We start from the raw sequence: 43,719 nt of genomic DNA on the forward strand, positions 1-43,719 counted from the left end.
ACTCGTAGGTGCAGCTCCGGGATATGTGGGTTATGAAGAGGGCGGACAGCTTACAGAGGCGGTTAGAAGAAAGCCTTACAGCGTAATTCTTTTTGATGAGGTCGAGAAGGCTCATCCAGATGTCTTTAACATATTGCTGCAGGTTTTAGATGATGGAAGATTGACCGATAACAAAGGCGTAACGGTTGATTTTACAAATACTATTATCATCCTCACTTCAAATATTGCAAGTGAGAAGATAATCAACAACCCTAACTCCGATGCGCTTCAAGAGATGGTTATGGGTGAGCTCAAACAGGCATTTAAACCGGAGTTCTTAAACAGACTCGATGACGTAGTTATATTTAATGCACTTGGACGTGAGCAGATAGTGGGAATCGTGGATATATTCTTCAGTGAGATAGCTCAAAAAGTAGCCTCTAGAGATATCACACTTACACTTAGCAAAAGTGCAAAAGCATATATAGCCGAAGCTGGATTTGACCCTGTTTACGGGGCAAGACCTCTTAAACGTGCTCTTTATGAGATAGTAGAAGACAGACTTGCGGAACTGATCCTTGAGGGTAAAATAGAGGAGGGTTCAAGTGTGGAGTTTGACTTTAAAGATGGCGAGATAGAGGTTAAAATATCTTAATAACCATCTTTAGATGTTACATAAGTGTGCTCAATTGCACTGATGTGCAAATCTTAACCACGCTTTAAGTAACTTTCTTATATGATTTCGGACTTAATTTTAAAGAAGGATATGTCATGAAAAGAACATACCAGCCTCATAACACGCCAAGAAAGAGAACTCACGGTTTTAGATCAAGAATGGCAACAAAGAATGGCCGCAATGTAATTAACCGCCGCCGTGCAAAAGGTCGTAAAAAATTGTCGGTTTAGGAAATTTCTATACGCTAAAACTCCATAAAGAGTTTCAGTATATATATAGAAAAGGAAAAGATGCACACTCTGATAGTGTAGTGCTGTTTTTTCTTCCCGCTAATGAGATTCATAAAGTGGGTTTTACGGCGACCAAAAAAATAGGCAACGCCGTAAAAAGAAATAGAGCAAAAAGAAGACTTAGAGCTCTCTTTCGTGAATTCTCACCAACTCTCAAAGACGGCACATATATTTTTGTAGCCAAACAATCAATCAATGAAGTCACACACCAAAAACTCAAAAATGATTTTCAAAAGATCTTAAATCGTTTAAATACGATAAAGAAAGAGCCTAATGATTAGGAAGTTTTTACTTAAATTTTTGTGGCTTTATCAAAAGTTTTTTACGCTTATCGGATACGGCAGTTGCAGATATTACCCATCTTGCAGTGAATATGCAAGAATCAACTTCGAAAATAACTCCATTTCAAGTGCTTTTTACCACACTTTTACTAGAATACTGCGTTGTAATCAATTCTTTGATGGCGGTATCGAGTACCCTGTACTTGACAAACTCTCATTAAAGCCCACAAACATAGGGGTTGATTCTATAAAATATTGGTTGGTTCCAAATAAAAAAAACCGCTTTTATATTATAAAAAATTTTTCATTTAAGGGTAAAATGTGTTAGACAAAATGACACCAAATCAAAGATTAACGATAGCGGTAGTGCTCTCGATCCTGTTCTTCGTAGCGTATACGCTTATATTTCCACCCGAGGAGATAGAAGCTGCAAAAAATACTCAGACAGATGCTCAAAGTATAGAAAAAACTCAAGGTTCATCAACACTCCAGCCACAAGCTGTAAAAGTAGAAGATGTAGTAAGTCATGAGATCTCAACTGATGAGAAGATGGCTGTAAATGATATGAGCACTTTAGTTACCGTAACAAGTAATAACTTCGTAATGAAGCTAGATACACTGGGGCGTATCTCTTCAAAAGTGCTGCTTCAAGACAAGTACAATGACAAAGACGATAAGCATGCACAGCTTATTGCAGATGCAGGACCAAAACCGCTTTTTATCAGATTTTTGGAACCAAACTTAAATGATGAAGCATCGAAGGTTCCTTATAAGACGTCAGTCTCAGAGCTCTCTTTAAAAGATGGTTCACAAAAGGTTACGTTAACTCAGGAGCTACCTAGCCTAACAGTTACAAAAGAGATCCTCTTTTTTGCAGACGGGCATTACGATGTAAAGATATCTCTCTCTGATGACAAGAGATATTTTGTATATCTAGGACAGAGACCGCGTATTACTGAGCAGATGATGACGGTATCAGGAGCAATGGTCTATACTGATGATGAGCTGGTAACGATCATAGAAGATGGCGACGCTGCAGGAAGAAAAACATTTACCGGTGTTGAGCTGATCTCTGCGTTTGATCAATACTCTGCGACAATTATGTACGGATTTGCAAAAGATACGAACATAATCGTAGAGAGAGACAGAAATGATGATCCGGTCATCTACTTTGAAGCACTTCAAAATATGACTTTTAGCGGGTATGTAGGGCAAAAAGAGTATAAAACACTTCATAATATTGATCCTGTTTTGACAAACGCAATTGAGTATGGATGGTTCACGTTCGCATCAAAGCCGCTCTTTCAGCTTCTCTCATGGTTGCATGGTATTTTTGGCAACTGGGGCTGGTCGATTGTTGCACTTACAATTATCATTAGAACGATCCTATATCCTTTAACATACAAGGGTATGGTCTCTATGCAGAAGATGAAGGATCTCTCTCCTCACATCAAAGAGCTTCAGAAAAAGTACAAAGGTGATCCACAGCGTATGAATGCTGCAGTTATGGACACATATAAAAAGCATGGAGCAAATCCACTTGGCGGTTGTCTGCCGATGCTATTGCAGATCCCTGTATTTTTCGCGATATACCGCGTACTTCTAAATGCGGTTGAGCTTCAGGGCGCAGAGTGGGCGTTGTGGATAGATGACCTATCTAGAATGGATTCTACATTTATCCTTCCTATATTGATGGGTGCTTCAATGTACTATCAGCAGAAACTTACACCTAATAATTTTACTGATCCTATGCAGGAGAAGATATTTAAGTTCCTGCCTATAATATTTACGTTCTTCTTTTTAACGTTCCCGTCAGGATTGGTTCTTTACTGGTTTGTTAACAACCTCTTCTCTATTGCACAGCAGTTTATTGTAAATCAGCAGTTTAAAAATGCTAAAGAGGCAGAGATCGCAGCGCATAAGCATGTGGAGAAAAAAGATGATTAAGATAGAGTCAACGACTCTAGAGCAGGCTTGCAAGGATGCTGCAGCTGCTTTAGAGTGTTCGGCAAGCGAGCTTATGATTGAGATCGTACAGAGTCCCAGCAGTGGATTTATGGGGCTTTTTAAAAAGAGTGCGATAATTGTTGCCGCTAAGAAAAAGCAAGAGAGCAAAGAGCACGAGACAAAGGTCGCAAAAAAAGAGAAACCTGAATTTAAGCCAAAAGAGAAAAAAACACAAAATATAGAGCCAAAAAAAGAGAGCAAAAAACCTTCACACAACATAATCAACGATACCATTATGCCTGAGTCATTCGTCAGTATGCAAGAAGATGACGACTACGATATGGAAGATATCAACTATACAGCCGATTACGAAGAGGATGAAGAAGAGAAGCAAGAGAGCAGCTCTAGAGCGGTTAGCGCATATGAAGTCGCTAAAAAAGTACAAAAAGAGATAAACGAGCTCTTTGGTTTTATCTGCTTTAAAATAGAGAAGATAGAAGTAAGCGCATACGATGAAGAGACTCTTCTTGTCGAGTTCAAAGGCGAAGATGCCGCGCTTCTTATAGGCAAAGAGGGCTACAGATATAAAGCACTCTCATATATGATATTTAACTGGATAAATACTAAGTACCAGCTGCAGCTTCGTTTAGAGATAGCAGAGTTTTTAAAAAACCAAGAGGAGTCGGTGGCGAGATACCTGAGCGCGGTTTATGAGAATGTAGATAGAGACGGCAGAGCGCAGACTAAAATACTTGACGGTGTTTTGATCCAGATCGCACTTAAAGAGCTTAGAGAAAAGTATCCTAACAAATATGTTGCAGTTCGCTCCACTCGTGAGGGACTAAAATTTATTATTATAAACGATTACCACAACTAAGAGATGAGTGAAGATACCATAAGTGCCATTGCGACAGCAAACGGCATAGGCTCTATCGCAATAATCCGCATAAGCGGGGATAGAGCTTTGAGTATTGCTAAAAAGCTCACCCGCAGAGAAGATTTTTCCCCAAGATACGCAACACTCTCAAACATCTACGACCAAAACGGCGAGCTTATCGATGAGTCTATACTCATCTACTTCAAAGCCCCTTTCTCTTTTACCGCTGAAGATGTGGTTGAAATTCAGTGTCATGGCGGTTTTATAGTTGCGCAAAGCATACTTAAGGCTACCATCGCCCATGGAGCCAGACTTGCAACTGCCGGCGAGTTTTCTAAAAGAGCCTTCTTTAACGGCAGGATTGATTTAAGCGAAGCCGAAGCAATCGCACAGCTCATAGAAGCAAAAAGCGAAGACGCGGCAAAAATATTGGCTCGTCAGATGAAGGGTTCGCTCAAAGAGTACATTGAGAAAATCCGTGATGAGATTATACATATACTTGCCTACTCCGAAGTAAGCATAGACTATGCAGAGGAGGATTTGCCTGAGGATTTGGTAGTCCAAATTGAGGCAAAACTTAAAGAACTCAAACGTTCACTCTCCTCAACTCTTCTTGCAAGCAGGGCAAGAGAGGGACTTATGCAGGGGTTTAAAGTAGCAATCATCGGCAAGCCAAACGTCGGCAAAAGCTCACTCCTAAATGCGTTGCTTAGTTACAACCGTGCGATTGTAAGCGATATCGCGGGAACGACAAGAGATACAATAGAAGAGCAGGTTAAAATAGGCACACACCTTATCCGTATAGTAGATACGGCTGGTATTCGCGAAGCAGGTGATGAGATAGAGCGCATAGGAATAGAGCGTTCACTTGAAGCCATAAAAGAGAGCGATATCGTAGTTGCTCTCTTTGATGCCTCAAGAGAAGCCGATGCAGAGGATAAGATGATAATCTCGCTTGTTAAGTCACATGCAAAAGCCAAAGATGTTTTGTATGTCAAAAACAAGGTGGATTTAGAGCCGAAGTTCGAGACTTTGGATATAGCGTTTGACATGGAGCTTAACACAAAAGAGAGCGTTGATGAGTTGATTCAATCTCTTGAAGATATTATGAACAGGGCAAATTCATCCGATGAGATGATGCTTATATCGCAAAGACAGATATCTGCAGTGGAGAACACTCTTAAAAACATTGACGAAGCGTTTGAACCGCTTAATGATCAGGAGCTTGAAATATTCTCGTTTCATCTAAATGAAGCTGTAAAAGAGATGGCATCTATAACAAGACCTTTTGAGAATGATGAGATGCTTGATAAGATGTTTGGCTCTTTTTGTCTAGGAAAATAATTGAAATATATTGCTATAGACTTGGGCTTAAAAAGAATAGGTCTGGCGTATAGCGCGCATAAAGATCTGGTAACTCCGCTCAAAGCCGTTGAGCGAAAAAACAGAGACCAAGCCGCAAGAGATGTAAAAAAAGTTCTTGACGAGTGGGAAGCGGATGCGGTCGTTGTCGGCATACCGATGGGCGGAAGCAGCGAGGATGAGATGAGACGCCGCGTCGCACACTTTATGAACCTACTCGATTTCAAAGGCGAGATATTTTACCAAGATGAGAGCAACTCATCAAAAGAAGCAGAAGCGATGATGAGGGGCGAGATAAAGCAGATACGCGACGGACGCATCGACTCTATCTCCGCTATGATAATTTTGCAGCGGTTTTTGGCAAAAATTAAAAGTGTATAATATTACACTCCCCCCCTCGTTTGTGCGGTCTCCATGGGAATGCATATAAAGTCAAAATAGACAAAATTATAAACTCCCACACAGGAGCTAGCGAGAGACAAAGAGGAGAATCTCTTTTTGCTTCGGAGTTTAAGAGTAGGAACTATACACATGTTATAATGGGTATTACACATAAAGGAATTTTATATGAAACGTATCGTTGTTAAAGTTGGTAGTAGCGTCTTAATTGAGGATGGCAGAATTGCAAATGAGAGAATGTTAAACCTTGTCTCTCTTATTGTAGAGTTGCGAAAAAAGCATGAAGTTATTTTAGTCACATCCGGAGCTGTCGCAGCCGGGTATACCGCAGTCCAACTAAATAAACTCGTACCAACAAGCAAAAAAGTGTTGGCTTCATTGGGACAGCCTATTCTTATGAGTTCATATAAGAATCTGTTTGATATTTTTGATGTTACGATATCCCAGATACTTATGACAGAAGATGATTTCAACTCAAAACCCCATACAGAAATTTTTCAAGAGATCATAGAGAGAACATTTAAAAATGACATATTGGCTATTGTCAACGAAAATGATATCTCAACGACACCGGAGCAGCTTTTTGGGGACAATGACCAGCTCTCAGCCCATATAACATACTATGCAATAGCAGATCTGCTTGTGATACTGAGTGATATCGACGGTTATTACGACTCAAACCCAAAAGATAATCCAAAAGCAAAAATACGAAAGTATGTAAACGTGTTAAGCAAAGAGGAGTTAGACCAAGAGTTCACACCAAATTCTAAATTTGCATCAGGCGGTATCGTGACAAAGCTAAAGGCGGCTAAATATATAATGGAAAACGATCTGGAAATGTTCTTATGTAATGGCTTTGATCTAACATCAGCGAGAAGTTACCTGCTTAATGATGTTCATGAAAAAGGCACGCTCTTTACGACTAAAAAGTAAAAGTGAAATGGAGGGCTATTTCACACTGTTTATATTCAAGAGTACTTTTTTTAACAAAGAGGAGAAGAGCACTCTCTCTTCTTCGCTAAAAGCTTCAAAATATTTACTGCACTCTTTTGAGATCTCGCCCAAAGAGTTCAGTACAATATCTTCACCGCTTTGCGTAAGGCAGACAAGCATACATCTCTTGTCGTTTTCATCCTCTTTTCTGTAAATAAAACCTTTAGACTCAAGCTTTTTTAAAACCTTGGTCATACCGCCCGATGAGAAGATGGTCAGGTCGTAAAGCTGTGTCGGAGAGAGTATTTTTCCGTGTGTAAAGAGCGAGGCTAAAACATCGACTTCGGAGTTTAGGAGATCAAACTTCTCTTTTAAAAAACTCTCTGCATGTGTAAAGATTGTCTTTTGGATGAGTGCTATTGGAAAGGTCATTAAAAAAACTTCAGGAAGCTCCCCGCCGCTTACTTTGCCGTAAAAATTAGTTATAAGATCCGTATGCACTCTATTTTTTTTCATGGCAGAATTATAGCCAAAAATATATCTTTCTGGCAAGACATATTTAAGAGTTTATGTGATACCATTTCGCATTATTAGATAAAGGAGAGTAAGTGAGATTTTTATTTCCTATGCTCTACATCCCGATTTTTCTATACTCATATACGCTTGATGAGCTTATAGAGTTATCGCATAAAAACAGGGTTGTCGAGTCTGCTACGCATTCACTTGGTGCAAAAGAGAAAGCTTATGAGAGCTCCAAGAGTTCGTACCTGCCGACATTAGAGCTTGGTGCAACATATCAAAACGTTTATGAAGAGACTGCTGCATTGGCGGAAAATTCACTAAGAGTCCAAGCTAGTTTGAAGTACACGCTTTATGACGGCGGTAAAAAAGGGAGTCTTTATAGCCAGTTAGAATCAAGCATAGATGCTAGCAAACAAAATGTAGAGGCTACTAAAAATAACATATCTCTTGATGTGGCAAGGCTCTACTTTGGGTACCTCTCGCTAGAATCCGACAAAGATGCTACAAACCAAGAGATAGAACAGCTAAAGGCGGAGTTTAAACGACTCGACCTCTTTTACAAATCAGGCTCTGCGACAAAAGATGAGGTTGCAAAGATTGACTCCAGACTTAAAAACTCAATGGTTATGCTAAACGAGATAGAGCTGGAATCACAGAGGATACTGCACACTCTTGAGTACTACACGACACAAAAGATCCAAAAGATAGATGATGGCTCAGTAGTCACACTAAATGAGCAGGAGAGAGTTGCTAGAGCCGATATTGAATCACTTGAGTATGAAGCACTCTCTGTTTTGCATGAAGCCGAGACAAAAAAGAGCGAGAATCTGCCAAAGGTCTATTTTGACAATACGCTGAGTTACAGCGACTACTATTTTGAGGACAAGAGCCTAGAGGGCAGTTTCTTGGTAGATACTCAAAATATAGCTATGCTAAACGTCACTTGGAACGTCTTTGACTTTGGCGCAAGAAGCAAAAATTATGAATCAAAATATTATGAGTATCTTAGTAAAAAGTCCACGCTTGAGCATGAGAAGCATAGAGCAGATGTTGAGTATAGATTTGCAAAAAAGGCGCTTGAAATTGCAAAACTAAAAGTTGACGCAACCAAAGCAACGCTGGATGCAGCATCTTCTACTTATGAGCTTGTAAAGTTTAAGTACCAAAACGGAACTATAGATAATGTAGCGTATCTCGAATCAATGAGCGAGAAGTATGATGCCGCTAGAGGTTATGAAAGAGCGCTTTTGGATCTGGAAGTGAAAAAAGCGGAGCTGATCTACTACAGCGGAAAAGATGTAAAGGAGTTTTTATAGATGAAAAATTTAGTATTGTCGCTTGTGGCGGTCTCACTGCTGTTTGTGGGGTGTAGTGATGAAGAGGGTGCTGTTTCAAGCCAGCCGCAGATGGCACAGATGCCGCCGCTGAGCGTAAAAGCCCAAGTCGTAAAATATGAGAAGGTTGATTTTACCAAAAGTTACTCGGCAGTTTTAAAACCCTTCAAAGAGGTTGAGATCGTTGCTAGAATAAACGGAGTTTTAGAAAAAGAGAACTTTATAGAGGGCTCGTTTGTCAAAGAGGGCGATGTCATCTATGAGATACAAAAAGGGGAGTACAAAGCTGCGCTCGATGAGACAAAAGCGACACTCCTAAAAGCAGAAGCGAACTTTAACAAAGCTTCAAAAGATTGGAGCAGAGCCGAGTATCTATTTAAAAACAGCGCGATAAGCGAGCAGCAAAGAGATGAGCTTTTATATGCTTATGATAATGCAAAAGCTGAAGTGCAAAAGGCGGAAGCAGCAGTTGCAAACGCAGAGCTGAAATATAGCTATACGACCATAAAAGCACCGATAAGCGGTGTAATAGGCATAAGCAGTAGTGATGAGGGAAGTTACATAAACGTAGATGCTCCAAGTGCAAATCTCACGACCATAACATCATTGGATTCTATATATGCAGAGTTCTCCGTGCCTAGCAGCGATGTTTACAAGTACTCTTCACAAATAAAAAACTCCGTACCCGTATCTCTTGTGCTAGGTTCAAAAACATACAGCGGCAGAGTTGATTATGTGGCTCCAAAGCTTGATATGCAGACCGATACACTTGGGCTTAGAGCAGTTTTTAAAAATCCAAACAGAGAGCTTGTGGTAGGCTCTTACGTTGAGGTCGGAATGGATGGGTTTAGTTATGACAATGTCGTGAAGATCCCGCAAAATGCCCTGATAAAAACTCCAGAAGCGGTAATGGTATATGTTGCCAAAGATGGCGTGGTATCTATGCGCCCGGTTGAGGTTTTACAGGTAATGGACGGTGTTGCACTGATCTCTAAGGGACTTAGTGAGCAAGAGAGCGTTGTCGTGAGCAATATTGCAAAGCTGAGACCAAACTCAAAAGTGGCTATCATGGACGGTAAATAAGATGTTTTCTGCTTTTTTTATAAAAAGACCCATATTCGCATCCGTAATAGCGATAATCATCGTTCTTGCGGGAACGATCTCTATGATGGGACTTCCGGTAGGTGAATATCCAAGGGTCGTTCCGCCGCAGATCGTTGTCTCTACTTCATATCAGGGTGCAAGTGCAGATACTATCTCAAAAACAGTTGCATCACCTCTGGAACAGGAGATAAACGGAGCAAAAGATATGCTCTATATGAGCTCCCTCTCTGCAGACAACGGCGTTCTTAGCATAAATGTTTTTTTTGAGGTAGGTACAAATCCTGATGATGCAAAAATAGACGTAAACAACCGTGTACAGGCGGCTCTCTCAAGGCTTCCCGAGCAGGTTCAAAGACAGGGCGTCAGAGTTGCAGAAAAATCGCCAGATATGCTTCAGGTTATAATTCTGCACTCTCCAAAGCAGACAAAAGATGTGACATTTCTTTCAAACTACGCTCTTATGAACATAGTCGATGATCTAAAGAGGGTCAAAGGGGTTGGAGACGTAACGATCTTTGGTGCAAAAGATTACTCCATGAGAGTCTGGATAGACCCTCTAAAGCTCAAAAAATACTCTCTTACCGTAAATGATCTTATCTTGGCCATCAGAGAGCAAAATGAGCAGTACGCCGCAGGTAAGCTCTCGGCAGAGCCGGTCTCCGGGAGCGAGATGTTCACCTATACGCTTGAGACACAGGAGCGTTTTAGTGACCCGTCGGAGTTCTCGGATATCATCATAAAAGCAAATGAGGACGGAAGCTCTCTAAAGCTTAAAGATGTGGCTTCTGTGGAGCTTGGCTCCCAAAGCTATGCGATGAAAAACAAGCTAAATAACTCGCCTGCCGTTCCTGTCGCCGTATTTTTGCAAAGTGGTGCAAATGCGATAGAGACGGCAAAAAACATAAGAGAGGTGATAGCTTCGATCAGTGAGAATTTTGAAGAGGATGTAGAGTATGAGATACCCTATGACATTACGGAGTTTGTCGAGCTCTCTATAAACGAGGTTATAAAGACCTTTATAGAGGCGATCATTCTTGTCGTTCTTATCATCTACCTGTTTTTGCAAAGCTGGAGAGCTACGCTGATACCTATTTTAGCCGTTCCTGTATCGATAATAGGTGCTTTTGTCGGTATGTATATTTTGGGTTTTAGTATCAACTTGCTTACGCTCTTTGGGCTTGTTTTGGCGATCGGTATAGTGGTGGATGATGCCATTATCGTTATTGAGAATGTCGAGAGGCATATAAAAGAGGGGCTCTCACCTACGGAGGCTTCGCTTGTTGCCATGAAAGAGGTCTCAGGCGCGCTTGTAGCCATCGTGCTGGTTCTCTCTGCCGTCTTTATTCCGGTCGCGTTTTTGGGAGGGCTAAGCGGTGAGATGTACAGACAGTTTGCAGTTACCATCGTCATCTCATTGGCAATATCAGGTTTTGTGGCACTTACTCTTACACCTGCGCTTTGTGCGCTTATGCTAAAGCCGACACATCAAGAGCCGAAATATTTCTTCAAATGGTTCAACAACTTTTTTGAGTTCGCTACAAGAGGCTACTCAAAAACTTTAAAGCTGACCATAAGATATGCATTTTTAAGTATGATTCTCTTTGGAGGACTTATCTACATAACATACGATATGTTCAACTCTCTAAAGACGGGGCTTGTCCCGACAGAGGATAAGGGAACGGTGTTTGTATTTAGCTACAACCCTCCTGGCTCTGCGCTGAGCAGAACGGATGCGCTTACTTCAGAGGTCTATGATATTGTCTCAAAAGATAAAGAGAGCATAAAGAACATAGTCCAGTTTGCGGGAATAGACTTTGTAACATTCTCTCTAAGAACAAACTCTGCCGCTACTATTTTGAAGCTTCAGCCTTGGGATGAGAGGACAGAGCCGCATCAGCATGCCGTACATATCGCATCGCAGATGGGTAAAAAACTCTCTGCTACGAGTGACGGTTTCTCTTTTGGTGTCGTGCCTCCTCCAATCCGTGGAATGGGGATAGCAGGCGGTTTTGAACTATATGTTCAGGATAGAACCGGCTCAGATATTAAAGAGCTGCAGAAGTATGTAAACGAGATCATAAAAAAAGGGAACGAGAGAGCCGAACTCGCAGGTGTTAGAAGTACGCTCAATACGAATGTCCCGAAGTATAAAGTGATTGTGGACAGTGCAAAGGTAAAAGCAAAAGGAGTCGGCATAGATGACGTTTACCAGACTCTAAATGCGACCTTTGGAACCTTTTACGTAAACGACTTTAATCTCTTTGGCAGAACCTATATGGTAAATATGCAAGCGGATGAGTCCTTTAGAAAATCTCCCGAAGATCTGAGCAAGATATATGTCAGAAACGACAAAGGCGAGATGCTTCCGCTTAGCTCGTTCGTTGAGCTAAAACAGATAGTAAGTGCTGACCTGGTGGAGAGGTTCAACCTCTTTAGTGCGGCCAAAATTTCAGGACAGCCTGCCCTTGGATACAGCTCGGGCGATGCTTTACAAGCCATAGAGGAGGTTGCAAACGAGGTCCTTCCTCAGGGATATACCATCAGCTGGATAGGAACCGCATATCAGGAGAAGCAGATAAGCAGTGCCGGAAGTATGGCGTTTATATTCGGGATAATATTTTTGTACCTGATATTGGCGGCGCAGTATGAGAGATGGCTGATGCCTGTCTCAGTTATCTTGGCGGTTCCTTTTGGGGTGTTTGGGGCAGTTGTTGCAAACCATATAAGAGGTCTTGAAAATGACATCTACTTCCAGATAGGCATCCTTGTTCTAGCGGGACTCTCTGCTAAAAATGCGATCCTTATCGTAGAGTTTGCTATGCAAAAAAGAGAGCAGGGCATGGAGCTTGTAGAAGCCGTATTGGAGGCGGCAAAGATTCGTCTGCGTCCAATTATTATGACCTCTCTTGCATTTACGCTCGGAGTTATTCCTCTCGCAATCAGCAGCGGAGCAGGAGCGGCGAGCAGACACTCGATCGGTACTGGAGTTGTGGGAGGAATGTTGGCAGCAACTTTCTTGGCGATCATATTTATTCCGCTCTTTTATGTTCTTGTCTCAAAATTCGGAAAGAAAAAGAGCAGTTAAAATTTTAGAAGCTAAAGAGCCTTAAAAAACTCTGCAGCTTCAAGCTCATCATCATTCAGACTCTCTTTTGCAAAATCCTCATCTTCTTCGATCAGTCTCTTTACCTCTTTTTGGCAGTATTCAAAAAGAGTCTCTGCCGCATGTTTTTTCTCTGAAATAAAACCAAGACCGCTGAACTGGTAAGGGTCCTCCTGCTCTATGCAGATGAGGGTGCCTTCGCATTTCTCTTCAAGAAGCTCGACAAGTGTTCTGTAGTTGATGTTGAACTCGGCGGCATGCCACCCGATATCCTCCATCTCTTTTGTACTGAACTCATCTACGCCGTCACCCGTAGTATCGTCGTAAGTAGCTCTTGGAGTGTTAAAGCCAATGATCTCCTGCCAGTTTGAAAAAGCTTTGATGAGAACTCTGCTTCCATCCTCTACAACCTGATATTTTCTGCCAAGAGCCTCACAAAGAGCGGCTTTTGTGTCGGGAATGCCTATGTAGATGAGGATGTCATCTGTCGTAAATGGCTCATGGCAAATCTTGCCGCCAATATCTATGCCAAAAGTTTTTTGTGTATCTATCGCAACTTGCAGACTATTTTTATCAACTGTAATAATTTCTTTAAAAAGATTAAACTTTTTCATAAATATTCCTCTGTTTTTGCTGACATTATAAAAGTTTTTGCTTTATTCTAGTATAATGCCAAAAAAATTTTAAGCGTTTAAGCTTAATATAATATCAAGGAAAACAAATGGCATTAAATGTTTACTACGACAAAGATTGTAATATCGAACTGATCAAAAGCAAAAAAGTTGCTATGATAGGATTTGGTTCTCAAGGTCACGCACATGCGGAAAACTTAAGAGACAGCGGTGTTGAAGTAGTTGTTGGTCTAAGAAAAGGCGGTTCTTCATGGGCTAAAGCTGAAGCTAAAAACTTCAAAGTTATGACAGTTGGTGAAGCTTCTGCTTACGCTGATGTTGTAATGATCCTTCTACCGGATGAGAACCAAGCAGAGATCTACAAAAACGAGATCGAGCCAAACCTAAAGCAGGGTGCAACTATCGCATTTGGACACGGATTTAACATCCACTACGGAAGAATTCACCCAAGAGCAGACATTAACGTTACTATGATCGCTCCAAAAGCTCCCGGTCATACTGTTCGTTCAGAGTTTGTAAGAGGCGGCGGTATTCCAGATCTTATCGCTATCGGTCAAAACCCAAGCGGTACAACTAAAGAGTTGGCACTTTCATACGCTTCTGCAATCGGCGGCGGTAGAACAGCTATCATCGAGACGACTTTCAAAGATGAGACTGAGACTGACCTTTTCGGAGAGCAGGCTGTTCTTTGTGGCGGTGCAGCATCACTTGTTCAAGCAGGTTTTGAGACTTTGACTGAAGCTGGATACGCTCCTGAACTTGCATACTTCGAGTGTCTTCATGAGCTAAAGCTTATCGTTGACTTGATGTTTGAGGGCGGGATCGCAGATATGAGATACTCGATCTCAAACACAGCAGAGTATGGTGACTACGTTTCAGGCAAGCGTGTTATCAATGCAGAGAGTAAAGCTGCTATGAAAGAGATCTTAAAAGAGATCCAAGACGGTAGATTTGCAAAAGACTTTATCCTTGAGGGTCAAGCAGGTTACCCAAGAATGAACGCTGAGCGTACAAATGCAAGAGCTTCTTTAATTGAGCAGACAGGTGTTAAATTAAGAACTATGATGCCGTGGATATCTAAAAACAAAATAGTAGACACAACTAAAAACTAATCTTTTTGCTAATTGCACTTCATCTTTAAATGATGAGTGCTCTCAGCTACTTCAGTAGCCTCCTTTACTCAAACATTTAAATCTAAAGCACACTAAACAAAAATCTTTAGTTTTTAAGCTTCCTCGTTATGCGCCTTGAAACTCCATCACTCTTTTAGTTTTTAAAATATTTTAAAAAATTTACAATAACTGTTGAGCTCTTAAAAGCGTTGAGAGCAAAATAGCCCCTTTATCAACGTGAGAGCTCTTCATCTTCAGTTCGCTATCAAGCAGTAGTTCGTGAAGTTTATAGTAGGTTTGTGGTTTTATTTTTATCGACATTGCTGCTTTTGCATCTACGACAAATTTAGGGGCAGGGTATCCGAGTATCTCTAGGGCATTTGGAGCACCGTTTATGCGAATGTAGATGTGAAACATGTATAGTTGGGTCATGTAGGAGGTTATGGCTGTTAGTATCCTTATCTCATCCTCTCCGTGATCGAGCATACTCTCAAGGTCTGTTTTAAAATCTTTTTTATTAAGTATCTTGTTTATAAAACTCTCTATATTTACTTCTGCCAGACCGAAGACAAGATTGTCAACATCTTTTGTAGTTATGGCTCTGTCATAAACTTTTAGCTTATCTATCTCATTGCATGCAAGGGCTACATCCCAGTTATGTATGGCGAGAAGATGGCTGATAGACTGGTTGTCGATATTGACGTTTTTTTCACGAGCCACCTGAGATAGTGTAAATATGGACTCGCCCTGATTTGGGTGGAAGAAACGCACACACATTGTCTTTGTTTTTGCAGGAGCTTTTGTATAGCTTTTATGGTCATCGCCGTAGTAGGCGTAGACAAATATATTTTCCTGGTTCTTTTCGCAATACTCTATCAGCGTCTCAAGCTCTTTTTTTGGAATCTTCTTTTCGCTCTTTATTATTAGAACATTTTGGTCGCCAAAAAGAGAAGCTTGTGAAAGATGGGCTTTTGCGGAGGCAAAATTATACTCGTCATGGTAAAACTTTGCAACGGAAGCATCTGGAATGTTTGTGAGGATCTGAGTATATCTGTCTATTAAAAATGTGCTCTCTCCAAAAAGTATAAAACTGTTTGCAAGAGTGTTTTGTTGTATATGTTTATCGAGTTCGCTTTTATACACGCTTAGATATCTCTCTCTACTCTCTCGACAACGCTTGCGTAGATTTTTCCTTTGGCAATATCCGCTTTGTCGATCCTTACTTTGACATCTTCAAAGAGCTGAGCATCAAGTCCATGGTTGATAAGAAATCTGGCACCCTGAATCTCATCATGAAGCTCTGCTTTTAGATACGGGTCTGTAGATGTGATTCTCGCCTTAAAGACGCCGCCGATATTCTCATTTGCCCAGCGGGTGAACTTTCTTGCCATAAACTCATTCTCGATCGTTGACGCCTCTCTCTCTTTTTCGCTCACGCTCATACAGAGTGACTCTATGTTTCTAAGAACGTAAGAGCTCTCCTCTTTATCGCCTCTTGCAATGGCTTTTAAGAGTCTGTGAACGATAAGGTCCGAGTATCTTCTAATAGGTGAAGTAAAGTGCGTATACTCATCAAATCCAAGCCCGAAGTGTCCTACATTAAAAGGTGCATATCTAGCCTGCATCTGAGACTGGATGATAAGTGTATCTACCTCGCTTACAAGACCCATCTCGCTTGCTTGATTTTGTATTTCGGTAATAGTGTCTTTGATAGATTTTTTAATATCAACATACATACCGATCCCTGCAAGTTCTTGATAGAGATTTTGCAGTTTCGCTTGAGTCGGCGGCTCATGTATACGGAATATCCCTTTTTTAAACCTCTTTGCAGCCTCTTTGTTCGCAAGAAGCATACAGTCCTCTATAAGAGCGTGTGAAGGGGTCTCTTGGGCGTAGGTTGTATGTGTGATGTTTGAGTTCTCATCTATAAACATCTCAAGTTCGTTGGAGCGAAAATTGTAACCTACCTCCAATCTTTTCTCTTTGAGTCTGTCCGTTATCACTTTTAGCTTTGAGATGTACTCAAATATCTCTTTTTCAGAGTCGTTTTGAGCTTCAAGTCTTCCCTCTAAGAAGTCGTCGATCTCTTCATAGTTAAATCTTCTCTGCGAGTGGATTAGTGCCTCGTAAACTTTTGATCTCTCTACTTCAAGCGAATCAAGATTCAGTTTTATTTCAAAAACATAAGCGAGTCTGTCGACATGCGGCTGCAAAGAACATAGTGTTTCACTCAGCTGACGTGGGAGCATCGGGATTGAGCGGTGAGGAAGATAGATAGAGAAACTTCTGTAGATCGCCTCATTGTCTATTGCGCCAAAAGGGGTCACATATTCGCTGACATCCGCAATTGCAACATAGAGAGTAGTCTTTTTGTCATCCCAGTATATCGCGTCGTCAAAATCTTTTGCGGTTACGGGGTCGATCGTACAAAAGGCAAGCTCTCTTATATCTGCTCTTGAAGAGTATTTTGAGGCGTCTACCTCTTTAAAAGATGAGGCAAGCTCCAGTACTTCGGGCTCAAATTCGTCATGTTTGTTAAACTGTGCGAGGACAATTTTCTCATCAACAAGAGGGTTGTTTATGTTGCCAAGACGCTCCATAATGGTAAAGTCCTGATTGTTGATCTTAAATACGTCGCCATGTTCGTACCCATCTAGTTCCTCTTGCGTCATCTCCACGCCCGTTGGGTACTCGGTCTTTAAATCAACAAGAGATTTTCTGCCATCTTTGGAGATGATGTATGCGACGCTGTAGCTCTGCGCTCTTCCTACTATCTCGACAACTTTTGCAGCGGGAGCGCCTCTTTTACCGAGGAGTCTCTGAACTATGACCAGATCACCCTCTCTAGCGTTTGCCAGATCACCTTCGCCCACGAACATATCACGTACGTACTCGCCTATGACATGAAGGTATGCAGTTTCATTCTGGATCAAACCCAGTGTTCCCGCACGATATTTTGAGTTAAACTTGTAAATGTCATCTTTTTTTGTGATGTAGCCTTTGGCAAGATAGTTGTTTATATACTCTCTCTCATCTGCAACAATATCCTGCTCGCTAAGAGCGTTTGTGAGTTTTATAAGGAGTGATTTAATATCAAACATTACAGATTTTGCAACGCTCTATCGAAGCTCTCCATATCAAGAGAGTATTTCTCTATTAGCTCTTTTGCTGCAGCTATACTCTCATCTGTAACAGAGCCGTTGAGCTCAACTACCGTGCGTACTACATGCAGGATCTCGGCAGGTTTTTTGATCTCATCTTTCGCATCTTGGGGATTTAGACAGTGGCGGATAGTGTCAACAAGCCCCGATTCAAATCTCCAGTGTTCAAATATTTTAGCACTTACTTCGGGTGTATCTACTCCTGTTACTTCTCTCTCTGCTTCTTCAAGTGTAGCAGAGCTCTTAAGCGCCTCTTTGAACTTCTCCTGCGTATTATCTGCCATGATTTGCTGAGCAATTAAAACCTTGCCGATCTCGACTAGAAACGCTGCAGGAGAGAGTATCCCCAAAAGTTTAGAATCTTTTTTAAGGCACCAAGAGGTCGTAAGGGCATGCTGTTTCTTAGATAACATTGAGAATGTGTCATTGTCTATGCCGTAAACTGAGAGGTCAAGATCAAAACTCTTTTTTACGATGCTTGCAAGGGCAAAACCTCTTACGGTTCCCATGCCAAAGAGTCCTACTGCTTGATTTATGGCATTGATCTCACGGCTAAATCCATACAGAGGAGAGTTGGCCGCTTTTAAAATATCTGCCGTTAAAAGAGGATCTTTTTCCAGTATTTTGACCATATCGTTAAAGGTGCTTTCAGGGTCTTGATAAACGGATTCAATTTGCATAACTGATTCGGGAAGCGGAGGTAGTTGTTTGATTTTTTTGAGTATCTCTTCAGTCATTTAATTCTCTCTTTTTATCGAATATTAATTTAGGGTAGATGATACATATATGTTCATAAAAAAGTACTGAATATTTACAAATAGTTGATATTATTTTCTTACATTTTTTAAAAAAGAGGGGATAAGATATGCAAAAAGAAGCGATGCTGACACAACTTGGTTATGTTCCAAACAGTGCTTTGGTTCAACAACTTCAGAGGATTGAAGAAAATACAGCGGGTTATGAAAAAATACAAAAACACATTATGGACCTGCATGACCATCTAAGGGTAGACGGCTCATACATTGCAATGTCAAATTCAAACGATTTTTTTAAGATAAAAGTTGAAGCTCCAAGCGCTGAGATTGCCCAAGAAGCGCATGAAAAAATTAGACATTTTAGTGAAAAATATAAAGTTGCAATCAATAAGCTTGATAATAAAAACACCTATTACATACTAGGATTCAGCTATTAGCAAAGAGCCTATGAGCATTGAAGGGTATGACCTTTTGATCGAAGAGTTTAAATTTTTGCTTGAAGTAGAAAAACCAAAGGTCGCGCAGGAAAAACTTGTTGCGGCTGCTTTGGGCGATAGAAGCGAAAATGCCGACTATCAGGCTGCTAAAGAGAAGCTTAGGTTTATTGACAAAAGGCTTTTTTATCTAAACTCTATGATAGAGAAGTCGCAAATTATCGACCCATCAACACTCCCGCACGACAAAGTCAGTTTCGGCAGCAGTGTAAAGATCATAAATCTTGAGACGGATGAAGAGGAGAGCTACACCATCTGCGGTGTTTTAGAGTCAGAACCTGAAAATGGACTTATATCTGTCCACTCTCCGCTTGCTCGTGCAATGATGGGCAAACAGGTTGAAGATGAGTTTAAGATCACACTTCCGCTTGGAAAAAAGGAGTATGAAATAGTTGAAATAAGCTATGAAAATATCTTCTCGTTAAAGAAAAACATACGCACAAAACCTGACTTTTCATTTCATTAAAATATATTGTTGTAGCTTCTCTGAAGTACAATGATATAAGCTTTAATTTAAGATATAAAATATTATTCTAATTCTAAATTTTTGAAAAATTCACATATATCTACATCTAACACGTATGCTATTTTTGCTAAATTTTCTAAATTAAAATGAATATTATTATAATAAACTTCCGCACTTGATATTGGAGAAACAGATTTGTAACCAATAGCATATGCTAATTTTAACTGGGAAACACCTTTTTCCTTTCTTATATTTTTTACATTTTCTCCTATCTTTATGTGAAGTTTTTTAGAGAAGTCTTTTTTCAACAATTCAATATCTTTCAATAATAAACCCTAACATACTAGATTGTTTAAAGTTTAATCTGATACAATTTTTTATACAATCTAATATATTAGAGCAAGGTGGAGAAAGATGAAAAAGATTATTACTACATTTATAGTTGGATGTATAACATTATTAGGTGCGAATGAGATAAAACCATTTGGAAAATTTAATTTTGGAGATAGTTTTTCAAGTATCCATAGTTCCATTTGTTCTATTGAAAGCATTGAAAAAATTAGTTTACAAAATGATGTTCATTTATTTAAAGCAGATTTTTGCAAAAGTAAAAAAAATGCATTAAAATTATTTGATAAATATTATGCAAATAAATTTAATCAAAGAATGATGGAAAAAATAAATATGCAAGGGTTTAATCATTTAATATGGAAACCAGCTATGTTTATCGTTGCTGACAGTGTAATAATACAAGGTGTTAAATATAAACTTTGGCTTGAATTTAACACAACTAAAGAAGGTGTAGTAGGTAGCTATTTATTAAATCAAAATGACTCAATAAAACTTGATACAAAAATTATGCCAATGCAATTAAGCAATTTAGAGCTAAAATTAAATAATTCAGACTTTAATAAAGTACATCAAGAGTCTGTTTTTAAAATCTTATGGAAAAAATATGATAAATTTGTAAAATCGAGTAAAGATAAAGAAAGGTTTTTGAAAACAAAAACATTTCATGTTGAAGACAAAAATAAAAATTCAATTCGATATGATGGTTATTCAATAAATTATGATGGATTAAGTTATGTTTTAAAACTACAAACTAATGCCGTTACTAAGTACTTAAAGGAGCAAGCTCAAAATGTCGATAGTGGCTCTAGCAATGATTTGTAATAATATTTACATAGGACAATTTTTTGGAAAAACAAACAATAAGAATAGAATGGGACGGTGCATATAGCTTAGAAGATATTGGATATTCTTTTGATGATAATTTTGAAAGTAAATATGTTGAAAATTCTAAATTAAATAATAAAATTAAAGATTATGGTCTTTATCAAATTTATGGAACACACCCAGTATATGGTAATGATGTTCTATTGTATATTGGAAAAGCATTGCAACAAACTTTTAGCAAACGAATATCACAAGAAGAATGGGAATATAATAGTGATTGCAAAAATATAAAAATTTATGTGGGAAGACTTTTTTCAGTAAACGATGAAATACAGCCATCTGATAATGCTTGGGAGACTATGATAACACAAGCCGAAAAGATGTTGATTTATTCGCATTCACCAGCTAAAAATTCTTCAAATATATTACATTTATCCAATAAGGAAGCATTAAAAAAATTTAAAAATTTAAAAATATTAAATTATGATAATTACAGAAGCTTAATGCCTGAAGTTTCAGGTGATATTTGGGTAGATTGTTTTCATGAGTATAAAATTTTTGAATATAAGAATTGACAGCCTTCCTAAAAACTCCTTTTGAAGTTTTTTCTCCTATTAAAGCTTTTATTAAAATGCGCAGAAAATTGGTTTAAAATAGAGTTTCCAAACTCTAAAAAAGGAGTATGAAATAGTTGAAATAAGCTATGAAAACATCTTCTCTTTAAAGAAAAATATACGCACAAAATCTGACTTTTCATTTCATTAAAAATCTTTTTACCTCATATTAGATATAATCCCACTTTAAAAACTAAATTTTTAGGATTCCCCTGTGAGCCAACAACTAGAAAATATTGAAAAAGTACTCGCTTCGCATAAGCTTTCAAATGACGATTACGCGCATATCAAGCAGATTTTAGGACGTGAACCGAACTTAGTAGAGATAGGGATTTTTTCTGCAATGTGGAGTGAACACTGCAGTTACAAATCATCAAAAGTTCACTTAAGCGGTTTTCCGACCAAGGCTCCATGGGTTATTCAAGGTCCTGGCGAGAATGCGGGAGTTATCGATATCGGCGGCGGATATGCTGCTGTTTTTAAGATGGAGTCACATAACCATCCAAGCTTTATTGAACCGTATCAGGGTGCTGCAACTGGTGTCGGCGGCATTATGCGTGACGTATTTACGATGGGAGCCCGTCCTGTTGCAAACCTGAATGCTCTTAGATTCGGGAATGTTTTAAACAGTGATGACATATCAAAGCATCAGAGATATCTGGTTCGCGGAGTAGTTGAGGGCATCGGCGGTTACGGGAACTGTATGGGAGTTCCTACAATAGGCGGCGAGACAAGTTTTGACGAGTGTTATAACGGCAATATTTTAGTAAATGCTTTTACTCTGGGACTTGCAAAAAGCGATGAGATATTTTACGGAAGAGCAGACGGTATCGGCAATCCGGTAATCTATGTAGGCGCAAAAACAGGGCGTGACGGTTTGGGCGGCGCAGTTATGTCGTCTGACAGTTTTACAGAAGAGTCTAAGTCTCTTCGTCCAACAGTTCAAGTAGGTGACCCTTTTACTGAAAAGCTTCTGCTTGAGGCTTGTTTGGAACTCTTCAAAACTGACCACGTCGTCGGTATTCAGGATATGGGAGCGGCAGGACTAACATCGTCTTCATTTGAGATGGCGGGGAGAAGCGGCAGCGGTATGATAATGCACTTGGACCGTGTTCCAGCACGTGAAGAGGGTATGCAGCCGTACGATTTTATGCTCTCGGAAAGCCAGGAGCGTATGCTTCTTTGTGCTAAAAAGGGAAGCGAAGCTGAGATAATCAAGATCTTTGAGAAGTGGGACCTAGATGCTGCTGTTATTGGCGAAGTTACAGGTACTGGCAAGATGGAGCTTTTCTGGCATGGAGAGAGAGTTGCAGAAGTTCCTGTTGACCCGGTAAGCGAAGAAGCACCAGTACTAAACCGCCCTATGGTGCGCCCAGCGTATTTGGATAAGATCGCAGATGTCACTATAGACGATTTTGCAAAAGTTGCGAATCAGGAAGCGTTTGAGAAACTCACAAAATCTATGGAAGTTGTAGATAAGTCATGGATATATACACAGTATGACTCAATGGTACAGACAAATACCGTTAAAAAAGGCGGGATGCTTGATGCTTCCGTTATCCGCGTAAAAGAGAATGGTAAAGCTCTTGCAATGTCAGCTGACTGTAATGTGCGTTACTGCTACATAGACCCAAAAGGCGGAGCTGCTGCGGCAGTTATTGAGTCGGGCAGAAATGTTGCGATGAGCGGGGCAAGACCTTTAGCTATTACCGATTGTCTAAACTACGGTAATCCTGAAAATCCTGAAGTTATGTGGCAGTTCGGACAAGGATGTCTGGGGATAAAAGAGGCTTGTGCAGCTCTAACTACTCCTGTTATCGGCGGAAATGTCTCTCTTTACAATGAGACGAACGGAGTATCTGTTTTTCCTACTCCTTCCATCGCAACCGTAGGTGTCAATGATGACGCTGAGAAAGTATTGATGTCAAGCTTCCAAGAAGAGGGGAACACTCTCTATCTGGTAGGCGATAACATGAGCGAGTTCGGCGGCTCTCTTTACATGAAAGAGATCTGTGGAACAGTTGCAGGAAAACTTCCTGAGATCGATTATGAAAAAGAGCTTGCTCTTTGGGAACTGGTCATAGAAGCAAATAAAAAAGGCATTTTAGAGTGTGCAAAAGATGTAAGCAGCGGCGGTGTTGCGATCGCTCTTGCAAAAATGGCGGCTGTAAGCGGTCTTGGATGCAGCGCTAAGATGCTCGTAAAAGATGAGAGAGATATCTTTGCTGAGAGTATGAGCCGCGCGATCATTGAGGTTAAGCAGGAGAATAGCGCCTCTTTTGAGAGTATGGTTGGAACTTTAATGTGCCAAAAGATCGGAACTGTAGGCGGAGATAAGATCAAAGTGAACAACGTTGAGATGAGTATGCAAGAGCTTCAGGATAACTACTTTAACACATTTAAAAGAGTTATCGAGAGAGAGCTGTAGTCTAAAACTCTTCCATCCTAAAAACCTCATAAGCCACCTCTTCGTATGGGTGGCTCCCTTTTAAAACTTTAACAGCTTCTTTTATAATTTCAGCAGAGCAGATCATCTCTACTTTATACTCCTCTACATACTCTGTTTTGTCAAGTTCTCCGATATATGGATTTGCCTTGTTTACGGGCTTAAACTGTCCGGTTCCGAGTGTCTCAAAAGAGCAGCACTCGTAGTTTTCATATTTACCCACACCGATAGCAAACAGAGCTTCTTTTACTCTCTCTTTATCCTCAGATGGCACGAAAAAGTTGAGTTTATACATCTAAAACTTCTTTAAATAGCCCAAAAGCTCGCTATCTAGTTCATATTTTTTGTTTGCTATTTCATCTATGCTTTTGTACTCAAACCCTTTTTTTGTATAGCAGATCACGCTCTCATCTCTGCCGCCGAGCAGACCGTCAATGGCGTGATTTACAAATTTATATGCCATAAGCCTGTCATAAATTGTCGGGTTTCCGCCTCTTTGCGTATGCCCTAAGATTGTCACTCTCGACTCAAGCCCTATCTTTTCTTCAAACCACTCTGCAATCTCGCTTGACTCCTCTTTTATCCCCTCTGAGACAACCGCAATGAAGTATTTGCGCCCGCTTTTTATCTGCTCTTTAAAGCTCTTTTCATACTCTTTTAAATCATACTCTATCTCTGGGATTAGACAGAGTTCAGCGCCGCTGCATAGAGCTGAGACAAGTGCTAGGTAACCGCAATTTCTTCCCATAGTCTCTATGACAAAAGCTCTTGAGAACGAGGCTGCGGTGTCTCTTATATTGTCAATAGAGTCTTTGATGACATTTAGCGCGGTATCGACTCCCAAGCAGTACTCGGTGCCGTTTATGTCGTTGTCTATTGTAGAGGGTATACCGCAAAATTTTATTCCGTGCTCTTTGTAGAAAATATCCATTCCTCTAAAAGAGCCGTCACCTCCAAGAACAAGCAACATATCGATACTTAGGGCGTCAAGATTTTTCTTCGCAACTTCTCTAAACTCTTTTTGCATAAATCTCTTGCTTCTGGCACTCCCGATTATGGTTCCGCCGCGGTTGATGATTCCCGCTGCATCTTTATGAGTTGCTATCTCTATTTTGTTATCAATCAGCCCCTCAAAACCGTCATAAACGAAGTAGGGTGTCAAACCATTTTGCAGTGAATATTCGACAAACTGTTTCAGAGCTGGATTCATACCGCTTACATCACCGCCTGAGCATAAAATAGCTATATTTTTCATCCGTTTTTCTCAATTTTCATTTTTTTAAGTTTACCATCTTCTAATCTCTAATTAGATAAAATTCCATAATTTATTTTCACAAGGTCATTAATGAAAAGAGCATTGGTAAGCGTTAGCGACAAGAACGGCGTAGTAGATTTTTGTAAATCTTTAGTAAAAAACGGTTTTGAGATCATCTCAACCGGCGGAACTTATAAAATATTGGTAGAAGAGGGCATAAAAGCTATTGAGATAGATGAAGTTACAAAATTTCCTGAGTGTTTTGAGGGGCGTGTAAAAACACTAAACCCATACGTTCACGGCGGTATATTACATAGACGTGACAAGCAGTCTCACCTGGATCAGGCAAAAGAGCTTGGCGTTGAGGCAATTGATCTGGTGTGTGTAAACCTCTATCCTTTTAAAGCTACAATAGAGAAGACCGATGATTTTGAAGAGATTATAGAAAACATTGACATAGGCGGTCCTGCAATGGTGCGCTCGGCTTCTAAAAATTTTGACAGTGTTATGATTGTAACGGATGTAAATGATTATGCAAAAGTTATAGACGCGATAGAAAACGAGAAAAATACGCTTGAGTTTCGCCGTAATCTTATGATAAAAGCGTTTGAACATACCGCAGCATACGACTCAATGATCGCAAACTACATGAACAAGCGCTTTAACGGCGGTTTCGGCGAGAAGCAGTTTATAGTCGGAGAAAAGGTTATGAACACTCGTTATGGCGAAAATCCTCACCAAAAAGGGGCGCTTTACGAGTTTGACAAACACTACTCAAACAACTTTAAAACCCTAAAAGGCGAAGCTAGTTTTAACAACCTAAATGACCTAAGCGGCGCGGTTAAGATAGCTTCTGCTTTTGGAAGCGACAATGCGGTTTGTATCACAAAACATGGCAATCCTTGCGGTTTTGCTATCCGTGACAACCTAGTAGACGCGTACGAAGAGGCTCTAAAGTGTGACCCTGTTTCAGCGTTTGGCGGTGTTGTTGCGGTTAACGGCGTTGTGACAAAAGAGCTTGCACTTAAGATGAATGAGATATTTTTGGAAGTAATCATTGCAGGACGTATTACCGAAGAAGCCCAAGAGGTGTTTGCTTCTAAAAAGCGTATAAAACTATTTGAGATGGGACATGATAAGTTAGTTCTTGCAAATGATGAGAAAGATTTTAAGCATATCGACGGCGGTTTTGTCTATCAAGATGCCGATAAGGTAAACGACGATGAGGTTAAAAATGCAAAACTTATGACTTCAAGAGAAGCAACAAGCCAAGAGAAAAAAGATATGGAGATAGCTTACAAAGTGGCATCTCTTACAAAATCAAACTGTGTCGTTTATGTCAAAAACTCTGCGATGGTAGCTGTGGGAATGGGCATGACTAGCCGTGTCGATGCAAGCCAGTGCGCACTTAAAAAAGCAAAAGAGATGGGACTTGACGTAGAGGGTGCTGCACTCGCAAGCGAGGCGTTCTTTCCTTTCCGTGACTCAATCGACGCTGCTGCTGCGGCAGGCGTGAAGTCTGTAATAGAGCCGGGCGGAAGCATCAGAGACGATGAGATCATAGAAGCCGCAAACGAGTTTGGAATGAGCCTTTACTTCTCAGAAGTCAGACACTTTTTACACTAAAATATTATCTGCATGTCAAGCACCCTGCTTGGCATCGACTCAAATCTATTTACCCTTTCATTAACCTATCTTAAACTATAATTTTCAAAAAATAAAACTAGGAAAAAAAATGTTTAAAAGAGTCGGGCTTTTCCTTCTTACAAACTTGGCTGTAATCGTTGTTATCAGTATCATTGTCAATATTTTTGGACTAAATAGATTTTTAAACGAAAATGGTCTTGATCTAGGATCTCTTTTTGTTTTTTCTCTGGTTGTCGGCTTTACAGGCTCTATCATCTCGCTGTTGATGTCGAAGAAGATGGCGAAGATGGCGGTCGGAGCGAGAGTTATAACAAATCCTGCAAATCAAGAGGAGTTATGGCTTATGGATAGCGTGGCAAAGATGTCTGCAAAAGCCGGTATCAAGATGCCAGAGGTTGCAATATTTGAAGATATGAGCCCAAACGCTTTTGCAACGGGAGCTTTTAAAAATGACGCTTTGGTGGCGGTGAGCCGCGGGCTTCTAAGAAGCATGAACCAAAGAGAGGTTGAGGCAGTTTTAGGTCATGAGATAGGTCACGTTGCAAACGGAGATATGGTAACTCTCACACTTCTGCAAGGTGTCGTAAATACTTTTGTGGTATTTTTTGCGCGCATAATCGGTTACGTCGTTGACAGGGTTATTTTAAAAAACAGAGGCGAAGGAGTCGGTGCGGGCTACATGATAGCAAGCATTTTAGCAGAGATAGTTTTGGGAGTGCTGGCTATGATGATAGTTATGGCATTTTCAAGATACAGAGAGTACAGAGCTGATGAGGCAGGTGCGTATCTCTCTAGCAGGGAGAATATGATAGCCGCTCTTGAGGCTCTTTCAAGATCAAAAGAGGAGCCGCATTTACCTGAACAGATGAAGAGTTTTGGAATAAACGGCAAGGGTTTAATGGCGCTATTTAGCACGCATCCACCGCTTGAGGATAGAATTGAGAAGCTAAGAAGATCTGCTTAAACTTGATTGACTTTGACTCAACTCTTATGATATAATTTCGCTTAATAAACAATAATATAAATTTTAGGAAGAGAAATAATGAGTAAATCTTTATATGAAACACTAGAAGTTTCTGAAAATGCAAGCGAAGCAGAGATAAAAAAAGCGTATAGAAAATTAGCAAGACAGTACCATCCAGATGTAAACAAAGATAAAAATGCAGAAGATAAGTTTAAAGAGATAAATGCCGCGTATGAGATACTTAGCGATAAACAGAAAAAAGCACAGTACGATATGCACGGGGACAATATGTTCGGCGGGCAGAATTTCCACGACTTTTCACGCTCACACGGCGGCGGACAGGCAGATTTGGATGATATTTTAAGAAGTATGTTCTCAGGTGGAGGCTTTGGCGGTTTCGGCGGCGGCGGATTTAGCTCCAGAGGCTTTAACGACGGTTTCTCACAACAGCAGCAGCCAAACCTCGATATAGAGACAAGCGTTACAATACCTTTTAGCGTCTCTATTTTAGGCGGTTCTCACTCGGTTTCAGTTAACGGAGAGAGATTTGACATCAAGATCCCTGCAGGTGTTAAAAGTGGAGAGAAGATGCGTGTCAAAGGAAAAGGACACGCACAAGGCGGTAGAGCTGGGGATCTCTTTTTAAAGATAAATGTCGCTTCAAATCCTGAGTATATCAGAGAGGATGACGACCTAATTAAAAAGTTTGATGTGCCTCTTTATGCGGCGCTTTTTGGGGAGAAGATATCTGTTCAAACTCTTGAGAAAGAGATAAAACTCAAAATTCCGCAAAACACAAAGAATGGACAGAGATTCCGTGTAAAAGAGATGGGCGCTATGAACAGAAAGACAAAAGAGCGCGGAAATCTCTACTTAGAAGCTAATATAGTTCTGCCAAAAGTTGAAGATCTGGACGAAAAGCTAGTAGAATTAATGAAAGAAAAACTGCCCAAGGAGTAAAGTATGATACATCAGTATGACGAACCGGTATATTTGATCAGCATTGTCGCAAAGGTTTTGGATATACATCCGCAGACTCTAAGACAGTATGAGAGGGAGAATCTTGTAACACCCTCAAGATCAAACGGCAGAATAAGGCTCTACTCACAAAGAGATATAGACAGGATCAAGCTCATACTAAGACTTACGCGTGAGCTTGGAGTAAATCTGGCGGGTGTTGATGTCATACTGAGGCTCAAAGAGAATGTTGATAATATGGAACAGGATATCAGAGATCTTAAAAATGAGCTTTTAAGAGCGAAGAACTCTCAAACGGTCTCGCATGATAAAGCTCTTGTGACTAAAAAGAGTATCTACGAGATGATAATATTTGAAGATTGATCGTTAAGCCGATCCCTCTTTAAGTCTTGTTATATCTGCTCCCACATTTTGAAGCTTCTTCTCTAAGGAGTCATATCCTCTATCAAGATGGTAGATACGGTGAACGTCTGTAATACCGTCTGCTACAAGCCCTGCTAGGACAAGTGCGCTTGAAGCTCTTAGATCAGTTGCCATGACATCGGTTCCGCTTAGTTTTGATCTGCCGTTTACCGTTGCCACATTTCCGTTTAGGGTTATATTTGCACCCATTCTTTGAAGCTCACTAACATGCATAAATCTGTTCTCAAAGAGTCTCTCTTCGATTATAGATGTACCGTCTGCCTGAGTTGCAAGTGCTAAAAACTGAGCCTGCATATCGGTTGGAAATGCAGGATACTCCTGAGTGACTATCTTGACAGGTTTTATAACTTCTGATGGATGGATGGTAATTGAATCATCTGTAATAGTGAATTTACTGCCCATCTCTTGAAGTTTTGAGATTACAGAGCCTAGATGTTTCGGGTTTACATCCTTTAATGTCAGTTCCGATCTTGTAATAGCCGCAGCACAGAGATATGTTCCAGCTTCAATACGATCTGGAATAACGCTAAAAGGGTCGATATTTAAGAGTTTTCCGGCTGTTCCGTGGATCGTTAAGACCGCTGTTGCAATACCTTCTATTTTCACGCCGTTTGCATTTAAGATCTCACAAAGCTGTACAACTTCGGGCTCTCTTGCCGCATTGGTAATAGTCGTTACCCCATCTGCAAGAGCTGCCGCCATAACAATATTTGCGGTTCCAGTTACGGTTATCTTATCAAAAATTATCTCGCACCCTTTAAGACCATCCGGAGCGGTTGCGTGAATATAACCGGCTTCTATATTTATGACCGCGCCCATCTGCTCTAGTGCTTTTAAGTGAAGGTCAACAGGTCTCTGCCCTATGGCGCAACCACCCGGAAGCGAGACTTCACAGTGTCCGAACCTTGCTAAAATTGGTCCCAAAACAAGTATGGAAGCGCGCATGGTTCTGACGATGTCGTAAGTCGCTTTTGTCTCTTTAAGATCTGATGTATCTATTGTCGTTATATTCTCTTTATCGCTCCAAGATGAAGAGCACTCGGCTCCCAGATTTGAGAGTAGTTTTAAGAGTGTATTTATATCCGCAACATGAGGAAGATTGTTTATAGTTACGCTGTTGTTGGCAAGAATAGTCATAGCTATTAGCGGCAGAGAGGCGTTTTTAGCGCCGGAAATTTTTATCTCTCCACTTAGGGAGGCAGCTCTTTTAATCTGTAAGTAATCCATGTCTCTCTTTTTTTTTAAATGTGAAATTATATCTAAATTAGTTTTGCTTTTTGGTATAATCGCTTAAGCAAACAGAGGAATATTGATGAGTTCAGCCTTAGATAGATTAAAAAATATAACAAATAAGATCTCTAGTTACGAGCGTGCCAGAAAAGATAACTTAACTCTGCTAAAAGAGCTATATAACGAACTTGGCATAAATGAAAAGGTTGAAGAGTTTAGCGATCTTTTTCATTTCAAGGCCATAAATCTCTCAGGTGCTTCGCTTCTTAGCGAGAGTCTTGGAGAGATAAAAAAAGGAAAATATCTTCAGATACTTGCCATCGGTTATGACAAAGAGGCGGTTGTAAAGAGCAAAAATATCTCTCTGGGCTACTATGGAAAAGCAGAAAATGTAGATGCTGGGCTTAAAAATAAAATAGTAGAATTTATCATCCGCTTTAGATTTGAGAAGAGTTTTATGACGCTTGAACACTACTACACTATGCTTGAAACATTTAAAGCAGATGAGTAGGTTTTATCTCTTTTTATGGCTTAGATGGGCGGCGCGTCTCACTCTTTGCAGTACCTCCCTTGCGGCATTTTCATCTTTTTTTCTAACCGCAATAATTTATGTTCTAAGAGGATTGCCTGAGCTGAATATGGAGATAATAGGCGCTCTTATTGATATTTTCAAATTTTGGTTTCCAGTTTTTTTCTCTTTTACGATCTTGATTGCACTCTTTAGAGGGTTGAAGTATATATTTAACAGCTGTATAAACGGTTTTGAGCTAAAGCTTTTGAGTTGTGACTCTAAGGATGTAATTGAGAGCGTAGGCTACGGAGATCTGGTGAAGGTTTGGCGAAAATGGTTGATGCTGCTTATCTGGTTGATCGGTTCCATCATGATACTCGCAATTATCTACACAAACCTCTTTACATCTTACAGCACTCTTTTTGAGTGGTTTAATATCTACTGGCTCTATGGTTTTATTCTTATTAGCGGCTACTTCTCTTTTATCATTATGAGTTCTAGATGTAAAAAAGTAAAGATCGTAATATGCTGATATTTTTAGATTTAGAGACTACAGGGCTGCAAAGTAGCGATAAGATCTGCTCTATCGGAATAATAGCCGTAGATAAAGAGGAGAGCTTAAGTCTCTATGAGCTTGTAAATGAGGGCAAAAAGATACCTGCAGAAGCTTCAAGCATCAACCATATAACAAATGAGATGATAAAAGGCAGACCTTCACTAAAAGAGAGCAGCGCATGGAAATTTCTGAGTGAGCACAATCATGAAAGTTCGACTCTTATCGCGCACAATATCAATTTTGACCTAGGCATGCTTGAGTCCTCAGGATTTGTATGGCAGGGCAAAACGCTCGATACATTAAGAGTCACAAAACACCTTATGCCAGAGTGCGAACAGTTCTCTTTGCAGTTTTTGAGATATGAGCTAAAGCTTTACAGAGATGAGCTGCAAGAGGCGCTTAAATTTGCTCTGGATGGTGGAGCAGTAGCGCATAATGCACTTGGTGATGCATTGTGTGTAAAACTTCTATATGAGTCTCTATTACAGATAAAAGAGCATGACACTTTAGTCGAACTGACTCAAAAAAATGTTTTGATGCAGAAGTTTGATTTTGGAAAATACAGCGGAAGATATATTGAGGAGATAAGTATGTGCGACAGGGGCTATCTGGAGTGGATGCTCTCAAATATAAGTGACCTGGATGAGGATATGAGGTATACCCTCAAAAGATATTTACATGGTTGATATGATATACTTCAAACTAAAAAACAAGGATTGCTTTGAGAGTAGCTGTTGAGTGCAAATCGCCGTTAATGCAAAAATCACTAGAACTTTTCTTGGACAAACATCTTAGTTCCGTAAAAAATTGCGATATTCTAATCAGGGACGTAAAGTGCTTTGATGATGAGAGATGTTTTTATATCTCAAGCGCCAAAGATGCTGATCTGCTAAAGCCATTTTCAAAGTCACAGCTTATTTTGGCGTTGGAAAAAAGATACAAAAGTATGAACAAGACAAAGGTAGAAGAGGATCTCGAAGAGGATGAAGATCTTGATTTTGACATTTTGCAAAAACGCATAGAGTCGCTTACACAAGAGTATCAGGCAAATATTTTAAAGGTAGTGCGCGCATTTTATGAAAAGTAAAACGATAACTAAAAAAATAGTATCCGGAAAATTTAAAAACAAAACCTTAAAACTCCCCTCAAAAACAACGACAAGGTCTTCAAAAGCTATAGTTTTGGAGTCATTTTTTAATACCGTGCAGTTTGAGATCATAGACTCTACCTTTGTAGAGCTATTCTCAGGCAGCGGCTCCATAGGTCTTGAAGCTCTTAGCCGCGGTGCAAAAAAGGTAATCTTTATGGAGAAGGACTCTGAAGCGCTGAAGATATTAAAAGAGAACATAGCGCAGACCGACCCTACGTCATGCGAAGTTCATAGCGGCGATACGTTTTCAAATATTGCAACCGTAGTAAAATCACTGCAGAAAAAAAATGAAGAAGCATATTTCTATATTGATCCGCCATTTAGCATAAGGGAGGGGATGAAGAATATCTACGACAAGATGATCTCTCTTATCGCCTCTTTGCCTAGAGAGTGCGTGAAACTAATTATAATCGAGCATATGAGCACTCTTGAGATCCCACAAAAGATCGGCAAATACTTAATAACTAAATCTAAAAAATTCGGAAATACCTCTTTAACATATCTCCAAAGCGAGTAAATTGGAATAGATATTGCTGCTACATCGTTAATATTCCAAGGATTAGCGATGAGAACGATCATTTTATTTTTACTTACTTTTACAACTATATATGCCGCTAAAATAAGCGATGTAGCAAACATCGTCGGAGTTAGAGACAATCACCTTATCGGCTATTCACTTGTAGTTGGTTTGGAAAAAACCGGTGACGGAACGACTTCAAAATTCACACTCCAATCAATTGCAAATATGCTAAAAGCTATGAATATAGATATGAACTCAATAGATATCAAGTCAAAGAACGTTGCGGCTGTCGTTGTAACGGCAGAACTTGCTCCTTTTGCAAGACAGGGTGATAAGATAGATATAACCGTCTCATCGATCGGTGATGCAAAATCACTTGAGGGTGGAACGCTTCTTATGACTCCACTAAAAGGGGTTGACGGCAAGATATATGCACTTGCTCAGGGTGCAATAAGTATAGGCGGCAGAAACGGACAGGGCGGAGGAGATTCTCATCCGACAACAGGTCTTATTTATGATGGCGGTTTGGTTGAGAGAGAGATCAGCATTGACCTCTATAACCAAGAGTTTATAACACTATCACTCAAAGATGCAAATTTTCAAAACAGCGTAACAATCCAAAAGACTCTAAATGAGCTCTACAGCACGCAGGTGGCGGTGGCACTAGATTCAAGGACTATAAGACTCAAAAAGCCTCAAAACAAAAGCATGGTGGAGTTTTTAGCTGAGGTTCAAGAGATAGATATGGACTATAACGTAAAAGACAGGATCGTTATTAACGAGAGAACCGGAACTATAATATCCGGTGTCGGCATAGAGATAAAACCTATTGTAATGACGCATGGGGATATAACGATTAAAATTACTGAACAAGATGAGCTAAGCAGACCGGCAGGCTCAATGAGCGTAGATGAAAATATGGTAATCGGACTTAATGAAAATGAGCTCTATACGAAAACAGGAAGTACGACAGTGGCAAATCTTGTCCGATCACTGCAAAAACTCGGGGCTACGCCAAAAGATATTATCTCTATCTTAGAAGCTATCAAGAGTGCTGGAAGTATCTCGGCCGAGCTAAAACTAATATAAGGATAGTAGATGAATATAGTAGATACACAACTTATATCTCAGCAGCATCAACTGCCTAAGATCGATCCAAAAGCTGATGATGCGAAGCTAAGAGAGCAGACGGATGCTTTTGAGTCTGTCATTTTAAAGATGTTAATGGATGATGCAATGAAGGATGAAAAAAATCTTTTTACCCAGGAGAATGATCCTGGAGATAAGATATATAAGTCAATGTACAGAGAGGAGCTTGCAAAGGCAAGTGCCGGAGGGTTTGGTTTTTCTCAAATGCTCTACGATTTTTTAAGCCGGAAGTAGCAAAAAAGCTAATATTTTATCTGTTTTTGTCGATATGGTTATATTGATAAGAAGATAAAAAGGATAAGTTATGATTTCACAAGTTAATCAAGCGGGTGTTCGCACCGCTTATACAAACACTTTAGGTGAAGAGAAGGAAGTCTCCAAGAAATCTTCCGCAACAGTTTCGCAACAGGGTGATACAAGTAAGGTCGAACGGATAAAAGAGGCTCTTGAGTCCGGCGAATATAAAGTAAATCTGCAAGCTCTTTCAGAGAAGATAGCTGAAGAGTTGATGTAGGTTTAAATTCAAACAAATAAGGATTATGCCATGTTATCTTATCATTTACAAAGCGCTATAAACGATTTAAGAGATTTAATAAAAATTACGGAATCAGACATAGAAGATATTCAGGTGGCAAATCACAATCCTCAGTTTGACAGATTAAAGCTAAAAGAGGAGAAGCTAAAGAGCTTTGAATCAAAAAAAGCCATGATAGACCATGAGATCTCTGCTCTTATACGTCTTCATCCAGACGTAGAGCTGCCAGAACTTTTAAATGAAGAGCAGCATACTATGTTAAATGAGCTAAAAGTTGAACTCTCAAATCTGCACTCAATCAATAAGCGCTATGCAAAACTTGTTCTTGCGGTCAGCAATCTCTATAACACTTTTTTAGAAAACTTAATCCCTACAGAGATGAACGGTTACAACAAGGTCGCTTCGAAAGATTCGACCATATTGAAAGTGAGAGCGTAGTATGGCTTCAATATTTAATACATTAAACATCGGCTACAGTGGACTTTCAGCGGCTCAGGTCGGAGTAAACACTACCAGCCATAATATAACTAATGCCGAGAGCGACGGCTATACTAGACAAAGAGTAGTAACCGCAGCAGCAACACCTATCTACAGTGCAGCCGGAAATGTTGGAAACGGCACACAGGTCATGGATATCGCCCGCATATTTGATAATTTTGTTTATGACAGATATACGGGAATTTCATCCGATAAAGAGTACTCTGATTTTACTAAAAGGACGCTAGAAGAGCTCTCGACTTATTTTCCTGAGATAGATGATGTCGGAATAAAGTCGGATCTCAAAGAGTACTACAATATGTGGCAGACATTCTCGGATAATCCTGACAATGATGCTATAAAACTGGCACTGGCGAAACAGACAGAGACGCTCTCTTCAAGTATTTCATCTGTTCAAAATAAAATTGTAGATCTTCAAAAAAGCATTAATGAGCAGCTCTCGGTAAATGTAAAAGAGGTAAACACACTAGCCGAAGAGCTTGCAGGTGTTAACAAATCTATAGAGATAGCAGAAGCCGGCGGAGCCTATACAGCAAATGATTTAAGAGATCAAAGAAGCTCGATCGAATTAAGACTTGCAAAGCTAATAGGTGCAGAGTCGCATATTGAGAATATCACCTCAAATTCTGCAATAGACAGCTCGTCAAACGAGGGATACGGCAGTTATACTTTGAGCGTGAACGGTTTTAATATAGTTGATGGCGGCTCTTTTCACCCTATACACATTTCGAGTGACAATAATATTAACGGATTTTACGAGCTCTCGTATGAGAGACAAGACGGCGTGCTTATATCTATGGACGAAAGTATCCAAGGCGGCAGAATAGGCGCAATTTTAGACCTCAGAGGAGACAAGAGACTCGATGATACCTCAGGTGTGCCGAGTAACGGAGTGTTGCAACAGGTTATTGATCAGATGGATGCTTTTGCCAACACACTGATAGAGTCAACAAATAATCTTTATGCTGCTAGTGCTACAACAAAGATGGAGTCAAATACCATTGACATAAGTGACACTCAGTCAATAGTTCGTTCATCACTTAATATAAACAATGGCTCTTTTGATGTGGTTATGTATGACATCGACGGAAATGTGACTGCAAGAAGAGCTATAAATATAGATTCAGTGACTTCCATGACGGGTGCCCCGGGCTCTAACTCGATAGAGGGACAGTTGAGTGCACAGGGAGATGACAATGGTGATGGGAATGCCAATAACGATATAGATGATTTTATACAGTTCAATTGGGCTACATATCCGGACGGAACCAATGCGGTCGAGTTTATTATGGATCCTGCTTATGCGGCTAAAGGGTATACTTTTGCAATAGAAGATAATTTAACGGATGGAGATTTTAGTACTGGTACAAACTTTGCGGGAGCATTGGGGTTAAATAGATTTTTTGACGGCAGCAATGCAAAAGATATCGATCTGAGTTTCAAACTAAAAGAGAACACTACAAATATTTCGGCAGGAAAATCTTCTGTAACGGGTGATAATAGACTCTCTATGGACATGATTCAGCAGCAGTTTGAAAAGTATGATTTTGAAGTAGGGAATGCGGTGTATAACTCTACGATTTATGGTATGTTTGATGTTATAGCGACTGAAGTCGGTGTCACAACAAATCAGGCAATAATAAACAATCAGACTATTTCAGCTCAATTTAACGCTACAGAACTGGAGTTCTTCTCTATCTCAAAAGTAAGTATTGATGAAGAGTTGACAAATCTTATAAAGTACCAGACAGCGTACGGTGCGGCTTCAAAGATTATTACTACGGTAGATCAGATGATGCAGACACTGCTCGGAATTAAACAGTAACTCTGTATGCCGAAATTTAGTATATTTATACTTCTGTTTGTATTTGTACTCTCTTTTTTCGGCTCTTTTTTTTATGGCGTCGATGCATACTCTTTAAACAGTACTGCTATTTTACTGCCGCCTTCAGGTGAGCATATTTTGGGTACAGACAGGCTTGGCAGAGATATTTTAGCAAGGCTTATAGAGGGAGGCAAAGTCTCTCTTATTATCGGAGTAGGGAGTGCATTTATAGCCTCTTTAATAGGTCTGATCTTAGGATCTATGGCTGGATATTTTCGCGGAAGTGTAGACAGAGGCTTCGTTGTCTTAGTTGACCTCTTTTTGACATTCCCTACATTTTTTCTCCTTTTGGCACTTGTTAGTTACGTAAATGCCTCAGCTTGGGTACTAATAGTAATTATCTCTATTACAGGATGGATGACCACGGCGAGACTTATACGCTCAGAGAGTTTTAGCATAACATCTCAGCCCTATATTAAGATACTAAATATTGCAAAGGTCAGCAAGCTAAAGATACTTTTTAAATATTACGCTCCGCTTCTGGCTCCAATATATTTTGTAAGCTTTACTTTTGGAGTTGGCGGTGCGATTCTGGCAGAGTCTGGACTTAGCTTTTTAGGACTTGGAATTGTAGCACCTCAGATGAGCTGGGGAACGATTCTCAGCAGCGGAAAAGATGTTGTAGAGATCGCGTGGTGGGTCAGTTTTTTCCCTGGTCTTATGATATTTTTAGTCACGTTCTCTCTTATAAATATCTCGAATTACCTTCAGCAGTTAACCAACAAAAAAGAGATCCAATAAAAAATTTAAATAAGTGATACAAAAGAGCAAAAGCGATATAATGCACCCAATTGAATTTAGGATAAATTATGATTTTAATGATTGATAATTATGACAGCTTCACCTATAATATCGTGCAGTATTGCAGAGAGTTGGGGGCTGATCTGAAAATAATTAGAAACGACGAAATGAGCGTTGAAGAGATAGAAGCACTTAATCCCGAAAAGATCATAATTTCCCCAGGTCCTGCAACTCCCGATGATGCAGGTGTTACTCTAAAAGTGATAGAGCACTTTAAAGATAAAGTGCCAATTCTGGGTATATGTTTGGGGCATCAAAGCATTGCTCAGGCTTTTGGAGCAAAAGTTGTTCGTGCTAAAAATATGATGCACGGTAAAACATCTACGATGAAGCGTACAAAAGAGTGCGAGATATTTAAAGATATTCCAAAAGAGTTTATTGCAACCAGATACCACTCTCTCATAGTAGACAAAAACTCTCTTCCCGATACCATAGAAGCAACGGCATACAGCATGGATGATGATGAGATAATGGCGCTTAAGGTAAAAGACAAAGATATTTACGGTGTCCAATTTCATCCCGAATCCATCATGAGCCAGTATGGTCATGAGATGATCGGAAACTTTTTAAAGATATGAGCATAAGAAACATCTTTTTCTTGATAATAGGATTAGATGCACTCTGGCTTGCCCTGCAGATAGGGGAACTCTCTATCTCTTACAATGAGGCTGAAATTTTAAATGGAGATTTTTCCTTTCTGCAGCTTTTAATAAATAGCTCAATCATGCTCTTTGGTCAAAACGATTTTGCTCTGCGACTTCCTATGATACTTCTGCATATTTTGAGTGCCATTCTACTGTATGATATATCAAAAAATTACATAAAAGTTCAAAGAAACAGACTTTGGCTTCTTATAATCTTCATTCTTCTACCCGGAGTTATAAGCTCATCCATCATTGTTAACAGTGCAGGTTTGGTTCTCTTTGGTCTGCTTCTGTTTGTATATATTTATGAAAATTACTCCATAAAGTACAGCTATATTCTGCTTCTTTTTTACATGCTTATTGATGGTGGATTTTCCGCTCTTTTTATGGGGCTTCTTTTCTATTCGCTTTATAAAAAAGATAGAAAATTTCTTCTGTTTAATCTGGTTATGTTTTTATCTTCTCTATCTATTTACGGGATAGATACACACGGTTCTCCAAAGGGCTATTTTCTGGACTCCATAGGAATATATGCAGCAATCTTCTCTCCAATCATCTTTATTTATCTTTTTTACACGCTCTACAGAAGATACTTAACCAAAGAGTTTGATATGCTCTGGTTTGTCTCAACCGTTGCACTTCTCTTTTCACTTTTGCTCTCATTTAGACAGCGTGTGCCAATAGAGTATTTTGCTCCGTATGTAATACTCTCCCTTCCGTTGGTCGCACAAACCTTTGAGCACTCATATAGAGTGCGTTTGAGTCTGTTTAGAAGGAACTACAGACTGGCATTTGTCATCTCGCTTGTTCTGCTTTTAATAAACTCTTCCGTTGTCTTCTTTAACAAATATCTTTATTACGTTATAGAGGAACCAAAAAAACACTTCTCTTATAAAATGCATGTTGCAAAAGAGTTGGCACAAGAGCTTAAAGTCATGGGAATAGAGTGTATAAACTCAGATGAAAAGATGTCAAAAAGATTAGAATTTTACGGTGTAACAAAATGCAACAATTATCTGCTTGAAGAAATTTCTGCAGATTCTACAAAAGAGGACAGTGTAACAATAAGTTACAAAAACAGAGCAGTTTACTCTGCTAATGTTACTAAAATATACACAAATTAAATCTATTTCCTACTTAATCTCCATATATACCGTCAGATTGGTTTACATGTGATAATATTTCATAAATATTAAAAATAGGGAGTTGCAATGGCTCAAAAAGCGATTAGAGAATTTGACGCAAAGTCAATTTTGGCTAAGCATTGGGATAAGTATTTTCCAGATTTCACTTATGCATACGAAACGGTTATGGTTCAAAACGGATCAGAACTTACTAAAGCTGCAAAAGAGAAAAAATGGTTAAAAGAAAAAACATTAGTTGCTAAACCAGATATGCTATTTGGTAAAAGAGGAAAGAATGGTTTGGTTCTGTTTAAAGATGCTAAACCGGGCGATGTATCTTTAGCAAAAGCATCATCTTGGATCGATGAGAAATCTTCTGAAAAACAATCAGTTTATTTTTCATTTGACGGCGACACCCCAACAGGCGAAGCAAAAGTTGATATGCTCACTCACTTTATCGTTGAGCCGTTTACTCCACACTCTCAAGAAGAGGAGTACTACATCTCTGCAACATGTGTCGGAGATGACGATGTTCTATATATGTCTGCTGAGGGCGGTATGGAAGTTGAAGAGAATTGGGATAAAGTTATAGAAGTAGCATTCCCGATTACTGCAACAGAAGAAGAGATTGCAGAAAAAATCAAAAAAAACATCCCTAAAGATGTTGCAAAAAATGACAAAGAAGCGTTTGCTGAGTTTACAATAGGTTTCTTTAAAGCTTACAGAGAGTTAAACTTTGCATACCTAGAGATCAACCCGTTTGTTCTTCAAGGTAAAAAAGTTGAGCTTTTAGATATGGTTGCAAAACTTGACGATACTGCAGGGTTCATGATGAGAGAGCAGTGGGGCGATGTTGAGTACCCTACATCATTCGGTATGGAAGAGAAATCTCCTGAAGTTTTAGCTATCGAAGATGCAGACAGCAAATCAGGAGCTTCACTAAAGCTTACTATCCTTAAGCCAGAAGCTAGAGTCTGGACGATGGTTGCCGGCGGTGGTGCTTCAGTTGTTTATGCTGATACTATTGCAGACTTGGCGGGCATCGAAGATCTTGCTAACTACGGTGAGTACTCAGGTGGACCGACTACAAGCGAGACAAAATTTTATGCGGAAACTATTCTTAATCTTATGACAAGAGGCAAAGATGCTAAAGGCAGAGATAAAGTTCTTATCATCGGTGGTGCTATTGCAAACTTTACAGATGTTGCAAAAACTTTTACGGGTATCATTCAAGCATTTGAGAACTATGCAGACAAAATGAAAGAAGTAGGCATAAAGATCTACGTAAGACGCGGTGGACCAAACTATGAAAAAGGTCTCAAAGATATTAAAGAGGCAGCGGATAGACTAGGGCTTTATATTGAAGTTTACGGACCTGAAACGCATGTTACAGATATCGTGCGTATGGCATTAACAAAGTAAGGATTAGAGATGGCGCAACTATACACAAGAGACACACAGGCGATTTTTTGGAATAACAACGCAAGTGCTATTCAAAGAATGCTAGATTATGACTATACTATAAAAAGAACTAAACCTTCGGTAGCGGGCATTGTCGCACCTACAAGCAGCTCTAAATTTGAGAAGTTTTTCTATGGACCGGATGAAGTTATGATCCCTCTATATAAAACCACTGCAGAGGCTAAGGCTGCTCAGCCGCAAGCTGATGTACTTTTAAACTTTGCATCTTTTAGAACTGCTTACGATGTAACTATGGAAGCGTTAGAGATCGGTGGATTTAAATCTATCATGGTAACAGCTGAAGGTATTCCTGAGAGACTTGCACGTAAGATGAATGCAACTGCAAAAGCTCAAAACGTGATCGTAATTGGACCTGCAACTGTTGGTGCAATTGCTCCGGGTGCATTTAAGATCGCAAATATCGGTGGAACAATTGAAAATATCGTTCAGTCTAAGCTTCATCGTGCAGGTTCATGTGGACTAGTAACTCGTTCAGGTGGTCTTTTCAATGAACTTTCAAATATCATCGCTATCAATGCAGACGGTATTGCTGAGGGTGTTGCAATCGGCGGAGACAGATTTGTCGGTTCAGTTTTTATTGACAACCTTTTAAGAATGGAAGCAAACCCTGAAGTAAAATATATGCTGCTTCTAGGTGAAGTCGGCGGAACTGAAGAGTACAAAGTTATCGAAGCTGTAAAAAGCGGAAAAATTAAAAAGCCAATTATTGCATGGTGTATCGGTACGATCGCTAAGTACTATGACAGCGGTGTACAATTCGGTCACGCGGGAGCATCTGCAAACGGTGATATGGAAACCGCTGAAGCTAAAAACAAAGCTATGAAAGAGGTTGGGATCCACGTTCCTGCATCATTCAACGATCTACCTGAGATAATAAGCGCAGTATACCACGAGCTACATGCAGAGGGTGTTATTAAAGATATCGCAGAGCCAGCAACAAATGTATGTCCAAGCGTGAGAAAATCTAAAGAGTTTATCTGTACTATCTCTGATGATAGAGGTGATGAGGCAACATATGCAGGCTTCCCTATCTCTTCTCTTGCTACTCCTGACACAGGAAAAGGTATCGGTGATGTTGTTTCACTTCTATGGTTCAAAAAACAGTATCCGAAATGGGCTACAGACTTTATTGAGACTGTTATCAAAACGGTTGCAGATCACGGTCCTGCAGTTTCAGGCGCTCACAATGCAAAAGTTACTGCACGTGCAGGTAAGAGCGTTGTTGAATCGCTTGTAACAGGTCTTTTAACAATTGGACCAAGATTTGGCGGCGCAATTGACGGTGCTGCACAATATTTCAAGTATGCAGATGACAACAAACTTACTCCTGCAGAGTTCTTGAATCATATGAAAAAAGAGGGTGTTCCTATTCCTGGTATCGGGCATAGAATCAAATCTCTCAAAAACCCTGACTTGCGTGTAGAGGGTCTTAAGAAATATGCGGCTGCTCACTTTCCTGCGACTCCGCTACTTGACTATGCACTAACTGTTGAGCAGTTGACAACGTCTAAAAAAGAGAATCTTATTCTTAATGTTGACGGTACTATCGGTATTCTTATGGTTGATATGTGGAGAGCACTCGGATACAGCGAAGATGAGATAAATGAGTTTATCTCAAGCGGTACTCTAAATGCATTCTTTATCGTTGGAAGAAGCATAGGATTTATCGGTCACGTGCTTGATGAAAAACGTCTTGCAATGCCGATGTACAGACATCCGATGTCTGACATTCTTTACGATGTTCAGGTTGCAGAGAAACTGTAGTCTTTTTTCTAAATTTCAAGGGGATAACTCCTCTTGAATAACTCCTTATCCTTTTTACTATCTCCCCTAAATAGAATTATTTCTAAAATTCATATTTTTTTTGATATACTTATAGCAAATAGACTTTAAAAATTGACTGGATTAGCATGAAAAAAGCATTTACTATGCTCGAACTTGTATTTGTAATTGTTGTGATCGGGATTTTAGCTGCAGTAGTTATCCCTAGAATAGGATCTAATAAACTTCAAGAAGCGGCTATACAGGTTGTCTCTCACATTAGATATACACAGCACTTGGCGCTGGTTGATGATAGATTTGATGCAGGTGATCCGACATGGTATAGAGCACATTGGCAAATTTATTTTAAACATGATACTGATGGAAGCGGTGATGTTGTATATACAATATACTCGAATAAAGATTTAGATGATATGACAGTTTCTGTAAATCCTGATGCTGATGAGATTGCAAGTAGCCCTCTTGATAGACAAAATTTAACTGGTGACAGTTTGTATGCCAATAGGACAGGGAGTATGAACATAACTGATGAATATGGTATAGCAATCGCAGATATGAACACATTGATGAGCAATGGCTGTAATCAAGCAAGAAGAATATTCTTTGACCATTTAGGAAGACCTTTATTACAAAGCAATACAAGTGCCTATCAGACATTACTTACTAGTCAGTGTAGGATTACATTAACAGATGGTAGTGATAATATTGCAATAGCAATAGAGCCAGAAACAGGGTATGCGTGTGTATTAAACAGCGCAGGAACTGACTGTATTTAAAGTCTTGATTAATTTCCAAAAAAATTAAGAAATAAATAAGCGTAACTTCTCTATAATTCCCCTCCACAAACAAAGAGACCTAAAGTTTAGGACAAACAATCTAAGTTTGAGATCATTGAAAACTAAGCAAGTAAATAGACTTTAAT

47 protein-coding genes (1 of these 47 cut by a window edge) are annotated in these 43,719 nt (G+C 39.7%); 38 read left to right on the forward strand and 9 right to left on the reverse strand.

Annotated elements, in window-relative coordinates:
- The 9 genes from FCU45_RS11210 to proB form a co-directional block, all read left to right on the forward strand.
- On the forward strand, nucleotides 1-634 hold the 3' end of the coding sequence (locus FCU45_RS11210; protein WP_137015333.1) for an ATP-dependent Clp protease ATP-binding subunit. It extends 1,943 nt beyond the left edge of the window; only the last 634 of its 2,577 coding nucleotides appear in the window; the start codon falls outside the window, past its left edge; the stop codon is at nucleotides 632-634.
- Between the two features lie 116 nt (nucleotides 635-750).
- Nucleotides 751-885, forward strand: coding sequence for a 50S ribosomal protein L34 (gene rpmH, locus FCU45_RS11215; RefSeq protein ID WP_137015337.1), 135 nt, complete (start codon nucleotides 751-753; stop codon nucleotides 883-885).
- A 41-nt stretch (nucleotides 886-926) separates the two neighbouring features.
- Complete coding sequence (gene rnpA, locus FCU45_RS11220; protein ID WP_246032296.1) at nucleotides 927-1,226, forward strand: ribonuclease P protein component; 300 nt, start codon at nucleotides 927-929, stop codon at nucleotides 1,224-1,226.
- Complete coding sequence (gene yidD / locus FCU45_RS11225) at nucleotides 1,219-1,554, forward strand: membrane protein insertion efficiency factor YidD (protein ID WP_137015341.1); 336 nt, start codon at nucleotides 1,219-1,221, stop codon at nucleotides 1,552-1,554. The genes rnpA and yidD overlap by 8 nt, the downstream gene beginning before the upstream one ends.
- A complete protein-coding gene (gene yidC / locus FCU45_RS11230) occupies nucleotides 1,548-3,173 on the forward strand; it encodes a membrane protein insertase YidC (RefSeq protein WP_170175865.1) in 1,626 nt (541 codons plus the stop codon). Before yidD ends, yidC begins: the two co-directional genes overlap by 7 nt.
- The gene (locus FCU45_RS11235) at nucleotides 3,166-4,050 is read left to right on the forward strand and encodes a Jag N-terminal domain-containing protein (RefSeq protein ID WP_137015343.1); all 885 of its coding nucleotides are present in this window, start codon (nucleotides 3,166-3,168) and stop codon (nucleotides 4,048-4,050) included. The genes yidC and FCU45_RS11235 overlap by 8 nt, the downstream gene beginning before the upstream one ends.
- A 3-nt stretch (nucleotides 4,051-4,053) precedes the next feature.
- Entirely contained in the window at nucleotides 4,054-5,394 is a 1,341-nt protein-coding gene (mnmE, locus tag FCU45_RS11240) for a tRNA uridine-5-carboxymethylaminomethyl(34) synthesis GTPase MnmE (RefSeq protein ID WP_137015345.1), read from the forward strand.
- Nucleotides 5,395-5,793 carry a Holliday junction resolvase RuvX gene (ruvX, locus tag FCU45_RS11245; protein WP_137015347.1) on the forward strand — a complete coding sequence of 133 codons (399 nt, stop codon included), beginning with the start codon at nucleotides 5,395-5,397 and terminating at the stop codon, nucleotides 5,791-5,793.
- Nucleotides 5,794-5,979: 186 nt separating this feature from the next.
- Nucleotides 5,980-6,744: a glutamate 5-kinase gene (gene proB / locus FCU45_RS11250; RefSeq protein WP_137015349.1), complete on the forward strand. Its 765-nt coding sequence runs from the start codon at nucleotides 5,980-5,982 to the stop codon at nucleotides 6,742-6,744.
- 15 nt (nucleotides 6,745-6,759) lie between these two features.
- On the opposite strand, the gene FCU45_RS11255 is transcribed toward proB, so the two are convergent.
- Nucleotides 6,760-7,260 carry a MarR family winged helix-turn-helix transcriptional regulator gene (locus tag FCU45_RS11255; protein WP_137015351.1) on the reverse strand — a complete coding sequence of 167 codons (501 nt, stop codon included), beginning with the start codon at nucleotides 7,258-7,260 and terminating at the stop codon, nucleotides 6,760-6,762.
- Nucleotides 7,261-7,352: 92 nt separating this feature from the next.
- Between FCU45_RS11255 and FCU45_RS11260 the strand changes: the two genes are divergently transcribed.
- Genes FCU45_RS11260 through FCU45_RS11270 form a run of 3 tightly spaced genes read left to right on the forward strand, consistent with a single transcriptional unit; the run spans nucleotide 7,353 to nucleotide 12,789 of the window.
- Nucleotides 7,353-8,582, forward strand: coding sequence for a TolC family protein (locus FCU45_RS11260; protein WP_137015353.1), 1,230 nt, complete (start codon nucleotides 7,353-7,355; stop codon nucleotides 8,580-8,582).
- Nucleotides 8,583-9,683 (forward strand): efflux RND transporter periplasmic adaptor subunit, encoded by a 1,101-nt coding sequence (locus FCU45_RS11265; RefSeq protein ID WP_137015355.1) that lies wholly within the window; start codon nucleotides 8,583-8,585, stop codon nucleotides 9,681-9,683.
- 1 nt (nucleotide 9,684) lies between these two features.
- Nucleotides 9,685-12,789, forward strand: a complete 3,105-nt coding sequence (locus tag FCU45_RS11270; protein ID WP_137015357.1) for an efflux RND transporter permease subunit — start codon at nucleotides 9,685-9,687, stop codon at nucleotides 12,787-12,789.
- A gap of 11 nt (nucleotides 12,790-12,800) precedes the next feature.
- On the opposite strand, the gene FCU45_RS11275 is transcribed toward FCU45_RS11270, so the two are convergent.
- Nucleotides 12,801-13,421 (reverse strand): hypothetical protein, encoded by a 621-nt coding sequence (locus FCU45_RS11275; protein ID WP_137015359.1) that lies wholly within the window; start codon nucleotides 13,419-13,421, stop codon nucleotides 12,801-12,803.
- A gap of 107 nt (nucleotides 13,422-13,528) precedes the next feature.
- Here FCU45_RS11275 and ilvC point away from each other — a divergent pair, with 107 nt between their 5' ends.
- Nucleotides 13,529-14,551 (forward strand): ketol-acid reductoisomerase, encoded by a 1,023-nt coding sequence (ilvC, locus tag FCU45_RS11280; protein WP_137015361.1) that lies wholly within the window; start codon nucleotides 13,529-13,531, stop codon nucleotides 14,549-14,551.
- Nucleotides 14,552-14,731: 180 nt separating this feature from the next.
- Here the strand turns inward: ilvC and holA are convergent, their stop codons facing one another.
- From holA to FCU45_RS11295, 3 genes are read right to left on the reverse strand one after another with little or no spacing between them, the layout of a single operon-like run.
- A complete protein-coding gene (gene holA / locus FCU45_RS11285) occupies nucleotides 14,732-15,694 on the reverse strand; it encodes a DNA polymerase III subunit delta (protein WP_137015363.1) in 963 nt (320 codons plus the stop codon).
- 2 nt (nucleotides 15,695-15,696) lie between these two features.
- Nucleotides 15,697-17,652 (reverse strand): RNB domain-containing ribonuclease, encoded by a 1,956-nt coding sequence (locus FCU45_RS11290; protein ID WP_137015365.1) that lies wholly within the window; start codon nucleotides 17,650-17,652, stop codon nucleotides 15,697-15,699.
- Nucleotides 17,652-18,449 (reverse strand): HDOD domain-containing protein, encoded by a 798-nt coding sequence (locus tag FCU45_RS11295; RefSeq protein WP_137015367.1) that lies wholly within the window; start codon nucleotides 18,447-18,449, stop codon nucleotides 17,652-17,654. The genes FCU45_RS11290 and FCU45_RS11295 overlap by 1 nt, the downstream gene beginning before the upstream one ends.
- A 128-nt stretch (nucleotides 18,450-18,577) precedes the next feature.
- On the opposite strand from FCU45_RS11295, the gene FCU45_RS11300 reads away from it, so the two are divergent.
- Complete coding sequence (locus FCU45_RS11300; RefSeq protein WP_137015369.1) at nucleotides 18,578-18,904, forward strand: hypothetical protein; 327 nt, start codon at nucleotides 18,578-18,580, stop codon at nucleotides 18,902-18,904.
- A gap of 10 nt (nucleotides 18,905-18,914) precedes the next feature.
- Entirely contained in the window at nucleotides 18,915-19,427 is a 513-nt protein-coding gene (gene greA, locus FCU45_RS11305) for a transcription elongation factor GreA (protein ID WP_137015371.1), read from the forward strand.
- 62 nt (nucleotides 19,428-19,489) lie between these two features.
- Here the strand turns inward: greA and FCU45_RS11310 are convergent, their stop codons facing one another.
- Nucleotides 19,490-19,753: a helix-turn-helix domain-containing protein gene (locus tag FCU45_RS11310; protein ID WP_246032295.1), complete on the reverse strand. Its 264-nt coding sequence runs from the start codon at nucleotides 19,751-19,753 to the stop codon at nucleotides 19,490-19,492.
- 88 nt (nucleotides 19,754-19,841) lie between these two features.
- Here FCU45_RS11310 and FCU45_RS11315 point away from each other — a divergent pair, with 88 nt between their 5' ends.
- The 3 genes from FCU45_RS11315 to purL all read left to right on the forward strand — a co-directional run bounded on the left by FCU45_RS11315 (nucleotide 19,842) and on the right by purL (nucleotide 23,645).
- Nucleotides 19,842-20,600 (forward strand): hypothetical protein, encoded by a 759-nt coding sequence (locus FCU45_RS11315; protein WP_137015373.1) that lies wholly within the window; start codon nucleotides 19,842-19,844, stop codon nucleotides 20,598-20,600.
- A 23-nt stretch (nucleotides 20,601-20,623) separates the two neighbouring features.
- Nucleotides 20,624-21,178 (forward strand): type I-C CRISPR-associated protein Cas8c/Csd1, encoded by a 555-nt coding sequence (locus FCU45_RS11320; protein ID WP_137015375.1) that lies wholly within the window; start codon nucleotides 20,624-20,626, stop codon nucleotides 21,176-21,178.
- 253 nt (nucleotides 21,179-21,431) lie between these two features.
- Entirely contained in the window at nucleotides 21,432-23,645 is a 2,214-nt protein-coding gene (purL, locus tag FCU45_RS11330; RefSeq protein WP_137015377.1) for a phosphoribosylformylglycinamidine synthase subunit PurL, read from the forward strand.
- Nucleotide 23,646: 1 nt separating this feature from the next.
- Here the strand turns inward: purL and FCU45_RS11335 are convergent, their stop codons facing one another.
- Together FCU45_RS11335 and FCU45_RS11340 are read right to left on the reverse strand one after the other, a co-directional pair.
- Nucleotides 23,647-23,958, reverse strand: coding sequence for a YqfO family protein (locus FCU45_RS11335; RefSeq protein ID WP_137015379.1), 312 nt, complete (start codon nucleotides 23,956-23,958; stop codon nucleotides 23,647-23,649).
- Nucleotides 23,959-24,918 (reverse strand): 6-phosphofructokinase, encoded by a 960-nt coding sequence (locus FCU45_RS11340; protein WP_137015381.1) that lies wholly within the window; start codon nucleotides 24,916-24,918, stop codon nucleotides 23,959-23,961.
- A gap of 90 nt (nucleotides 24,919-25,008) precedes the next feature.
- Between FCU45_RS11340 and purH the strand changes: the two genes are divergently transcribed.
- The 4 genes from purH (at nucleotide 25,009) to FCU45_RS11360 (ending at nucleotide 28,870) form a co-directional block, all read left to right on the forward strand.
- Nucleotides 25,009-26,544: a bifunctional phosphoribosylaminoimidazolecarboxamide formyltransferase/IMP cyclohydrolase gene (gene purH, locus FCU45_RS11345; RefSeq protein ID WP_137015383.1), complete on the forward strand. Its 1,536-nt coding sequence runs from the start codon at nucleotides 25,009-25,011 to the stop codon at nucleotides 26,542-26,544.
- Nucleotides 26,545-26,653: 109 nt separating this feature from the next.
- The gene (gene htpX / locus FCU45_RS11350) at nucleotides 26,654-27,529 is read left to right on the forward strand and encodes a protease HtpX (protein WP_137015385.1); all 876 of its coding nucleotides are present in this window, start codon (nucleotides 26,654-26,656) and stop codon (nucleotides 27,527-27,529) included.
- Nucleotides 27,530-27,607: 78 nt separating this feature from the next.
- Entirely contained in the window at nucleotides 27,608-28,489 is an 882-nt protein-coding gene (locus tag FCU45_RS11355) for a DnaJ C-terminal domain-containing protein (RefSeq protein WP_137015387.1), read from the forward strand.
- Between the two features lie 3 nt (nucleotides 28,490-28,492).
- A complete protein-coding gene (locus tag FCU45_RS11360; protein WP_137015389.1) occupies nucleotides 28,493-28,870 on the forward strand; it encodes a heat shock protein transcriptional repressor HspR in 378 nt (125 codons plus the stop codon).
- 3 nt (nucleotides 28,871-28,873) lie between these two features.
- Here the strand turns inward: FCU45_RS11360 and murA are convergent, their stop codons facing one another.
- Nucleotides 28,874-30,157, reverse strand: coding sequence for a UDP-N-acetylglucosamine 1-carboxyvinyltransferase (murA, locus tag FCU45_RS11365; RefSeq protein WP_137015391.1), 1,284 nt, complete (start codon nucleotides 30,155-30,157; stop codon nucleotides 28,874-28,876).
- Nucleotides 30,158-30,242: 85 nt separating this feature from the next.
- Between murA and FCU45_RS11370 the strand changes: the two genes are divergently transcribed.
- From FCU45_RS11370 to FCU45_RS11445, 16 genes are all read left to right on the forward strand, one after another.
- A complete protein-coding gene (locus FCU45_RS11370) occupies nucleotides 30,243-30,671 on the forward strand; it encodes a hypothetical protein (RefSeq protein WP_137015393.1) in 429 nt (142 codons plus the stop codon).
- A complete protein-coding gene (locus FCU45_RS11375) occupies nucleotides 30,664-31,203 on the forward strand; it encodes a hypothetical protein (RefSeq protein WP_137015395.1) in 540 nt (179 codons plus the stop codon). Before FCU45_RS11370 ends, FCU45_RS11375 begins: the two co-directional genes overlap by 8 nt.
- The gene (locus tag FCU45_RS11380) at nucleotides 31,197-31,913 is read left to right on the forward strand and encodes an exonuclease domain-containing protein (RefSeq protein WP_137015397.1); all 717 of its coding nucleotides are present in this window, start codon (nucleotides 31,197-31,199) and stop codon (nucleotides 31,911-31,913) included. Before FCU45_RS11375 ends, FCU45_RS11380 begins: the two co-directional genes overlap by 7 nt.
- A 35-nt stretch (nucleotides 31,914-31,948) precedes the next feature.
- The gene (locus FCU45_RS11385; protein ID WP_137015399.1) at nucleotides 31,949-32,314 is read left to right on the forward strand and encodes a hypothetical protein; all 366 of its coding nucleotides are present in this window, start codon (nucleotides 31,949-31,951) and stop codon (nucleotides 32,312-32,314) included.
- Nucleotides 32,304-32,894, forward strand: a complete 591-nt coding sequence (gene rsmD / locus FCU45_RS11390) for a 16S rRNA (guanine(966)-N(2))-methyltransferase RsmD (RefSeq protein WP_137015401.1) — start codon at nucleotides 32,304-32,306, stop codon at nucleotides 32,892-32,894. The genes FCU45_RS11385 and rsmD overlap by 11 nt, the downstream gene beginning before the upstream one ends.
- 48 nt (nucleotides 32,895-32,942) lie before the next feature.
- Nucleotides 32,943-33,986, forward strand: a complete 1,044-nt coding sequence (locus tag FCU45_RS11395) for a flagellar basal body P-ring protein FlgI (protein WP_137015403.1) — start codon at nucleotides 32,943-32,945, stop codon at nucleotides 33,984-33,986.
- Nucleotides 33,987-33,995: 9 nt separating this feature from the next.
- Nucleotides 33,996-34,280 (forward strand): rod-binding protein, encoded by a 285-nt coding sequence (locus FCU45_RS11400; RefSeq protein WP_137015405.1) that lies wholly within the window; start codon nucleotides 33,996-33,998, stop codon nucleotides 34,278-34,280.
- A 70-nt stretch (nucleotides 34,281-34,350) separates the two neighbouring features.
- Nucleotides 34,351-34,560, forward strand: a complete 210-nt coding sequence (locus FCU45_RS11405) for a flagellar biosynthesis anti-sigma factor FlgM (RefSeq protein WP_137015407.1) — start codon at nucleotides 34,351-34,353, stop codon at nucleotides 34,558-34,560.
- Nucleotides 34,561-34,590: 30 nt separating this feature from the next.
- A complete protein-coding gene (locus FCU45_RS11410; RefSeq protein ID WP_137015409.1) occupies nucleotides 34,591-35,019 on the forward strand; it encodes a hypothetical protein in 429 nt (142 codons plus the stop codon).
- A 1-nt stretch (nucleotide 35,020) separates the two neighbouring features.
- The gene (flgK, locus tag FCU45_RS11415; protein WP_137015411.1) at nucleotides 35,021-36,904 is read left to right on the forward strand and encodes a flagellar hook-associated protein FlgK; all 1,884 of its coding nucleotides are present in this window, start codon (nucleotides 35,021-35,023) and stop codon (nucleotides 36,902-36,904) included.
- A 6-nt stretch (nucleotides 36,905-36,910) separates the two neighbouring features.
- Nucleotides 36,911-37,705: an ABC transporter permease gene (locus FCU45_RS11420; RefSeq protein ID WP_137015413.1), complete on the forward strand. Its 795-nt coding sequence runs from the start codon at nucleotides 36,911-36,913 to the stop codon at nucleotides 37,703-37,705.
- A 68-nt stretch (nucleotides 37,706-37,773) separates the two neighbouring features.
- Nucleotides 37,774-38,343: an anthranilate synthase component II gene (locus tag FCU45_RS11425; protein ID WP_137015415.1), complete on the forward strand. Its 570-nt coding sequence runs from the start codon at nucleotides 37,774-37,776 to the stop codon at nucleotides 38,341-38,343.
- Nucleotides 38,340-39,533, forward strand: a complete 1,194-nt coding sequence (locus tag FCU45_RS11430; protein WP_137015417.1) for a hypothetical protein — start codon at nucleotides 38,340-38,342, stop codon at nucleotides 39,531-39,533. The genes FCU45_RS11425 and FCU45_RS11430 overlap by 4 nt, the downstream gene beginning before the upstream one ends.
- 87 nt (nucleotides 39,534-39,620) lie before the next feature.
- Nucleotides 39,621-40,955: an ATP citrate lyase citrate-binding domain-containing protein gene (locus tag FCU45_RS11435; protein ID WP_137015419.1), complete on the forward strand. Its 1,335-nt coding sequence runs from the start codon at nucleotides 39,621-39,623 to the stop codon at nucleotides 40,953-40,955.
- A gap of 9 nt (nucleotides 40,956-40,964) precedes the next feature.
- A complete protein-coding gene (locus tag FCU45_RS11440; RefSeq protein ID WP_137015421.1) occupies nucleotides 40,965-42,779 on the forward strand; it encodes a citrate/2-methylcitrate synthase in 1,815 nt (604 codons plus the stop codon).
- A 146-nt stretch (nucleotides 42,780-42,925) separates the two neighbouring features.
- Nucleotides 42,926-43,573, forward strand: coding sequence for a pilus assembly FimT family protein (locus FCU45_RS11445; RefSeq protein WP_137015423.1), 648 nt, complete (start codon nucleotides 42,926-42,928; stop codon nucleotides 43,571-43,573).
- The last annotated feature ends 146 nt before the right edge of the window (nucleotides 43,574-43,719 follow it).

This window comes from Sulfurimonas crateris, from assembly GCF_005217605.1.
Lineage (GTDB): Bacteria > Campylobacterota > Campylobacteria > Campylobacterales > Sulfurimonadaceae > Sulfurimonas > Sulfurimonas crateris.

Bases quoted from the DNA above. Each gene is read 5' to 3' on its own strand.
- ilvC (WP_137015361.1), top strand. From the start codon at position 13,529: ATGGCATTAAATGTTTACTACGACAAAGATTGTAATATCGAACTGATC.
- FCU45_RS11270 (WP_137015357.1), top strand. From the start codon at position 9,685: ATGTTTTCTGCTTTTTTTATAAAAAGACCCATATTCGCATCCGTAATA.
- FCU45_RS11370 (WP_137015393.1), top strand. From the start codon at position 30,243: ATGAGTTCAGCCTTAGATAGATTAAAAAATATAACAAATAAGATCTCT.
- FCU45_RS11445 (WP_137015423.1), top strand. From the start codon at position 42,926: ATGAAAAAAGCATTTACTATGCTCGAACTTGTATTTGTAATTGTTGTG.
- FCU45_RS11440 (WP_137015421.1), top strand. From the start codon at position 40,965: ATGGCGCAACTATACACAAGAGACACACAGGCGATTTTTTGGAATAAC.
- yidD (WP_137015341.1), top strand. From the start codon at position 1,219: ATGATTAGGAAGTTTTTACTTAAATTTTTGTGGCTTTATCAAAAGTTT.
- FCU45_RS11265 (WP_137015355.1), top strand. From the start codon at position 8,583: ATGAAAAATTTAGTATTGTCGCTTGTGGCGGTCTCACTGCTGTTTGTG.
- htpX (WP_137015385.1), top strand. From the start codon at position 26,654: ATGTTTAAAAGAGTCGGGCTTTTCCTTCTTACAAACTTGGCTGTAATC.
- flgK (WP_137015411.1), top strand. From the start codon at position 35,021: ATGGCTTCAATATTTAATACATTAAACATCGGCTACAGTGGACTTTCA.
- FCU45_RS11420 (WP_137015413.1), top strand. From the start codon at position 36,911: ATGCCGAAATTTAGTATATTTATACTTCTGTTTGTATTTGTACTCTCT.
- FCU45_RS11275 (WP_137015359.1), bottom strand. From the start codon at position 13,421: ATGAAAAAGTTTAATCTTTTTAAAGAAATTATTACAGTTGATAAAAAT.
- FCU45_RS11405 (WP_137015407.1), top strand. From the start codon at position 34,351: ATGATTTCACAAGTTAATCAAGCGGGTGTTCGCACCGCTTATACAAAC.
- FCU45_RS11340 (WP_137015381.1), bottom strand. From the start codon at position 24,918: ATGAAAAATATAGCTATTTTATGCTCAGGCGGTGATGTAAGCGGTATG.
- greA (WP_137015371.1), top strand. From the start codon at position 18,915: ATGAGCATTGAAGGGTATGACCTTTTGATCGAAGAGTTTAAATTTTTG.
- mnmE (WP_137015345.1), top strand. From the start codon at position 4,054: ATGAGTGAAGATACCATAAGTGCCATTGCGACAGCAAACGGCATAGGC.
- FCU45_RS11295 (WP_137015367.1), bottom strand. From the start codon at position 18,449: ATGACTGAAGAGATACTCAAAAAAATCAAACAACTACCTCCGCTTCCC.
- purH (WP_137015383.1), top strand. From the start codon at position 25,009: ATGAAAAGAGCATTGGTAAGCGTTAGCGACAAGAACGGCGTAGTAGAT.
- FCU45_RS11290 (WP_137015365.1), bottom strand. From the start codon at position 17,652: ATGTTTGATATTAAATCACTCCTTATAAAACTCACAAACGCTCTTAGC.
- FCU45_RS11375 (WP_137015395.1), top strand. From the start codon at position 30,664: ATGAGTAGGTTTTATCTCTTTTTATGGCTTAGATGGGCGGCGCGTCTC.
- FCU45_RS11360 (WP_137015389.1), top strand. From the start codon at position 28,493: ATGATACATCAGTATGACGAACCGGTATATTTGATCAGCATTGTCGCA.
- FCU45_RS11300 (WP_137015369.1), top strand. From the start codon at position 18,578: ATGCAAAAAGAAGCGATGCTGACACAACTTGGTTATGTTCCAAACAGT.
- FCU45_RS11235 (WP_137015343.1), top strand. From the start codon at position 3,166: ATGATTAAGATAGAGTCAACGACTCTAGAGCAGGCTTGCAAGGATGCT.
- rsmD (WP_137015401.1), top strand. From the start codon at position 32,304: ATGAAAAGTAAAACGATAACTAAAAAAATAGTATCCGGAAAATTTAAA.
- FCU45_RS11430 (WP_137015417.1), top strand. From the start codon at position 38,340: ATGAGCATAAGAAACATCTTTTTCTTGATAATAGGATTAGATGCACTC.
- murA (WP_137015391.1), bottom strand. From the start codon at position 30,157: ATGGATTACTTACAGATTAAAAGAGCTGCCTCCCTAAGTGGAGAGATA.
- FCU45_RS11400 (WP_137015405.1), top strand. From the start codon at position 33,996: ATGAATATAGTAGATACACAACTTATATCTCAGCAGCATCAACTGCCT.
- FCU45_RS11435 (WP_137015419.1), top strand. From the start codon at position 39,621: ATGGCTCAAAAAGCGATTAGAGAATTTGACGCAAAGTCAATTTTGGCT.
- FCU45_RS11410 (WP_137015409.1), top strand. From the start codon at position 34,591: ATGTTATCTTATCATTTACAAAGCGCTATAAACGATTTAAGAGATTTA.
- FCU45_RS11255 (WP_137015351.1), bottom strand. From the start codon at position 7,260: ATGAAAAAAAATAGAGTGCATACGGATCTTATAACTAATTTTTACGGC.
- proB (WP_137015349.1), top strand. From the start codon at position 5,980: ATGAAACGTATCGTTGTTAAAGTTGGTAGTAGCGTCTTAATTGAGGAT.
- rpmH (WP_137015337.1), top strand. From the start codon at position 751: ATGAAAAGAACATACCAGCCTCATAACACGCCAAGAAAGAGAACTCAC.
- FCU45_RS11425 (WP_137015415.1), top strand. From the start codon at position 37,774: ATGATTTTAATGATTGATAATTATGACAGCTTCACCTATAATATCGTG.
- FCU45_RS11395 (WP_137015403.1), top strand. From the start codon at position 32,943: ATGAGAACGATCATTTTATTTTTACTTACTTTTACAACTATATATGCC.
- FCU45_RS11335 (WP_137015379.1), bottom strand. From the start codon at position 23,958: ATGTATAAACTCAACTTTTTCGTGCCATCTGAGGATAAAGAGAGAGTA.
- FCU45_RS11380 (WP_137015397.1), top strand. From the start codon at position 31,197: ATGCTGATATTTTTAGATTTAGAGACTACAGGGCTGCAAAGTAGCGAT.
- FCU45_RS11355 (WP_137015387.1), top strand. From the start codon at position 27,608: ATGAGTAAATCTTTATATGAAACACTAGAAGTTTCTGAAAATGCAAGC.
- FCU45_RS11315 (WP_137015373.1), top strand. From the start codon at position 19,842: ATGAAAAAGATTATTACTACATTTATAGTTGGATGTATAACATTATTA.